Source organism: Streptomyces ficellus (assembly GCF_009739905.1).
GTDB lineage: Bacteria > Actinomycetota > Actinomycetes > Streptomycetales > Streptomycetaceae > Streptomyces > Streptomyces ficellus_A.
In genome coordinates this window covers 2,173,710-2,230,814 of sequence record NZ_CP034279.1, presented here as the reverse complement: position 1 = coordinate 2,230,814, position 57,105 = coordinate 2,173,710, and the positions used below count along the sequence as shown (strand labels likewise).

47 protein-coding genes and 1 pseudogene (2 of these 48 running past the window's edge) are annotated in these 57,105 nt (G+C 72.4%); 27 read left to right on the top strand and 21 right to left on the bottom strand.

The features are described 5' to 3' along the window. The 7 genes and pseudogenes from EIZ62_RS09520 to EIZ62_RS09490 all read left to right on the top strand — a co-directional run. A pseudogene (locus EIZ62_RS09520) lies at window positions 1-5,325 on the top strand (type I polyketide synthase) (its annotated part extends 234 nt beyond the left edge of the window); the annotation flags it as partial. A gap of 32 nt (window positions 5,326-5,357) precedes the next feature. After that, window positions 5,358-6,632: an activator-dependent family glycosyltransferase gene (locus EIZ62_RS09515; protein ID WP_156692273.1), complete on the top strand. Its 1,275-nt coding sequence runs from the start codon at window positions 5,358-5,360 to the stop codon at window positions 6,630-6,632. A 98-nt stretch (window positions 6,633-6,730) separates the two neighbouring features. After that, complete coding sequence (gene rfbA / locus EIZ62_RS09510; protein ID WP_156692272.1) at window positions 6,731-7,654, top strand: glucose-1-phosphate thymidylyltransferase RfbA; 924 nt, start codon at window positions 6,731-6,733, stop codon at window positions 7,652-7,654. A gap of 86 nt (window positions 7,655-7,740) precedes the next feature. Next, window positions 7,741-8,862 (top strand): DegT/DnrJ/EryC1/StrS family aminotransferase, encoded by a 1,122-nt coding sequence (locus tag EIZ62_RS09505; protein WP_156692271.1) that lies wholly within the window; start codon window positions 7,741-7,743, stop codon window positions 8,860-8,862. Between the two features lie 26 nt (window positions 8,863-8,888). Beyond that, window positions 8,889-9,491, top strand: a complete 603-nt coding sequence (locus EIZ62_RS09500; protein WP_156692270.1) for a dTDP-4-dehydrorhamnose 3,5-epimerase family protein — start codon at window positions 8,889-8,891, stop codon at window positions 9,489-9,491. Next, a complete protein-coding gene (locus EIZ62_RS09495) occupies window positions 9,488-10,483 on the top strand; it encodes an NAD-dependent epimerase/dehydratase family protein (RefSeq protein WP_208827841.1) in 996 nt (331 codons plus the stop codon). The genes EIZ62_RS09500 and EIZ62_RS09495 overlap by 4 nt, the downstream gene beginning before the upstream one ends. Continuing rightward, window positions 10,480-11,880 (top strand): NDP-hexose 2,3-dehydratase family protein, encoded by a 1,401-nt coding sequence (locus tag EIZ62_RS09490; protein WP_156692268.1) that lies wholly within the window; start codon window positions 10,480-10,482, stop codon window positions 11,878-11,880. Before EIZ62_RS09495 ends, EIZ62_RS09490 begins: the two co-directional genes overlap by 4 nt. Window positions 11,881-11,938: 58 nt before the next feature. Here EIZ62_RS09490 and rfbB read toward each other — a convergent pair whose 3' ends face one another. The 8 genes from rfbB to mce form a co-directional block, all read right to left on the bottom strand. Beyond that, entirely contained in the window at window positions 11,939-12,934 is a 996-nt protein-coding gene (rfbB, locus tag EIZ62_RS09485) for a dTDP-glucose 4,6-dehydratase (protein WP_156692267.1), read from the bottom strand. 138 nt (window positions 12,935-13,072) lie between these two features. Next, a complete protein-coding gene (locus EIZ62_RS09480) occupies window positions 13,073-13,885 on the bottom strand; it encodes an ABC transporter permease (protein WP_156692266.1) in 813 nt (270 codons plus the stop codon). After that, window positions 13,882-15,069: an ABC transporter ATP-binding protein gene (locus tag EIZ62_RS09475; protein ID WP_156692265.1), complete on the bottom strand. Its 1,188-nt coding sequence runs from the start codon at window positions 15,067-15,069 to the stop codon at window positions 13,882-13,884. Before EIZ62_RS09475 ends, EIZ62_RS09480 begins: the two co-directional genes overlap by 4 nt. Before the next feature lie 132 nt (window positions 15,070-15,201). Further along, a complete protein-coding gene (locus EIZ62_RS09470; RefSeq protein WP_156692264.1) occupies window positions 15,202-15,981 on the bottom strand; it encodes an ABC transporter permease in 780 nt (259 codons plus the stop codon). A 2-nt stretch (window positions 15,982-15,983) separates the two neighbouring features. After that, a complete protein-coding gene (locus EIZ62_RS09465; protein ID WP_156692263.1) occupies window positions 15,984-16,919 on the bottom strand; it encodes an ABC transporter ATP-binding protein in 936 nt (311 codons plus the stop codon). Window positions 16,920-17,111: 192 nt separating this feature from the next. After that, window positions 17,112-18,050 carry a coiled-coil domain-containing protein gene (locus EIZ62_RS09460; RefSeq protein WP_064071808.1) on the bottom strand — a complete coding sequence of 313 codons (939 nt, stop codon included), beginning with the start codon at window positions 18,048-18,050 and terminating at the stop codon, window positions 17,112-17,114. Between the two features lie 115 nt (window positions 18,051-18,165). Next, window positions 18,166-22,218, bottom strand: coding sequence for a polarized growth protein Scy (scy, locus tag EIZ62_RS09455; RefSeq protein WP_156692262.1), 4,053 nt, complete (start codon window positions 22,216-22,218; stop codon window positions 18,166-18,168). 192 nt (window positions 22,219-22,410) lie between these two features. After that, on the bottom strand, window positions 22,411-22,851 hold the full coding sequence (mce, locus tag EIZ62_RS09450) for a methylmalonyl-CoA epimerase (protein ID WP_156692261.1): 441 nt from the start codon (window positions 22,849-22,851) through the stop codon (window positions 22,411-22,413). A gap of 138 nt (window positions 22,852-22,989) precedes the next feature. Here mce and EIZ62_RS09445 point away from each other — a divergent pair, with 138 nt between their 5' ends. From EIZ62_RS09445 to EIZ62_RS09435, 3 genes are all read left to right on the top strand, one after another. Continuing rightward, the gene (locus EIZ62_RS09445) at window positions 22,990-24,198 is read left to right on the top strand and encodes an acetyl-CoA C-acetyltransferase (RefSeq protein WP_156692260.1); all 1,209 of its coding nucleotides are present in this window, start codon (window positions 22,990-22,992) and stop codon (window positions 24,196-24,198) included. 31 nt (window positions 24,199-24,229) lie between these two features. Beyond that, a complete protein-coding gene (gene meaB / locus EIZ62_RS09440; RefSeq protein ID WP_156692259.1) occupies window positions 24,230-25,186 on the top strand; it encodes a methylmalonyl Co-A mutase-associated GTPase MeaB in 957 nt (318 codons plus the stop codon). A 170-nt stretch (window positions 25,187-25,356) separates the two neighbouring features. Further along, window positions 25,357-26,097 (top strand): class I SAM-dependent methyltransferase, encoded by a 741-nt coding sequence (locus tag EIZ62_RS09435; RefSeq protein ID WP_156692258.1) that lies wholly within the window; start codon window positions 25,357-25,359, stop codon window positions 26,095-26,097. 344 nt (window positions 26,098-26,441) lie between these two features. Here the strand turns inward: EIZ62_RS09435 and EIZ62_RS09430 are convergent, their stop codons facing one another. Then, window positions 26,442-26,753, bottom strand: coding sequence for a PepSY domain-containing protein (locus EIZ62_RS09430; protein WP_156692257.1), 312 nt, complete (start codon window positions 26,751-26,753; stop codon window positions 26,442-26,444). A gap of 119 nt (window positions 26,754-26,872) precedes the next feature. On the opposite strand from EIZ62_RS09430, the gene EIZ62_RS09425 reads away from it, so the two are divergent. Continuing rightward, entirely contained in the window at window positions 26,873-27,532 is a 660-nt protein-coding gene (locus EIZ62_RS09425; protein ID WP_156692256.1) for a response regulator transcription factor, read from the top strand. After that, complete coding sequence (locus tag EIZ62_RS09420; protein ID WP_156692255.1) at window positions 27,529-28,899, top strand: sensor histidine kinase; 1,371 nt, start codon at window positions 27,529-27,531, stop codon at window positions 28,897-28,899. The genes EIZ62_RS09425 and EIZ62_RS09420 overlap by 4 nt, the downstream gene beginning before the upstream one ends. Window positions 28,900-28,907: 8 nt before the next feature. Here the strand turns inward: EIZ62_RS09420 and EIZ62_RS09415 are convergent, their stop codons facing one another. From EIZ62_RS09415 to EIZ62_RS09400, 4 genes are all read right to left on the bottom strand, one after another. Beyond that, window positions 28,908-29,384 carry a MarR family winged helix-turn-helix transcriptional regulator gene (locus tag EIZ62_RS09415; protein ID WP_156692254.1) on the bottom strand — a complete coding sequence of 159 codons (477 nt, stop codon included), beginning with the start codon at window positions 29,382-29,384 and terminating at the stop codon, window positions 28,908-28,910. Between the two features lie 137 nt (window positions 29,385-29,521). Beyond that, window positions 29,522-30,295, bottom strand: coding sequence for an AIM24 family protein (locus tag EIZ62_RS09410; RefSeq protein WP_156692253.1), 774 nt, complete (start codon window positions 30,293-30,295; stop codon window positions 29,522-29,524). Then, complete coding sequence (locus tag EIZ62_RS09405) at window positions 30,292-30,942, bottom strand: AIM24 family protein (RefSeq protein ID WP_156692252.1); 651 nt, start codon at window positions 30,940-30,942, stop codon at window positions 30,292-30,294. The genes EIZ62_RS09410 and EIZ62_RS09405 overlap by 4 nt, the downstream gene beginning before the upstream one ends. Continuing rightward, on the bottom strand, window positions 30,942-31,580 hold the full coding sequence (locus EIZ62_RS09400) for an AIM24 family protein (protein WP_156692251.1): 639 nt from the start codon (window positions 31,578-31,580) through the stop codon (window positions 30,942-30,944). The genes EIZ62_RS09405 and EIZ62_RS09400 overlap by 1 nt, the downstream gene beginning before the upstream one ends. Window positions 31,581-31,754: 174 nt before the next feature. Between EIZ62_RS09400 and EIZ62_RS09395 the strand changes: the two genes are divergently transcribed. The 4 genes from EIZ62_RS09395 to glxA all read left to right on the top strand — a co-directional run bounded on the left by EIZ62_RS09395 (window position 31,755) and on the right by glxA (window position 36,334). Next, window positions 31,755-32,099, top strand: coding sequence for a DUF3817 domain-containing protein (locus tag EIZ62_RS09395; protein WP_156692250.1), 345 nt, complete (start codon window positions 31,755-31,757; stop codon window positions 32,097-32,099). Then, on the top strand, window positions 32,096-32,389 hold the full coding sequence (locus EIZ62_RS09390) for an MTH1187 family thiamine-binding protein (RefSeq protein ID WP_073754400.1): 294 nt from the start codon (window positions 32,096-32,098) through the stop codon (window positions 32,387-32,389). The genes EIZ62_RS09395 and EIZ62_RS09390 overlap by 4 nt, the downstream gene beginning before the upstream one ends. A gap of 189 nt (window positions 32,390-32,578) precedes the next feature. Continuing rightward, window positions 32,579-34,372 (top strand): glycosyltransferase family 2 protein, encoded by a 1,794-nt coding sequence (locus EIZ62_RS09385; protein WP_156692249.1) that lies wholly within the window; start codon window positions 32,579-32,581, stop codon window positions 34,370-34,372. A gap of 3 nt (window positions 34,373-34,375) precedes the next feature. Next, complete coding sequence (glxA, locus tag EIZ62_RS09380; protein WP_156692248.1) at window positions 34,376-36,334, top strand: radical copper oxidase GlxA; 1,959 nt, start codon at window positions 34,376-34,378, stop codon at window positions 36,332-36,334. Window positions 36,335-36,469: 135 nt separating this feature from the next. Here glxA and EIZ62_RS09375 read toward each other — a convergent pair whose 3' ends face one another. Beyond that, a complete protein-coding gene (locus tag EIZ62_RS09375) occupies window positions 36,470-37,513 on the bottom strand; it encodes a glycoside hydrolase family 6 protein (protein ID WP_156692247.1) in 1,044 nt (347 codons plus the stop codon). Between the two features lie 160 nt (window positions 37,514-37,673). Between EIZ62_RS09375 and EIZ62_RS09370 the strand changes: the two genes are divergently transcribed. The 4 genes from EIZ62_RS09370 (at window position 37,674) to EIZ62_RS09355 (ending at window position 40,809) form a co-directional block, all read left to right on the top strand. Then, window positions 37,674-38,183, top strand: coding sequence for a MarR family winged helix-turn-helix transcriptional regulator (locus EIZ62_RS09370; protein WP_156692246.1), 510 nt, complete (start codon window positions 37,674-37,676; stop codon window positions 38,181-38,183). A 62-nt stretch (window positions 38,184-38,245) separates the two neighbouring features. After that, complete coding sequence (locus tag EIZ62_RS09365) at window positions 38,246-38,581, top strand: DUF3817 domain-containing protein (RefSeq protein ID WP_156692245.1); 336 nt, start codon at window positions 38,246-38,248, stop codon at window positions 38,579-38,581. An 81-nt stretch (window positions 38,582-38,662) separates the two neighbouring features. Further along, window positions 38,663-40,363, top strand: coding sequence for a coenzyme B12-dependent isobutyryl-CoA mutase large subunit (icmA, locus tag EIZ62_RS09360; RefSeq protein WP_156692244.1), 1,701 nt, complete (start codon window positions 38,663-38,665; stop codon window positions 40,361-40,363). 35 nt (window positions 40,364-40,398) lie between these two features. Then, window positions 40,399-40,809 carry a hypothetical protein gene (locus EIZ62_RS09355; RefSeq protein ID WP_156692243.1) on the top strand — a complete coding sequence of 137 codons (411 nt, stop codon included), beginning with the start codon at window positions 40,399-40,401 and terminating at the stop codon, window positions 40,807-40,809. On the opposite strand, the gene EIZ62_RS09350 is transcribed toward EIZ62_RS09355, so the two are convergent. Further along, a complete protein-coding gene (locus tag EIZ62_RS09350) occupies window positions 40,772-41,059 on the bottom strand; it encodes a hypothetical protein (RefSeq protein ID WP_156692242.1) in 288 nt (95 codons plus the stop codon). The genes EIZ62_RS09355 and EIZ62_RS09350 overlap by 38 nt on opposite strands. A gap of 56 nt (window positions 41,060-41,115) precedes the next feature. On the opposite strand from EIZ62_RS09350, the gene EIZ62_RS09345 reads away from it, so the two are divergent. Beyond that, window positions 41,116-41,613 (top strand): GNAT family N-acetyltransferase, encoded by a 498-nt coding sequence (locus EIZ62_RS09345; protein ID WP_156692241.1) that lies wholly within the window; start codon window positions 41,116-41,118, stop codon window positions 41,611-41,613. Here EIZ62_RS09345 and EIZ62_RS09340 read toward each other — a convergent pair. Continuing rightward, window positions 41,594-43,012, bottom strand: coding sequence for a sensor histidine kinase (locus EIZ62_RS09340; RefSeq protein ID WP_156692240.1), 1,419 nt, complete (start codon window positions 43,010-43,012; stop codon window positions 41,594-41,596). The genes EIZ62_RS09345 and EIZ62_RS09340 overlap by 20 nt on opposite strands. 172 nt (window positions 43,013-43,184) lie before the next feature. Next, a complete protein-coding gene (locus EIZ62_RS09335; protein ID WP_156692239.1) occupies window positions 43,185-43,874 on the bottom strand; it encodes a response regulator transcription factor in 690 nt (229 codons plus the stop codon). Window positions 43,875-43,939: 65 nt separating this feature from the next. On the opposite strand from EIZ62_RS09335, the gene EIZ62_RS09330 reads away from it, so the two are divergent. After that, window positions 43,940-45,070: a UDP-N-acetylglucosamine--N-acetylmuramyl-(pentapeptide) pyrophosphoryl-undecaprenol N-acetylglucosamine transferase gene (locus tag EIZ62_RS09330; protein ID WP_156692238.1), complete on the top strand. Its 1,131-nt coding sequence runs from the start codon at window positions 43,940-43,942 to the stop codon at window positions 45,068-45,070. Next, window positions 45,067-46,050, top strand: a complete 984-nt coding sequence (locus EIZ62_RS09325) for an SDR family NAD(P)-dependent oxidoreductase (protein WP_156692237.1) — start codon at window positions 45,067-45,069, stop codon at window positions 46,048-46,050. The genes EIZ62_RS09330 and EIZ62_RS09325 overlap by 4 nt, the downstream gene beginning before the upstream one ends. A 49-nt stretch (window positions 46,051-46,099) precedes the next feature. On the opposite strand, the gene EIZ62_RS09320 is transcribed toward EIZ62_RS09325, so the two are convergent. Next, window positions 46,100-46,732, bottom strand: a complete 633-nt coding sequence (locus EIZ62_RS09320; RefSeq protein ID WP_156692236.1) for a TetR/AcrR family transcriptional regulator — start codon at window positions 46,730-46,732, stop codon at window positions 46,100-46,102. 294 nt (window positions 46,733-47,026) lie between these two features. Here EIZ62_RS09320 and EIZ62_RS09315 point away from each other — a divergent pair, with 294 nt between their 5' ends. From EIZ62_RS09315 to EIZ62_RS09300, 4 genes are all read left to right on the top strand, one after another. Continuing rightward, complete coding sequence (locus EIZ62_RS09315; RefSeq protein ID WP_156692235.1) at window positions 47,027-47,998, top strand: tetratricopeptide repeat protein; 972 nt, start codon at window positions 47,027-47,029, stop codon at window positions 47,996-47,998. Between the two features lie 587 nt (window positions 47,999-48,585). Further along, complete coding sequence (locus tag EIZ62_RS09310; protein ID WP_156692234.1) at window positions 48,586-49,239, top strand: DUF6230 family protein; 654 nt, start codon at window positions 48,586-48,588, stop codon at window positions 49,237-49,239. Window positions 49,240-49,344: 105 nt separating this feature from the next. Beyond that, entirely contained in the window at window positions 49,345-49,875 is a 531-nt protein-coding gene (locus EIZ62_RS09305; protein WP_156692233.1) for a DUF6114 domain-containing protein, read from the top strand. Between the two features lie 16 nt (window positions 49,876-49,891). After that, the gene (locus EIZ62_RS09300; protein ID WP_156692232.1) at window positions 49,892-51,205 is read left to right on the top strand and encodes a hypothetical protein; all 1,314 of its coding nucleotides are present in this window, start codon (window positions 49,892-49,894) and stop codon (window positions 51,203-51,205) included. A gap of 119 nt (window positions 51,206-51,324) precedes the next feature. Here EIZ62_RS09300 and EIZ62_RS09295 read toward each other — a convergent pair whose 3' ends face one another. The 3 genes from EIZ62_RS09295 to pyk form a co-directional block, all read right to left on the bottom strand. Continuing rightward, complete coding sequence (locus EIZ62_RS09295) at window positions 51,325-51,819, bottom strand: hypothetical protein (RefSeq protein WP_156692231.1); 495 nt, start codon at window positions 51,817-51,819, stop codon at window positions 51,325-51,327. Continuing rightward, entirely contained in the window at window positions 51,806-55,552 is a 3,747-nt protein-coding gene (locus tag EIZ62_RS09290) for a DUF4160 domain-containing protein (protein WP_244376167.1), read from the bottom strand. Before EIZ62_RS09290 ends, EIZ62_RS09295 begins: the two co-directional genes overlap by 14 nt. Before the next feature lie 452 nt (window positions 55,553-56,004). Next, window positions 56,005-57,105, bottom strand: partial view of a pyruvate kinase gene (gene pyk / locus EIZ62_RS09285; protein WP_156692229.1) — the 3' portion only. The gene runs 330 nt beyond the window's last position; only the last 1,101 of its 1,431 coding nucleotides appear in the window; its start codon lies beyond the right edge, outside the window — the gene reads right to left on this strand; its stop codon occupies window positions 56,005-56,007.

Genomic DNA, 57,105 nt, shown 5'->3' with positions numbered 1-57,105 from the left:
GCGAACCTGTTCGACGACGACCCCGACAGCAAGGGCCGCACCTACGCCCGCGGTGCCGGGTTCCTGACCGGCGTGGCCGACTTCGATCCGGCCTTCTTCGGCATATCACCGCGGGAGGCCACGACGATGGACCCGCAGCAGCGGCTGCTGCTGGAGGCGTCGTGGGAGGCCGTCGAGCGGGCGCGGATCGACCCCGTCTCGCTGCGCGGCAGCCGCACTGGCGTCTTCGCCGGCATCATGGCCAGTACGTACGGGATGCGGCAGCTGATGGCGCCGGGCGGGGCCGGCGAGTACGAGGGCTACCTCGGCAACGGCAGCCTTGGCAGCGTCACCTCCGGCCGGGTGTCGTACACCCTGGGCCTGGAGGGTCCCGCGGTCACGGTGGACACCGCCTGCTCGTCGTCACTCGTGGCGATCCACCTGGCGGCGCAGTCGCTGCGCCGGGGGGAGAGCACCCTCGCGCTCGCCGGTGGCGCCACGGTGATGTCCACGCCGTCGCTGTTCATCGAGTTCAGCCGGCAGCGGGCGATGTCGTCCGACGGGCGCTGCAAGTCCTTCTCCTCCACGGCCGACGGCACCGGCTGGTCCGAGGGCGTCGGCGTGGTGCTGCTGGAGCGCCTCTCGGACGCCCGGCGCAACGGGCACCCCGTGCTGGCGGTCCTGCGCGGCTCGGCCGTCAACCAGGACGGCGCGTCGAACGGCCTGACCGCGCCCAACGGGCCCGCGCAACAGCGGGTGATCCGGGCGGCGCTGGCCGACGCGGGCGTGCCGTCCACCGGGGTGGACGCCGTCGAGGCGCACGGCACGGGCACCCGCCTGGGCGACCCCATCGAGGCGCAGGCCCTGCTGGCCACCTACGGGCAGGGGCGTGAAAGGCCGCTGTGGCTGGGCTCATTGAAGTCGAACACCGGACACACGCAGGCCGCCGCCGGGGTCGGTGGAGTGATCAAGATGGTGCAGGCGATGCGGCACGGCGTCCTGCCCCGCACGCTGCACGTCGAGGAGCCCACGCCGCAGGTCGACTGGTCGGCCGGTGAGGTACGCCTGCTGACCGAGCGCACCCCGTGGCCCGAGGTCGACCGGCCGCGCCGCGCAGGCGTCTCGGCGTTCGGCGTCAGCGGCACCAATGCCCACGTCATCCTGGAGGAGGCCCCCGCGGACGCCCCCGCGGCCACCCCGTCGGCCGCCGCGCCCGGGCCCCGGCCCGCGCCCGCCTCCGTATCCGCTTGCCCACCAGCGTCCGACTCCGCGGCGGGTACGCCGGTCCTGTGGCCGCTGTCCGCGTCCGACGGCGCCGCGCTGCGCGGGCAGGCAGCACGGCTGGCCTCCTGGCTGGCCGGCTCGGACGCCGAACCGGCCGACGTCGGATGGTCCCTCGCCACCACCCGGGCCGCCCTGGATCACCGTGCCGTCGTCATCGGCGAGGACCGGGCGGAGCTGCTCGCCGCGCTCACGGCCCTCGCCGACGGCGACACCGGCGCCGCCGGTACCGTCACCGGCCGCGTCACCGAAGGCGGCGTGGTGTTCGTCTTCCCCGGCCAGGGCAGCCAGTGGGTCGGCATGGGCCGCGAACTGGTCGCCGAGTCACCCGAGTTCGCCGCTTCGATGCGGCGGTGTGCCGACGCGCTCGCCCCACACGTGGACTGGGACCTCATGGAGGTCCTCGGCGACGAGGAGGCGCTGCGGCGCGTCGACGTCGTACAGCCCGCCCTGTTCTCCGTGATGGTGTCCCTCGCGGCGCTGTGGCGCGCCCACGGCATCGAGCCCGCCGCCGTCGTCGGCCACTCCCAGGGGGAGATCGCCGCCGCGCACGTCGCCGGCGCGCTCGGCCTGGAGGACGCCGCGCGGGTGGTGGCCCTGCGCAGCCAGGCCATCGCCGCCACCCTCGCCGGACACGGCGGCATGGTGTCCGTGCCCCGCTCAGCCGAGGACACCGCCGCGCTCATCGCCTCCTTCGGCGCCCAGCTCACCGTCGCCGCCTGCAACGGCCCCCACAGCACCACGGTCGCGGGGGACGCCGAGGCGGTCGAGGAACTGCTCGCCCGGTGCGAGGAGCAGGGCGTACGGGCCCGGCGCGTACCCGTCGACTACGCGTCCCACAGCAACCACGTCGCATCCCTGCACGAGCGGCTGCTGAAGGAGCTGGACGGGATCCGCCCGCAGCGGCCCGCCGTCCCGTTCTACTCCGGTCTGACCGGCGCCCTCCTCGACGAGACCCCGCTGACGGCGGCCTACTGGTACGAGAACCTCCGCAACCCGGTCGAGTTCACCCGGGCCACCGAGGCGCTGCTCGACGACGGCCACCGGCTGTTCATCGAGTGCAGCGCCCACCCCGTCCTCACGGCCGCCCTCCAGGACACGGCGGACCGTGCGGACACGGACGCCACCGTGCTCGGCTCCCTCCGGCGCGACCGGGGGGGCCGTGACCGCTTCCTGACCTCACTCGCCACCGCGTACGTCCACGGCGCCGAACCGTCCTGGGCCGCCGTCCACGGCCGTGGCCGCCGACCGGTCGACCTGCCCACGTACGCCTTCCAGCGGCAGCGGTTCTGGCTCGCCGGGCCCGTCGTCACCGGTGGTGACGCCGCGTCGCTCGGCCTGGACGCCCCCGGACACCCCCTGCTGGGCGCGGGCACCGCCCTGCCCGGCTCGGGCGGCTACCTGTTCACCTCCCGGCTCGCGCTGAACGCCCAGCCCTGGCTGGCCGACCACGTGGTCCACGGGGTGACCGTCCTGCCGGGAACGGCGCTGGTCGAACTGGCCGTGCGGGCCGGAGATCAGGTGGGGCACCCGGTGGTGGAGGAGCTGACGGTCCTCGCACCGCTCACCGTTCCCGCCACCGGCGGCGTGCTGCTGCGTGTCACGGTGGACGGCGGCCCGGAGAACGGCGGCCCCGGCGACGGGGCGACCGGCGGCACCCGCGCCCTCCAGGTCCACGCACGCCACGAGGACGAGCCCGCCGACGGCCCCTGGACCCTCCACGCCACCGGCACCCTGGGGCGCGACGCCGGGACGGAGCCGGTGCACCTGCGGGCCTGGCCGCCCGCGGCCACCGAACTTGACGTCACGGGCCTGTACGGGTCGCTCCAGGACACCGGCCTCGACTACGGCGACGCCTTTCGCGGCCTCGGCCGGGTCTGGCGCTCCGCGGACGAGACCTTCGCCGAGGTCACCCTCCCCGAAGAGGTCGGCCAGGACGGTTTCGTGCTGCACCCGGCGCTGTTCGACGCCGCGCTGCACGCCGTCGCCGCCGGAGGCCCGGCCGGTGGGACGGACGGGCCGGACCCGCGGGCCGCGGCGCCGTCCCCCCTGATCCCGTTCGTCTGGTCGGGCGTCCGCCTGCACGCCGGGAACGCGCGGAGTGTGCGCGTACGCCTCACCAGGACGGCCGAGGACACGCTGGCCATCGACGTCTGCGACGGCGAGGGCGCCCCGGTCGCCTCCGTCACGTCGGTGGTGGCCCGCCCTCTGGACCCGGCGCGGCTGACCGGCCCGGGCAGGGCCACCTCGCCCCTCCTGCCCTACCGGCCGCACTGGCAGCCGGTGCCCGTACCGCGGCAGCCGGCGGACCTGCTCCTGGTGGACGACCTCGACTCCGTACCCGCACAGGGCGCCCCGGACCACATCGCCGTCCGGCTCGCCCCCGACCCCGCGGCGGCGCCCGCCGACGCCGCCCGGACCCACACCCACCGGGTACTCGGTCTGCTCCAGCGCTGGGCCGCCGAACCGCGCTTCGCCGACGCACGCCTGGTCGTCGTCACCCGTGGCGCGGCCGGTGACGACGCCACCGACCCGGCGCAGGCCGCGGTGTGGGGTCTGGTGCGTTCCGCGCAGTCCGAACACCCCGGACGGTACGTCCTCGTCGACGAGGACCCCGGCGCGGACGAGGGGTCGCCGGCACTCGCCACCGCCGTGGCCACCGGCGAACCACAGCTGCTCGTCCGCGACGGCGTACCGCACGCCCCGCGGCTGCGCCGGGCCGATCCGCCGACGGCCGGGGAACGCCCGCTCGCCGGCCCCGACGGCACCGTTCTGATCACCGGCGGCAGCGGCGGCCTCGGCAGGCTGCTCGCCCGGCACCTGGCGACCCGGCACGGCGTGCGCCACCTCACCGTCCTCTCGCGGCGGGGCCCCGCCGCACCGGGGACGCGGGAACTCGCCGCCGAACTGGCCGCGTCGGACACGGCCGTGACCTTCGTGGCCTGCGACGTCTCCGACCGTGCCGCCCTGACCGCCGCCCTGGACTCCCTCGACCGACCGCTGCACGCGGTCGTCCACGCCGCGGGAGTCCTGGACGACGGGGTGATCGAGGCGCTCACCCCGGACCGGATCGACACCGTCCTCGCCCCTAAGGCCGACGCCGCCGCCCACCTGGACGAGCTGACCCGCGACCACGACCTGCGGGCGTTCGTCCTCTTCTCCTCCGTGGCGGGCATCGTCGGCGGCCTCGGGCAGGGCAACTACTCCGCCGCCAACACCTTCCTGGACGCCCTCGCGACCGCGCGGCGCCACTGCGGCCTGCCCGCGACATCCCTGGCGTGGGGGCTGTGGGAACAGGACGGCGACATGACCGCGCACCTCGGCACCGGCCGGCGCGACCGGCTGGCCCGGGGCGGTCTGCTGCCCCTCACCGACGAGCAGGGCCTCGCCCTGTTCGACGCGGCCCTCCTCGCCGACGACGCCGTCCAGGTCCCCGTACGCCTCGACCCCAGGGCCCTGCGGGACGGCGACGGCCTGCCGCCCATCCTGCGGGACCTGGCGGCGTCCCCGGCCCGGCGCACCGCCGCGTCCGCCGCGTCCGGCGGCCCCGGCCTCGCCGAGCGGCTCGCGCAGCTCCCGCCGACCGGACGGGAACAGGCTCTCGCCGACCTCGTGTACGCGGAGATCGCCGGCGTACTCGGCCACGGGACGGGGCCGGTGGACCCGGCACGGCCCTTCAAGGACCTCGGCTTCGACTCCCTGACCGCCGTCGAACTGCGCAACCGGCTGACCGCCGCGACCGGCCTTCGACTGCCGACGACGCTGGTGTTCGACCACCCCACACCGGCGGCGCTGCTCGCCTCGGTCCGCACCCGGCTGCTGGGGGAGGCGCCCGCGCCCTCCGAGTCCCTGCTCGCCGAACTCGACCGGATCGACGAGGCGTTCGCCGCCATCGAGACCAGCGGTGAAGAACGGTCGGTGCTCACCGCCCGGCTCCAGACACTGCTGGCGAAGTGGCGGGCGGGCGGCGACGCCGAGGACACGACCGACGCGCGGGGCGCGATCGAGAACGCCAGCGACGACGAGATGTTCGCGCTCATCGACACCAAGATCGGTACGGCCTGACCTACCGCAGCACAGAGAGGAGTGAGGCCGCCGTGCGCGTCGTCTTCACATCGTTCGCCCTGGCCGCACATTTCCTGGGCCAGGTCCCGCTCGCCTGGGCGCTGCGCGCGGCCGGGCACGAGGTCCGGGTCGCCAGCCAGCCCTCGCTCACCCGCACCATCACCGCGGCCGGCCTGACCGCCGTGCCGGTGGGTGACGACCACGCCTGGCAGGAGGCCATGGCGGCCACCGGGGCCGACGGCACCGGGGAGGACTGGGACGCCGTGCTGGACCTCGACCCGGCCCGCCCGGAAGTCCACCACTGGGAGGTGCTGCGCGCCGTCCAGGCCCAGACCACCGAACGGTTCCTGGCCCCCGCCAACAACGACTCGATGGTGGACGACCTGGTGGCGTTCGCCCGCTCGTGGCGGCCGGACCTGGTGCTCTGGGAGCCGTTCACGCCCGCCGGGGCGATCGCCGCCGAGGCGGTCGGGGCGGCCCACGCCCGGCTGCTGTGGGGCGCGGACCTCTTCCTGGACCAGCGGCAGGCCTTCCTGCGCGAGCTGGAGCACCGGCCCGCCGCCCAGCGCCGGGACCCGGCCGCCGACTGGCTCGGCGGGCTGCTCGACCGATACGGGCTGGTCTTCGACGAGCGGATGCTCCGCGGCATGTGGACGGTCGACCAGATGCCCTCCGGCATCCGGCTGCCGCTCGACGGGCACACCGTGCCGATGCGCTACCTGCCGTACAACGGCACGGCCGTCGTCCCCGACTGGCTGCGCGAGCCGCCGGCCCGGCCCCGGATCTGCCTCACCCTCGGCATCACCGGCCGGGACGGGGCCGACTTCCTCGGGGTGCCGCTGACCAAGCTGTTCGACGCGGTCGCCGACCTCGACGCGGAGATCGTCGCCACGCTCGACGCCACCCAGCGCGAACAGGTGCCGAACCTGCCGGACAACGTGCGGGCCGTCGAGTTCGTACCGCTGCACGCCCTCCTGCCGACCTGCTCGGCCATCGTCCACCACGGCGGTGCGGGCACCTGGTCGACCGCGTGTGCCTCCGGCGTTCCGCAACTCATATTCCCCTCCGTATGGGACGACTTCTATCGGGCGCGGCGCACGGCCGAACTCGGCGCGGGAATCGTCATCCAGCCCAAGGAACTCACCTCCGAGGGACTGCGGAAGAGCCTGCGGCGCCTTCTGGAGGAACCGTCCTTCTCGGACGGGGCGGAACGCCTGCGCCGCGACATGGAGGCCGATCCGGCTCCGAGTTCCGTCGTACCGCTGCTGGAGAAGCTCACGCTGGAGAACCAGGAATCCGGCTGGTGATCCGGTGACTTCCTCCCGCGGCCGGAGCGGAGGAGGGGCACAGCGAAAGAGAAGACTGCAACATCGACCGAGAACATCGGAAACGGGGCTTTGGTGTCATGCGTGGAATTCTTCTGGCAGGCGGAACAGGATCGCGGCTCTGGCCGCTCACCCTGACGGTGTCGAAACAACTGATACCCGTCTATGACAAACCCATGGTCTACTATCCGCTGTCCACGCTGATGATGGCCGGGGTCACCGAGGTGCTGATCGTCACCACCCGCAGGGACCAGGACCAGTTCCGGCGGCTCCTCGGCGACGGACATCAGTGGGGCATGGACCTGCAGTACGCCGTGCAGGACCGGCCCGGCGGCATAGCCGAGGCGTTGCTGCTCGGGGCCCGCTTCATCGGCGACCAGCCGGTGGCGCTGATCCTCGGCGACAACATCTTCCACGGCAACGGACTGGGCACCAGGCTGTCCGAGAACAAGGGCCTGACCGGGGCCCGCATCTTCGCCTACCCGGTCGCCGACCCGTCCCAGCTGGGAGTCGTGGAATTCGACGAGTACGGCAAGGCGATCTCCCTGGAGGAGAAGCCGGCGCGGCCCAAGTCCCGTTACGCCGTACCCGGCCTGTACTTCTACGCCCCCGACGTCGTCGACATCGCGGCAGGACTGCGCCCCAGCGCACGCGGGGAACTGGAGATAACCGCGGTCAACGAGGAGTACCTGAGGCGCGGAAACCTTCAGGTGACCGTGCTCGACCGGGGCGCCGCCTGGCTCGACACCGGAACGTTCGAGGCGCTGGTCCAGGCCTCGGAATACGTGAGAGTGGTGGAACAGCGTCAGGGTCTCAAGATAGGCTGCGTCGAAGAGGTCGCATGGCGAATGGGCCTCATTGACGACGCCCAACTGCGCATTCTCGCGGGGCGTCTGCTCAAAAGCGGTTACGGCGATTATCTCCTGGACCTGCTGGGGCGGCCCAACGGCCCCCACGAGGAAACCGGAAGGCGCATGCGGACCGCCGCGGGGGCGGTCCTGTGAACCGGCGCGTCCCGCACCCCCACCTTTCGACCACGGCCGACGGTTCTCCGGCCACGCACGAACCCAACGAAACACGAGGAGTACCCGTGACCACCTATGTCTGGGACTATCTGCCGGAGTACGAGAAGGAGAAGGCCGACATCCTCGCCGCCGTCGAGAAGGTGTTCTCCTCCGGCCGCCTGGTCCTCGGCGACAGCGTCCAGGGCTTCGAGCAGGAGTTCGCCGGCTACCACGGGGTGGGCCACTGCACCGGTGTCGACAACGGCACCAACGCCCTGAAGCTCGCCCTGGAGGCCCTCGGCGTCGGCCCCGGCGACGAGGTCATCACCGTCTCCAACACGGCGGCTCCCACCGTCGTCGCCATCATGGGCGCCGGTGCGACCCCCGTGTTCGTGGACGTCCGCGAGGAGGACTTCCTCATGGACACCGACCAGGTCGAGGCCGCGATCACCCCGCGCACCAAGGTGCTCCTGCCGGTCCACCTCTACGGCCAGTGCGTCGACATGGCGCCGCTGCGGCGGATCGCCGAGAAGCACGGGCTGAAGATCCTGGAGGACTGCGCCCAGGCGCACGGCGCCCGCCACCACGGCAGCCTCGCCGGCACGATGAGCGACGCCGCGGCGTTCTCCTTCTACCCCACCAAGGTCCTCGGCGCGTACGGCGACGGCGGCGCGGTGATCACCGCCGACGACGAAACCGACCGCGCCCTGCGGCAGTTGCGCTACTACGGCATGGACAAGGTCTACTACGTCGTCCGCACCCCGGGGCACAACGCTCGGCTGGACGAGGTGCAGGCCGAGATCCTGCGCACCAAGCTCGCCCGCCTCGACAGCTACATCGAGGGCCGCAACGCGGTGGCCCGGCGCTACGAGGAGGGCCTCGCCGACCTGACCGGCCCCGGCCGCCTCCAGCTGCCCGCCACCAACGACGGCAACACACACGTGTACTACGTGTACGTCGCCCGCCACCCGCGCCGCGACGAGATCATCGAGGCCCTCAAGGCCCACGACATCTCCCTCAACATCAGCTACCCGTGGCCGGTGCACACCATGTCGGGCTTCGAGCACCTGGGTTGGCCCAAGGGTTCGCTGCCCGTCACCGAGAGGCTGGCCGGGGAGATCTTCTCCCTGCCGATGTACCCGTCGCTGCCCGAGGCCGTGCAGGAGAAGACCATCGCGGCCCTCCGCGACGTCCTGGCCGCCCTGTGATCACCCCATCGGAAGGAACGACCACCATGCAGGTACAGAGCCTGGCCATCGAGGGCGTCTTCGCGTTCACGCCGCCCGTGTACAAGGACCACCGGGGCCACTTCTCGTCCCCGTACCAGGACGCCGCTTTCACCGGCGGCGTAGGCCACACGATCTTCCCCGTCCGCGACATCAGCCACAACGTCTCCGCCCGCGGCGTGCTGCGCGGCGTCCACTTCAGCAAGACCCCGCCCGGGCGCGCCAAGTACGTCTACTGCCCGCACGGAAAGGTGCAGGACTTCCTGGTCGACCTGCGCCTGGGCTCCCCGACGTTCGGACAGTGGCTCACCACCGAGCTGAGCGGTGACACCTGCAAGGCCCTGTACGTTCCGGACGGCGTCGGCCACGCCTTCCTGTCGCTTCAGGACGCCTCCATGATCGTGTACGTGATGGCCGCCGGTTACATACCGGAGAACGAGTACGCGATCAGCCCGTTCGACCCGGAGCTGGGCCTGGCCCTGCCCGACGGCTTCGACTTCGCCCAGTCGGAGCGGGACAGCGTGGCGCCCACCCTCGCCGAGGCCAAGGAGCTGGGCATGCTCCCCACCTACGAGGACTGCCAGAAGGTCGAGGCCGCGCTGTGGGGATGACCACCCCGCTGATCACCCTGCTCGGCGCGACCGGCTTCATCGGCTCCGCCGTGCTGCGTGAGCTGGCCGGTGAGCCGGTGCGGGTGCGGGCCGTCTCCCGGCGGCCCGCACCCGTCCCCGCCGGCGCGCGCGCCGACATCGAGGTCCGCGCCGCCGACCTCACCGGCCCCGGCGAAGTGGCCGCGGCCGTCGACGGCGCCGACGTCGTCATCCACACCGTCCTCTACAGTGCCGCCACCTCCACCTGGCGCATCGAGGACGGCGACACCGAGGCCGAGCGGGTCAACGTCGGCCTGGTCCGCGACCTCGTCACCGCCCTCGCCGACCGGGGCACCGGTGCGCGCGCCACGGTCCTGTTCACCGGCACGGTGGGCCAGGCGGGCCCGACCGGGGGCAAGGTGCTCGACGGCACCGAGCCGGACCGGCCGTCGGGGGAGTACGACCGGCAGAAGCTGGCCGCCGAGCGGCTCCTGCTGGCCGCCCACGCCCGTGGCGTGCTGCACGGCACCTCCCTGCGGCTGCCCACCGTGTTCGGTTCGGGTCCGGACTCCACCGCCGACGACCGCGGCGTCGTCTCGGCGATGACCCGCCGGGCGCTTGCCGGTGAGCCGATCACCATGTGGCACGACGGCACGGTCCGCCGCGACCTGGTGTACGTGGACGACGTGGCCCGCGCCCTGGTCGCCGGCGCCGGACGCCCCGAGGCACTCGCCGGCCGCCACTGGCTGGTGGGCACCGGTGTCGCCCGGCCGCTCGGCGAGGTCTTCCAGCAGGTCGCCGACCTGGTCGCGGCGCACACGGGCAAGCCGCCCGTGCCGGTGCTGTCCGTGGACCCGCCGGGCCACGCGGATCCCGGCGACTTCGCCGACATCGCCGTCGACGCCTCGGCGTTCCGCGCCGCCACCGGCTGGAGCCCGCGCACCCCGCTGGAGGAGGCGCTGCGCCGCACCGTCGCCCACCTGGCGGACGTGCGGGGACGGCAGGCGTCATGAGCGCCGGCACCGCCGTCCCCACCCGCCTGCGCCCCCGCGTGGAGCAGTCGCTGTCCGCCCGGCTCGCCCGGTCGGCGGCCGCCACGGGCGGCGGCTGCCACCTGCGGACGGACCAGGTCGCCGGCTGGCTGGCCGAGCGGGCCCGCGCCCACCGCTTCCGGGTGGAGCGCGTTCCGCTCGACGGCCTGGACGGATGGTCCTTCGCACCGGGTACGGGCGACCTGCGCCACCACACCGGCAGGTTCTTCTCCGTGGTGGGGCTCGCGGTCACCGTGGGGGAGGGGCCGGTGCCCGAGTGGCGCCAGCCGATCATCCACCAGCCGGAGGTCGGCATCCTCGGCATCCTCGCCAAGGAGTTCGACGGGGTCCTCCACTTCCTGGTGCAGGCCAAGATGGAACCCGGCAACCGCAACCTGCTCCAGATCTCGCCGACCGTCCAGGCCACCCGCAGCAATTACCAGCGGGTCCACCAGGGCTCCGGCGTCGCCTACCTGGAACACTTCACCGACCGGAGCTCGGGGCGGATCCTCAGCGACTCGCTCCAGTCGGAGCACGGCGCGTGGTTCTACCGCAAGGTCAACCGCAACATGCTGGTCGAGACCGAGGCGGACGTTCCGGTCGCGCCCGACTACTGCTGGCTGACCCTGGGCCAGATCGGGGAGCTGCTGCGGCTGGACAACGTGGTCAACATGGACGCCCGTACGGTCATCTCCTGCTTCCCGGTCGCGGAGCCCGGCACGGGCGCGCTGCGCTCCGACACGGAGCTGCTCTCGTGGTTCACCGCGGAGCGGGCCCGCCACGAGGTGGAGGCGCGGACGATACCGCTGGCCGACGTCGACGGCTGGGAGCGTGACGCGCACGGCCTCGCCCGGCCCGACGGCCGCTACTTCCGTGTCACGGGGGTCGCCGTCGAGGCGGGCAGCCGCGAGGTCACCGGCTGGTCCCAGCCCCTGATCGAGCCCTGCGACACGGGCGTCGCCGCCTTCCTGTACCGCGTTGTCGACGGTGTACCGCACCTGCTGGTCAACGCCAAGATGGAGGCCGGCTTCCTCGACAGGGTCGAACTGGCCCCGACGGTCCAGGCCACACCGAGGAACTGGCAGCACCTGCCGCGCGAGCGGCGTCCCGCGTTCCTCGACACGGTTCTGGCGGCGGCGGAGGAGGGCCGGGTCCGCTATGAGGCGGTCCACTCGGAGGAGGGCGGTCGGTTCCTCAACGCCGAGATCCGGTACATGTTCGTCGAGGCCGACGACACCGTAGCCCCGCTGGACCCCGGGCCCGGCTACCAGTGGGCGACGCCGGACCAGTTGAGCGCCCTGTCCTCGCACGGCCACTACCTGAACGTCCAGGCCCGGACGCTGCTCTCGTGCGTCAACGCGGGCGCCGTGCGCCTGTGAGCGGGAACCGCGTACGAGCGGGCGCCGCCTGTCGGGAACGACAGGCGGCGCCCGCTGTTCATCCGGCCGGTGCGAGGCGGGCGGCGCCGCCGAGCAGCGGCTCCCACCAGTATTCGTTGTCGCGGTACCAGGCGATGGTGTCGGCGAGCCCCTCGCCGAAGGGGATGAGGGGCTCGTAGCCCAGCTCCTCGCGACTCCTGCCGATGTCGAGCGAATAGCGCCGGTCGTGTCCCTTGCGATCGGCCACCCGTTCCACGAGTTCCCACCCCGTTCCGGTGGCGCGCAGCAGCTCTTCGACGAGCTGGAGATTACTCATCTCCTGACCGCCGCCCAAGTGGTACACCTGCCCGGCCCGCCCGTGTGAGAGCGCCAGTCCTATTCCCCGGCAATGGTCACTGACATGGAGCCAGTCGCGCACGTTCCCACCGTCTCCGTAAAGGGGAACGGAATTACCGGCGAACAGCCGGGTGATGAAAAGGGGAATCACCTTTTCCGGGAACTGGTAAGGGCCGTAGTTGTTCGAGCAGCGCGTGATGACGACGTCCATGCCGTGTGTGCGGTGCTGCGCGAGCGCCATCATGTCGGACGCGGCCTTGGAGGCGGCGTACGGCGAGTTGGGCGCCAGCGGCTGCCCCACCGGCCACGACCCCTCGCTGATCGACCCGTACACCTCGTCCGTCGAGACGTGCAGGAACCGCCCCACGCCGTGCCGGCGGGCCGCGTCCAGCAGGACCTGCGTGCCGAGCACGTTCGTGGTGACGAACGGCCCGGCGTCGGAGATGGACCTGTCCACGTGCGACTCGGCGGCGAAGTGCACGACGGCGTCCTGCCCCGCCATGACCTCGTCCACGACCGCCGGGTCGCAGATGTCGCCCCGCACGAACGAATAGCCCGGCATGCCCGCCACCGGATCCAGGTTGGCGAGGACTCCGGAATAGGTCAGCTTGTCCAGTACGGTGACCTGTGAAGCGGTGAGGGCGAGGGAGCCCTTTATCAATTGGCGTACGAACTCCGAGCCGATGAATCCGGCTCCGCCGGTTACGAGAATACGCATTGTGCAGAGTTTAGGGCAGTGCGGCGCCCAGAAAAAGGCCGACGGCGGGAATTCCGCAGGAAATGTGTGTGCCCGACGTCCTCCCGGATCGCCGCGCCGGGGAGGAGCCGGCCCGTGCGCCGGGCCGGCCCGCCCGGATCACACGTCGCGCCGCTCCGTGGCGAAGAACGCGCCGGCCAGCATGACGGCGGTCACGCCGCTCAGGATCCACAGCGGCGTCCAGCCGTGCGGGCCCCCCTCGGTCAGACCCGTCTCGCTGTAGAAGGCGATGAGCAGGCTCGGCACCGAGTACTGGAACAGGAACTCCTGCACCTCCGGCATCGAGGACATGAACATGCCGGCCACCAGCGGGAGCAGCATCAGGCCGATCATGATGGTGATCGCCCCGGCCGAGTGGCGGACCAGCGCGCCCACGGCCATCGCGAACAGGCCGAGCACCGCCGTGAACAGGCCCGCACCGAGCGTCGCGCGCACCCACTGCTCACCGGTGGCGCTGCCCCCGTCGAGCATCGCGCTCTGCATCGCCGCGACCAGGGCCGCCGTGATCGAGGTGACCACCAGGGTGACCAGGAAGAAGACGATGGCCTTGGCGGCCAGCACCCGGCTGCGGCTCGGGCACGCCGTCAGCGTCGTACGGATCATGCCGGTGCCGTACTCGGACGAGATGGTCAGCACGCCCAGCGTGACGACGCAGATCGAGCCGAGCAGCACGCCGTTGAAGCCCAGCCCGAGGACGGGCTCCCCGCCCATGTCCGTGTCGGTCGCGTTGATGGCGACGACGGCGAGCAGCCCGACGCCGACCATGAGCAGGACCATCACGCCGAGCGTCCACATCGTGGAGCGCACCGAGCGGATCTTCGTCCACTCCGAGGCGAGCGCGTCCCCGAGGTGGGCGCGGCGCACCGGGATGGGGGAGGTGTACTGCTGCTGCTGGTAGGGGGCGGTGGTCATCGGGCGTCCTCGCTCTTGCTCAGGTCTGCGGGGGCCGCGGCGGGCGCGGGCGGCGCGGCGGGGGCCTGCACGGGCGCCGGGGGGCCGGCGGGCGGCGCGGGCTGCTGGGCCGGCGGCGCGGGGTGCTGCTGTCCGGCCGCGTACGGGTTCTGTCCGGGCGGCGGCGGGGCGTACCAGCCCTGCTGCGGCACGTCCGGGACGGCGACCTGCTGCGGGGGCGCGTAGCCCATCGGGTCCGGCTGCTGCATCAGGCCGGCCCGCTGGTCGGTCGTCGAGCGGTAGTCCACGGCGCCCTGGGTCAGGCGCATGTACGCCTCCTCCAGCGAGGCCTGGTGCGGCGACAGCTCCCAGACGCGTACGTCGGCCTCGTGCGCGAGGTCGCTGATGCGGGGGAGCGGCAGCCCGGTCACGCGCAGGGCGCCGTCCGGCTCCGAGAGGACCTGGCCGCCGGCCTCGGCGAGCACGCCCATGAGCTTGTCCCGCTGCGCGGGGTCGGTCTGCGGCGTACGCACCCGCGCGAAGTCCGCGGAGTTGGCCGAGATGAAGTCCTTGACGCTCATGTCGGCCAGCAGCTGGCCGCGGCCGATGACGATGAGGTGCTCGGCGGTGAGGGCCATCTCGCTCATCAGGTGCGAGGAGACGAAGACCGTCCGGCCCTCGGCGGCCAGCGCCTTCATCAGGTTGCGCACCCAGAGGATGCCCTCGGGGTCCAGGCCGTTGACCGGTTCGTCGAACAGCAGCACCTGCGGGTCGCCGAGCAGCGCGGCGGCGATGCCGAGGCGCTGCCCCATGCCGAGCGAGAACCCGTTGGACCGCTTGCGGGCCACGTCCTGGAGGCCGACGACCCCGAGCACCTCGTCGACGCGGCGCGCCGGGATGCCGGCGAGCTGCGCCAGCGACAGCAGGTGGTTGCGGGCGGTGCGGCCGCCGTGCACGGCCTTGGCGTCGAGCAGGGCGCCCACCTGCCGCGGCGCGTTCGGCAGCTGCCGGAAGGGGTGGCCGCCGATGGTCACATGGCCGGACGTCGGCCGGTCCAGCCCGAGGATCATGCGCATCGTCGTGGACTTGCCGGAGCCGTTCGGTCCCAGGAAGCCGGTCACGGTCCCCGGCCTCACCTGGAAGGAAAGGTTGTACACGGCCGTCTTGGCGCCGTAGCGCTTCGTCAGGCCGACTGCCTCGATCATTCTCCAGCCCCATCGACAGGTGTTCGCGTCGTCGGGCCCGCGGCACGCTGACGCAGGACCCCCGTAAGAGGTAAGAGGGTATCCGCACCTTGACGGTTCCACCGAAGGTCGGGAACAGATGGGACCGGGCCGTTACGCGTCCCGCCGCTTCAGCACCACGTACCCGCCGGCCAGGGCCGCCACCACCCACAGCGCCATGATCCCCATGCCGCCCCACGGGCTGTACGGTGCCGGATCGCTGCCCAGCGCCCCCGGGACCACCTGCATGATCGTGGAGCCGGCCTGGTCGGGGAAGTACTCGGCGACCTCCTTGGCCTTCGGCACCGCCGAGAGGATCTGGGAGATCAGGAAGAAGAACGGCACCAGGATGCCCAGGGACAGCACGGTCGAGCGCAGCATCGCCGCCACGCCCATCGAGAACACCGCCATCAGGCCCATGTAGAGACCGCCGCCGATCACCGCGCGCAGCACGTTCTCCTCGCCGATGCCGGTGCGGTGCTCGCCGAGCAGGGCCTGGCCGAGGAAGAAGGTCAGGAAGCTGGTCACCAGACCCACGACGAGGGCCAGCGCCCCGCCGACCGCGATCTTGCTGAAGAGGAAGGACGCCCGCTGCGGCACGGCAGCCAGCGACGTGCGGATCATGCCGGTGCTGTATTCGGTGCCGACCACCAGCACGCCGAACACCACCATCGCCAGCTGGCCCAGCAGCATGCCGGAGAAGCTGACGACGGTCGCGTCGAAGGTGGCCTGCTCGATCTCGGGCATCTCCTCGAAGGTCTCGTTCACCAGGGCGGACAGGGCCGCGCCCATGGCGACGGTGACGACCAGCGCGCTGGCCAGGGTCCAGACGGTCGAGGAGACCGTACGGATCTTGGTCCACTCCGACCGGAGGACCGCGGGTGCCGACGCCATCGTCAGACCTCCTTCTGCCACTGGGGCCCGGGCGCGGAGTGGGCGTGGTACTCCACCGACGCCGCCGTCATCTGCATGAACGCCTCCTCCAGCGAGGCCCGCTGGGCACTCAGCTCGTGCAGCGTGATCCCGTGGCGGGCCGCCAGGTCACCGATCCGCTCGGTCGTCGCGCCGTCGACCTCCAGCGTGCCGTTCGCGGCGTCGACCGCCGTGAGCCCGTCGTCGTGGAGCGCGTCGCGCAGCTGCTCGCGCTGAGGGGAGCGCAGCCGTACATAACTGCGGGAGTTCTGGTGGATGAAATCCGCCATCGAGGTGTCCGCGAGCAGCTTGCCCTGCCCGATCACGATCAAGTGGTCGGCGGTGAGGGCCATTTCGCTCATCAGATGGCTGGAAACGAAGATCGTCCGGCCTTCGCCGGCCAGCGCCTTCATCAGATTGCGGATCCAGTGAATTCCCTCGGGGTCCAGACCATTGACGGGTTCGTCGAACATAAGGATTTGCGGGTCACCCAGGAGAGCGGCGGCGATTCCCAGCCGCTGACCCATACCCATCGAAAAACCTTTCGGTTTCCTCCGGGCCACGGCCGTGAGTCCGACGAGGTCCAGCACCTCCGGGACCCGTCTCTCCGGAATGCGATTGGACTGCGCCAGGCACAGCAGGTTGTTGTACGCGGTCCGCCCGCCGTGCAGCCCGCGTGCCTCCAGCAGGGCGCCGATGTACTTCAGCGGCTCGTCGAGCTCCCGGTAGTGCTTGCCGTCGATCCGGACCGTGCCGCTGGTCGGGTGGTCCAGACCCAGCACCATCCGCATCGTGGTCGACTTGCCCGCCCCGTTCGGACCGAGGAAACCCGTCACCACGCCGGGGCGGACCTGGAAGGAGAGATGGTCGACCGCCGTCTTCTTGCCGAATCGTTTCGTAAGCCCCTCGAGCTCGATCACCCGACCACGCTACGGGCGCCCGCAGCGGCCCGCCACCGGAATGACACGCCTTTCCGGCCGCACACGCGCGCGCACGCGCCCCGGAGAGGACGCGGCCGGAAGACGGGAAGGGCCCTGCAGGGCCCACGCGCGCACGTCCGTTCCGGATGTGCGCGTCGTGGGCCCCGCAGGGCCCTCAGCGCTTACAGGTGACTAGCGGGTCTGCTGCGCCGGGACGCCGCGGGAGACCGGCTCGTCGTCCGCCGGGGAACCGGCCGCGGCCACGGCCGCACCCGTCAGCGTCGCCAGCATCTCGCGGACGTTCGTCAGCTGGGCGTTGATCGAGTCGCGACGGTTCGTCAGCGCCGCCAGCTCGCGCTCCGATTCGCTGCGGATACGATCCGCCTTGGCGTTCGCGTCCGCCACGATGTCCTCGGCCTGACGCTGCGCCGTCTCCACCGTCTGACGGGCCCGGCGCTCCGCGTCCGTGCGCAGCTTCTCGGCCTCCAGGCGCAGCTGCTCCGCCCGGTGCTCGATCTCGGCGAGACGCTTCTCCGCCTTCGCCTGGCGCGACGCCAGGTCACGCTCGGACTGCTCGCGCCGCTTGGCGAGGTTCGTCTCGAAGTCGGCGGCGGCCTGCGCGGCCTTCGCACGGGTCTCCTCGAAGAGGGCGTCCGCCTCCTCGCGCTTGGACTGCGCGTCCTTCTGCGCCTCGGCGCGCAGCGAGTTCGCCTCGCCCTGGGCCTTCTCGACGATCCGGACGCCCTCGTCCTCGGCCTTCGCCTTCCGCTCCGCCGCGAACGACTCGGCGTCGTTGCGCACCTGCTGCGCGGCCGACTCGGCCAGCTCACGGTGCTGCTCGGCGGCGCGACGGGCCTCCTCGCGCAGGTCCTTCGCCTCCTCCTCGGCGAGGCGGAGGATCTTCTCGACGCGCGCACCCAGACCGGCGTACGACGGCTCGGCGTCGCTGACCTGGGCCTGGGCGTTCTGCGTCTCGAGGTGGAGCTCCTCGATGCGCTTTTCCAGAGAGGTGATTCGGGCCAGAGCACTGTCTCGGTCGGCGACGAGCTTGGTAATGCGGTCATCCACCTGACCGCGGTCGTAACCACGCCGCACGAGCTCGAAGCCGAAGGGGGAGGAAGTGTCGCTCATGGGGTTCCTGTCGAATGAGACCGGTGAGGTGTTAGGGGGAATCCTAGGGGTCCACGCGGCGTGTCTTCGAGCGGATGCCCGTTCAAACCGGAGAATGTCCAGCCTTTTGAGTGGCTTACTCGTCGGTTGACTTGCCACTCGAACGGGTAACCCCCGCGGCCGCGGTGGCCTTGACCCCGCCCTCCTTCGTACCCCCCGTGGGAGCCTCGAAAGATTCCAACGCCTCCAGTACGTCCTGGACACGGGAGATCTCGGCCTGGATGTCCTCCCGGCGGCGCACCAGAACCTCCAGCTCCCGCTTCCCCTCGGAGATCATCTTCCCGGCCTCGCGCTCCGCGTCCGCCTTGATCTTCTCCGCCTCGCGGGTCAGCGTCGCCTTCTTCTGCTCCGCCTCCTTCAGCAGCCCCTCCGCCTTCTTCACCGCCGAGATCCGGACCTTGCTCGCCTCCGAATTCGCGTCCGCCAGCAGCTCCTTGGCCTTCGCCTCCGCCTCGGCCCGCTGCTCGGTCGCCGCCTTCACCAGCTTGTCGACCCGCTCGCCCGCCGACTTCATCTGCTCCGCGCTCTCCCGGCGGGCCCGCTCGTGCAGCTCCTCGATCTCCGCCTCGGTACGCCGGCGCAGCTCCTCCGACCGCTCCCTTATGGCCGTCGCGTCACCACGCGCACCCACCAGCAGCTCGTCCGCGTCCGTACGGGCCTTCTCCACCAGCGAGTTGCCCTCGACGGTCGCCTCCGAGACGATCCGCTCCGCCTCCTTGCGCGCCGCGCCCACCATCGTGTCGGCCTGCGACTCCGCCTCGGCCGTGGCCCGCAGCGCCTCCTCCTGCGCCTTCGCGACGAGCTGGTCGGCCTGCTCCGCCGCGTCCGCCCGCCGCTTGGCCGCCGCCTCGCGCGCCTCGTCCACCACCCGGTCCGCCTCGGACCGCGCCTCGGAGCGCAGCTGCTCGGCCGCCGCCTCCGACTCCGTGCGCAGCCGCTCCGCCTCCGCGCGGATCCGCTCCGCGGCCTGCTGCGCCGAACCGACGGTCTCCGCGGCCTCCGCCCGCAGCCGCTCCGCCTCGCCGGTCGCCTCGGCCACCAGCCGCTCGGCCTCCGCCGTCGCCTCCGCGACCAGCCGCTCCACCCGCTCCGCGGTCTCCGCGCCGATCCGCTCGGCCTCGCCCGTCGCCTCGCCGATCAGCTGGTCCGCCTGCTCGGCCGCGTCCGCGCGCCGCTTGTCTGCCGCCTTCCGCGCCTCGTCCAGGACCTGCTCGCCGTCCGCCCGGGCGGCCGCCCGCAACTCCTCGGCCCGCGCCTCGCCGTCCGCCTTGACCTGCTCGGCCTCCGCGCGCAGCCGCGCCGCGTCCCGCTCCGCCGTCGCCAGCAGCTCGGCCGCCTCGGCGGTCATCCGCTCCGACTCGCCCGTCGCCTCGCCGACCAGCCGGTCCGCCTGCTCCGCCGCCTCCGACCGGATGCGGTTCGCGTCCTCCCGGGCCTCCGCCCGCGTCCGCGTCGCGTCCTGCTCCGCCGACGCCAGCGCGTCCGACGCCTCCGTCCGCATCCGCTGCGCGTACTCGGCCGTGTCCGACCTCAGCCGCTCCGACTCCGCGATCGCGTCCGCCATCGTGCGCTCCGCGAGCGCCTTGGCGGCCTCCGCCTCCTCCTGGGCCCGCTGCCGGACCCGGCCGGCGTCCTCCGCGGCCCGCTCCCGCTCCGCGTACGCGTCGGAACGGACCCGGTCCGCCTCCTCCTGCGCCTCGCCGCGCGTGCGCTCCGCGACATGCTCGGCCGCCGACCGCAGCCCGGCGATCTCCTCCTCGGCCTGCTCGTGCAGCCCCGCGACCGCGTCCCGCACCTGCTGCGCCGTCTGCTCGGCGGCCGACACCATCTCGGTCGCCCGCCGGTCCGCCTCCTCGACCAGCCGCTGCGCCTCGGTCTGCGCCTCCTCGACCCGCTTGCGCGCCGACGCCAGCAGCTCCTCGCTCTGCTCGCGCGCCCGCTCCCGCTCCTGGTCCGCCTCGCCGCGCGCGGCACCCAGCGTCTCCTCCGCCTCGCGGCGGCGCCGGTTCGCCTCCTCCCGCGCGGCGGCCAGCTCCTCGGCCGCCTCGGCCGTGACCCGCTCGGCGGCCGCCTGCGCCTCCGCCCGCACCCGGTCGGCCGACTCCTGCGCCTCCGACTTCAGCCGCTCAGCCTCCGCGGCCGCCTCCGTGCGCAGCCGCACCGCCGCGTTCTCCGCCTCGGCACGGGCGCCCGACGCGTCCGCCGCCGCCTCGGTGCGCAGCCGCTCCGCCTCCTGCTCGGCCTGCGCCTGGAGCGTACGGATCCGCTCGGCGGCCTCGCCGCGCTGCCGCTCCGTCTCCTCGGCGGCCTCGCGGCGGATCCGGTCGCCCTCCGACCGCGCGTCGGACAGCGCCTGCTCGGCCGCGGAGAGACGGGCCTCCGCCTCGGTGTGCAGCCGCGTCAGCTCCTCGGCGGCCTCCGCCTGCCGGGCCGCGATGCCCCGCTCGGTCTCCTCGCGCAGCTCCGCCGCGGCCAGTTCGGCCGCCGCCCGCACCGACTCCGCCTGCTCCTCGGCGTCCGCGCGCAGCCGGTCGGCCTCCTCGCGGGTGCGCTCCAGCGTCTCCTCGGCCTGCTTGCGCAGGGCGGTCGCCCGCTCGATCGCCTCGGTGCGGACCCGCTCGCTCTCCGCCGCCGCCCCGGTCCGCAGCTCGTCCGCGTCCGCCTTCGCCTTGGTCAGCAGCTCCTCGGCGGTCTTCGCCGCCTCCTCGATCTGCTGGACCGCCTCGCGCCGCGCCTCGCCCCGGATCCGCTCACCCTCGGAGATCGCCTCCGCCCGCAGCTGCTCGGCCTCGCCCCGCAGCCGGCGCGCCTCCTCCTGGAGCCCGACCGTCTTGGCGCGGTACTCCTTGGTGTCGTCCTTCGCGGCGCCCTTGAGCTGCTCCGCCGTGTCGTGCGCCTCGGCCCGCAGCCGGTCCGCCTCGGACTCCGCCTCGCGGCGGATCCGCTCCGCCTCCTCCGACGCCTTGCGGGTGGTCTCCTGCGCGTCCTCCGACGCCTTGGACAGGACCTCCTCGGCGGTACGGGCAGCCTTCGCGAGCTGCGCCGCCGAATCCTCCGCCGCCGCCGTACGCGCCTTCTCGGACGCCTCCGCGACCAGCTTCTCCGCCGCCGCGCGCGCGTCGGCCAGCGCCTGCTCGGCCTCCGCCTTGAGCGCCTCGGACTCCTTCGTCGCCTCCCCGACCAGCCGGGCGATCTCCGCCTTCGCCGTACGGGTGCGCTGCTCGGTCTCCGACTCGGCGCTCGACAGCCGCTTGGCCGCCGACTCACGGGCCTCCGCGACGACCTTGTCCGCCTCCGCGCGGGCCTCGCGCAGCCGCTCCTCCGCCTCGGCCATCCGCTGCTCGGCCGACCGGCTCAGCTCGGCCGCCTGCTGACGCGCCTGGTCCGACTCGGCGGTCGTCGCCGTACGCAGCTGCTCGGCGTGGCTGGTGGCCTCCTGCGCCTGCGTCGACGCGGCGTTCAGCAGCCGCTCGGCGTCCTTGCGGGCCCGCAGCAGGATCGCCTCGGCCTCCGCGCGGGCCGTCTCGGTCTCCGCGCCCAGCCGCCGGCGCGCCTCCTCCGCGAGCCGGGTGGCCTCCGCGCGGGCCGCGGCCAGGGACTGCTCGGCCTCCGCGCGGGACTCCTCCATCAGTCGGCGGGCCTGCGCCTCGGTGCGGGCCCGCAGCTGCTCCGCCCACGCCACGTTCTCGTTGACGTGCGCCTCGACCGTCTGGCGGCGCTCCGACAGCTCCTGGTCCAGCCGCTGGCGCCGCTGCACCGCCTCGGCGTGCAACTCGGCCTGCAGACGCGCCTGGTGCTCCGCGTGCTCCTGCAGTATCCGCTGCGTCTGCGCCCGGGCCTCGCGCAGCTCCCGCTCCGCGTCCGAGCGCAGCTGCTCGGCCTGGACCTGGGCGTTCCGCAGCAACTGCTCGGCCTGGTAGCCGATGTCGGCGTTGTCGTACGCCGGCCGGGACGCGATCGTGCGGCGCGCCTCATGGAGCTTGGCGCGCAGCACCTCGACCTGGTAACCGAGGTCCTCGGCGTGCTGGACGGCCTTCTCCCGCTCGGTCTTCAGCCGGTCCATCTCGGCCTCGAACCGCGAAAGGTGGTCGTCAGCCCGGTGGCTCTCCTGGCGTTCGTAGCCCCGCACTGCGCGGTCCCATCCGTCCCCTGGTCGCAACACTCTTGGTACGAGCACCGTTCGCCGGCGAACGGCCCCCCGGGGAATGGTGTCAGATCGAGTGGCTCGACCACGACGGCGCGGCACGGCCCCGTTCCGGCCCCGGCCCGGAGCCGCCCACTCTACCGGGCCGGGAATCGGGAGGTCAGTGCTCCACCGAGGTCAGTGCTCCGCCGAGGACGTCCCGGCGGAGGTGACGAGTTCGGTGAGGACGCCGTGGCAGTCCTTGGGGTGGAGGAAGGTGATGCGGGAACCCATGGAGCCGATGCGGGGCTCGTCGTACAGCACGCGCACGCCCTTGTCCCGGATCGAGGCGGCGTCCCCGTCGACGTCCGCCGTGCCGAAGGCGATGTGGTGGACGCCCTCGCCGTTCTTGGCGAGCCACTTGCCCACGGCGGAGTCCTCGCGGGTCGGCTCCAGGAGCTGGAGGTAGGAGGCGCCGCCGTCGGAGGTCTCGTTGATCTTCAGCATGGCCTCGCGCACCCCCTGCTCCTCGTTGACCTCGGTGTGGAACACCTCGAAGCCATACGTGGCACGGTAGAACTCGACGGTCGTGTCGAGGTCGAAACAGGCGATTCCGATGTGGTCGATTCGCGTCAGCATGGGACCAGTGCAGCGCGGTGGAGGTGGTTACGCAACGTGCGCGCCGTCACACCGGCTGCCCGGTGACCAGGACACGTACCGCTCAGTACATTGGCGGTAAACCCTCGTTCACTCTCCACATCCAAGGGGCCGTGCCTCATGTCTGGAACGACCGGTACCACCTCAGTCATCGTCGCGGGCGCACGCACGCCCATGGGCCGCCTGCTCGGCTCGCTGAAGACCTTCTCCGGCGCCGATCTCGGCGGCTTCGCGATCAAGGCCGCCCTCGACCGGGCCGGCATCGGCGGCGACCAGGTCCAGTACGTGATCATGGGCCAGGTGCTCCAGGCCGGCGCCGGCCAGATCCCCGCCCGCCAGGCCGCCGTCAAGGCCGGCATCCCCATGAACGTGCCCGCGCTCACCATCAACAAGGTGTGCCTCTCCGGGCTCGACGCCATCGCCCTCGCGGACCAGCTGATCCGCGCCGGAGAGTTCGACGTCGTCGTCGCCGGCGGCCAGGAGTCCATGACCAACGCGCCGCACCTGCTGCCGAAGTCCCGCGAGGGCTACAAGTACGGTGCGATCGAGATGATCGACGCCATGGCGTACGACGGTCTCACCGACTCCTTCGAGAACATCGCCATGGGCGAGTCCACGGAGAAGCACAACACGCGCCTCGGCATCGCCCGCGAGGCCCAGGACGAGATCGCCGCCCTGTCCCACCAGCGTGCCGCCGCCGCGCAGAAGAACGGCCTCTTCGAAGCCGAGATCACGCCCGTCGAGATCCCGCAGCGCAAGGGCGAGCCGGTCGTCTTCAGCAAGGACGAGGGCATCCGCCCCGAGACCACCGTGGAGTCGCTGGGCAAGCTCCGTCCCGCCTTCTCCAAGGACGGCACGATCACGGCGGGCACCTCGTCGCAGATCTCCGACGGCGCCGCGGCCGTCGTGGTGATGAGCAAGGCCAAGGCCGAGGAGCTCGGCCTGGACTGGATCGCCGAGATCGGCGCCCACGGCAACGTGGCCGGCCCGGACAACTCGCTCCAGTCCCAGCCGTCGAACGCCATTCGGCACGCCCTGAAGAAGGAGGGGCTGGACGTCTCGGATCTTGACGTGATCGAGATCAACGAGGCGTTCGCCGCCGTCGCCGTCCAGTCAATGAAGGACCTCGGTGTGTCCCCGGAAAAGGTGAACGTCAACGGCGGCGCGATCGCGCTCGGCCACCCCATCGGCATGTCCGGCGCCCGCGTCGTCCTCCACCTCGCGCTGGAGCTCAAGCGGCGCGGCGGCGGCACCGGCGCGGCGGCACTGTGCGGCGGCGGCGGACAGGGCGACGCGCTGATCATCCGCGTTCCCGGCAACGGCAAGTAGACCTCGCTGCGAGTAAGGAGCGGTGCAACTGATGGTGGACGTCCCCGCACTGGTCGCCCAGGCACGGGAGGGCCGGCCCCGGGCCGTGGCCCGGCTGATCTCGCTCGTGGAGGGGGCGTCCCCGCAGCTCCGTGAGGTGATGGCGGCGCTGGCACCGCTGTCCGGCGGCGCGTACGTCGTGGGCCTCACCGGCTCACCCGGCGTCGGCAAGTCGACCTCCACGTCGGCGCTGGTCAGCGCCTACCGCAAGGCCGGGAAACGGGTCGGCGTGCTCGCCGTCGACCCCAGCTCGCCGTTCAGCGGCGGCGCGCTCCTCGGAGACCGGGTCCGCATGTCCGACCACGCCTCCGACCCCGGCGTCTACATCCGGTCCATGGCCACCCGGGGGCACCTGGGCGGGCTCGCCTGGGCCGCCCCCCAGGCGATCCGGGTACTGGACGCCGCCGGATGCGACGTCGTGCTCGTCGAGACCGTCGGTGTCGGACAGTCGGAGGTCGAGATCGCCTCCCAGGCCGACACCTCGGTGGTGCTGCTCGCACCCGGCATGGGCGACGGGATCCAGGCCGCCAAGGCCGGAATCCTCGAGATCGGCGACGTGTACGTCGTCAACAAGGCCGACCGCGACGGCGCCGACGCGACCGCCCGGGAGCTGAACCACATGCTCGGGCTCGGCGAGTCCCGCGGCCCCGGCGACTGGCGGCCGCCCATCGTCAAGACCGTCGCCGCGCGCGGCGAGGGCGTCGACGAGGTCGTCGAGGCGCTGGAGAAGCACCGCGCCTGGATGGAGGAACGGGGCGTCCTCACTGAACGCCGCCGCGCCCGGGCGGCCCACGAGGTCGAGACCATCGCCGTCACCGCCCTGCGCGAGCGGATCGGCGACCTGCACGGCGACCGGCGCCTGGACGCGCTGTCCGAGCGCATCGTGGCGGGCGAGCTGGACCCGTACGCGGCGGCCGACGAACTGGTGGCGGGGCTGACGGGGCGGTAGCGGCGCGCCTGCCCCGCGGTTCGTGCGTTCCCCTTGTGCGTTTCTCCTGTGCGGGACGCCCGGCCGGTGTCCCGATCTTTGTGGCTTCTGCCTGTACGGCGGTCCGGCGGCGTGCGGCAAGACTGCTGCGCGGGCCCGGCAGGACCGACGACGCACAGGGGAGCAGCAGCATGAGCGTGCAGCAGTACGACCGGATAGGCGAGGCGTACGAGGGCTTCAAGGCCCTGCCGCTGGAGCGGTACGTGGTGGTGCCCGGGTTCCTGGCCCTGGTCGGGGACGTCAGCGGCAAGTCGGTCCTCGACCTCGCCTCCGGCACCGGCTTCTACAGCCGGGAGTTCAGGCGGCGCGGCGCGACGGACGTGCTGGGCATCGACATCTCCGGAGAGATGGTCGCCGTGTCGCGGGCCATCGAGGAGCGCGAGGGCCTCGGCGTGCGCTACGAGGTGGGCGACGCGGCCGAACTGCGGTCCTTCGAGGAGCCCTTCGACATCGCGCTCGCCGTCCAGCTGTTCAACTACGCGGACGACATCGCCACCACGGAGCGGATGTGCCGCAACGTCCACCGGAGCCTCAAGCCCGGCGGCGAACTCTTCGCGCTGAACCAGTCGCCCGACTTCCGCTTCGACGGGCCGACGCCGGAGAAGTACGGCTTCCGCAGCGAGCTCACCGGCGAGGAGGGCGAGACCGGCCCGCAGGTCCGCACCACGGCGCTGCTCGACCCGCCGGTCTCCTTCGTCGCCAACCGGCCGCGCCGCGACGTCTACGAGAAGTGCCTGCGGGCGGCCGGGTTCAGCGAGCTGACCTGGGTGCCGCTGGAGGTGTCGGAGGCGGGCCTGCGCGAGTTCGGCGCGGACCACTGGGCGGACTACCACGCCAACCCGCCCCTGGAAATGCTCCACTGCCGCGCCTGACCCAACCCGGCTGCGGTCAATCGCCCCGCAGGGCGGCTCCCACCCTCCCCGTTGTGGGCAGTCGTCCCGCAGGGCGATGGGGGTCCCCCCTGCTCGAGCGAAGCCGAGAGCTTGGGGGAGGGTGGGCACAACGGGACCGGGTCGGTGCCTTGTCCCGGTTCGCCCGGTGGGCGGTGCGGATACGCACGGTGGGTGTGGGGCGTGGCCCCTCCGGGCTCGCCTCCTCGCGGTCGGCGGGGCACCCATGCATGAAACGGTGCCGTATCTCGCCGCCGATCCGCTGCGGGGGCGACCCTGCACGGCCCCGCCCCGGGTACGTCGCCGGGTGCGGGGCCGTGGGGGCGTCAGTCGTCCTGGTCGTCCGTGTCCTTGTCCTGCGTCGCCTTGGCCGTCACCGCGTCGACCGTCCAGTCCTGCGTCTTGCCGTCCTTCGTCAGGACCTCGACGTCCCAGGCCTGCTTGCCGTTGTCGTCGCCGTCCAGGTCCAGGGACACGACGGTGCCGTGGCTCGCGGCCGCCTTCAGGGCCTGCTCGGCCGTGACCTTGGGGGCCTTGACGGGCGCGTCGTCGTCGCCCGTGGCGGCGAAGGCGGCCGCCGTGCCGCCCGTCAGGAGGGCCGCCGTGGTGACCGTGGCGATGATCAGGTTGCGCTTCATGTGATGGGCCTCCGTTGAGGTCGTGCGTTCGGTACGACAACCACGGTGCCGACGGCTCGCTGAACGCAGCCTGAAAGCGGCTGAAGGCTTCTTCAGGTTCCGTTTGGGACCCTGATCGCATGCGTCTGTTGATCGTGGAGGACGAGAAGCGGCTCGCCCTGTCGCTCGCCGCCGGGCTGCGCGCCGAGGGGTTCGCCGTGGACGTGGTCCACGACGGGACCGAGGGCCTGCACCGCGCGGGGAGCGGCGCGTACGACCTGGTGGTGCTGGACATCATGCTGCCCGGGATGAACGGCTACCGCGTGTGCGGGGCGCTGCGGGCGGCCGGGCACGACGTACCGATCCTGATGCTGACGGCGAAGGACGGCGAGTACGACGAGGCCGAGGGGCTGGACACGGGCGCCGACGACTACCTGACCAAGCCGTTCTCGTACGTGGTCCTGGTGGCGAGGGTGAAGGCCCTGCTGCGGCGGAGCGGGGGCGTGCCCTCGCCGGTGCTGAAGGCGGGTGCGGTGAGCGTGGACACGTCGAGCCGGCGGGTGTCGGTGGGGGACGAGGAGGTCTCGCTGACGGCGAAGGAGTTCGCCGTGCTGGAGCAGCTGGCCACCCGGGCGGGCGAGGTGGTGTCGAAGGCGGAGATCCTGGAGCACGTGTGGGACTTCGCGTACGAGGGCGACCCGAACATCGTCGAGGTGTACGTGAGCACCTTGCGGCGGAAGCTGGGGCCGGGCGTCATCACGACGATGCGCGGCGCCGGGTACCGGCTGGAGGAGCGGTGAGTTCCGTCCGCGCGCGCACCGCGCTGGGGGCGACGCTGGTGGTGGCGCTGGCCCTGGTGGTGGCGGGCGTGGCCCTGCTGAGCGTGCTGCGGGGCAACCTCGTGGACCAGGCGGGGCTCCAGGCGGAGGTGTCGGCCCGGTCGGTGGCCTCGCAGGTCGCGGGCGGCACGCCCTTCGGGGGGCTGGACCTGCCGGACGACACCGAGGAGCACCCGGTGCAGGTGGTCGACGAGCGGGGGCGGGTCGTCGCCGTGGGGGACGACGTCGAGGCGATCTCGGGCACCGGGAGTACGGGCACGAAGGCCGTGCCCGGGGGCGGGGAGGCCGGCACGGGGGAGGTGTCGGAGGACGTGGACTACTCGTCGGGGGACGTCACCGTCGACGGTGAGACCGCCGCGTACCGTTTCGCCGCCGTCAAGGCCGACGGGCCGCAGGGCGAGGTGACCGTGTACGCCGGGGCGCCGCTCGCCGCGGAGGAGGCGACCGTCTCGGGGGTGCGCGACGCGATGCTGGCCGCGCTGCCGCTGCTGCTGCTCGTGGTGGGCGGCGTGACCTGGCTGGTGACCCGGCGGGCGCTGCGGCCCGTGGAGGGCATCCGGCGGGAGATGGCGGCGATCACGGCGTCGGAGGACCTGACGCGGCGGGTCCCGGAGCCGGCGACGCGCGACGAGGTGGCCCGGCTGGCGCGGACGACGAACGAGACGCTGGCCGCGCTGGAGGCGAGCGTGGAGCGGCAGCGGCGGTTCGTCGCGGACGCGTCGCACGAGCTGCGCAGCCCGATCGCGAGCCTGCGCACCCAGCTGGAGGTCGGGGCGGCGCACCCGGAGCTGCTGGACGTCCCGGGTGCGGTCGCCGACACCGTGAGGCTCCAGCAGCTCGCCGCCGACCTGCTGCTGCTGGCCCGGCTGGACGCCGGGGAGCGCCCGGGGCGGGGGCGGGTCGATGTGGCCGCCCTGGTGCGGGAGGAGGCCGCGCAGCGGGCGGGCGGCCGGGTGCCGGTGCGGGTCGACGCGGGGGAGGCCGGGGTCGACGGGTCGCGCGGGCAGTTGGCGCGGGTGCTGGGCAACCTGCTGGACAACGCCCAGCGGCACGCGGAGTCGGCCGTGGAGGTGACCGTGCGCCGCGAGGGCCGGCACGTCGTGCTCACCGTCGCGGACGACGGGGCCGGCGTGCCGGAGCCCGAGCGGGAACGGATCTTCGAACGGTTCGTACGCCTCGACGACGCCCGCAGCCGCGACGAGGGCGGCGCGGGCCTTGGCCTCGCCATCGCCCGGGATTTGGTCGTACGGCACGGCGGCACGCTGACCGTGCGCCGGGCGCCGTCGGGCGGGGCGCTGTTCGAGGTGCGGCTGCCGGCGGGCGGGTGAGGGCGCCGTTACGGTTTGCCGCGCCGGCCGCGGAGCTGTTCGGCGATGGGTTTGAGGGACTGGCGCAGGGCGTCCAGGGCCTGGGGGTCCAGCAGGTCGATGAAGTGCTTGCGCACGGAGTCGACGTGGTGCGGGGCGACCTTCTGCATGGTCTCCATGCCCTGCTCGGTCAGGACCGCGTACAGCCCGCGCCGGTCGGACTCGCAGTTCTCCCGGCGTACCAGCCCCGCGTTCTCCATCCGGGTGATCTGGTGGGAGAGCCGGCTCTTGGACTGGAGGGTCGCGGCGGCCAGGTCGCTCATCCGGAGGCGGCGGTCGGGCGCCTCCGAGAGGTTGACCAGGATCTCGTAGTCGTTGTTGGTCAGGCCGAAGGGCTGGAGGTCCTTCTCCAGCTGGTACGTCAGCAGCCTGTTGACGTCCAGATAGGTGCGCCAGGCGCACTGCTCGGCATCGGTCAGCCAGTTGGTGGCCGTCTCGGTCTCCATGTATGGATTCTACCTAAGAAGTTGAATTCTGGACGAATGAGGGTCGGTGACGCCGGGCACGCCGGCCCCCCGTCCTCGCGTCCGTGCCGGGTCAAGGGCGCAGACGTTCGAGGGCGTCACACTCCGCAGACTACCGCTCACAGCCCGAAGCGACGCTGGAGGTCCCCCAGCTGTCCGGGAAGGCGCGGTGCCGACCCGTGCTGTCCCTGGCCGGATCCCGCCCCCGGGACGCCCGCCTCGTGCGGGACGGTGCCCGTCGCCCGCTCCGGCATCAGCGCCTCCGTCGACTGGAGCAGCACCGTTCCGGCGCCCACGAACTCGAACTGGTGCTCCTCGCCCGACGCGCCGCCGATGCCCGTCAGCGCCCGCAGGCCGCCCATGACGCCCGTCATGTAGCCGTGGTCGTAGTGGTGGCAGGGGGAGGGGCAGTCCGCCCAGCCGACCAGGGCCTGCGGGTCGACCCGCAGCGGGGGCTCCATGAAGACGACCGGGCCGTTGGAGGCCGCCACGAACTTCCCCGTGCCGATCAGGGTGAGGAAGCCCGGCACGATCGACTGCTTCAGGGCCAGGGAGGGCTGGTACGCGAGGAGGTTGCCGGCCCGGATCGTGAGGTTGCCCTCGTCGAGGTCGAAGGAGTTCACGTCGAACGCGCGGTCCGCGAGCAGCATCTTGCCGCTGCCCTCCGCCACCACCCAGTCGCTCGCGTGGAGCGGCGAGTGGAAGCTGGAGCGCACCAGCCGGTCCAGCCGGCCGTGACCGATGCCGTTGAAGTCGATGCGCCCGTAGTAGGCGATCATCTTGCCCTTCTGGAGGAACCACTGGGAGCCCTTCAGCTCCACGCAGAAGGTGTACGCGTTGACGTTGTCGTCGCTCGGCAGGGTCGAGGGATCGTGAATGACGGGCGTGCTCACAGCTTCTCCTCCGACGCCTGGACGTACACCGCACCACTGCCGCTCAGCTCCAGCTGGAACGCCTCGCCGGAGCCGCGCCCCACCATGTCGCGCCAGCCGAGCGCGGTGGAGAGCTTGTTGCGCACGTCGCCGTGGTGGGCGACGTACGCCTGCGGGTCGACGTGCACCGGGCGGCCCGGGGTGATGGGCAGCTCGATCACGCCGCCGTGGGCCATCACGGCGACCGCGCCGTGGCCCTTGAGGGTGGTGGTGAACAGGCCCTGGCCGGTGACCTGACCGCGCACCATGCCCATGACGCCGCCCTGCGAGCCCATGAACATCGTGCCCTGCTGGAGGGTGCCGTCGAAGGCCAGCAGGCGGTCGGCCTCGACGTACAGCGTCTCGCCGGAGAGGTTGACGACCTGGATGTGGTGGCCGCCGTGCCCGAACATCACCGTGCCGCTGCCCTCCACCGTCATCAGCGGAGTGGCCTCGTCGGCGACGCGCCGGCCGATCATCGACATCACGCCGCCCTGGCCGCCGGCCATGTTCGGCGTGAAAGTGACGTCCCCGCGGTAGGCCAGCATCGCGCCACGCTGGCTGAACATTTTCTGTCCCGGCGAGACGGTCGCCTCGACCATCTTCGGATTGACCTCACGGAACGGCATCAGACGTCCCCTCCGACCGTGTTGCGCTCGCTGGGCTGGACGTACACCAGGCCGTCGCCCTCGAAGCGGATCTGGAACGCCTCGCCGCCGCCCTCGCCCATGAACGTGCGGAAGGTCACACCGGACTGGAAGTTCTGCTGGAGGTTGCCCTGGTGGGCGATGTACGCGCCGGGGTCGACCGACAGCGGGTACTGCGGCGTCACCCGCAGCACCACGGCCTGGCCGTCCGACATGAGCGCGGCCTGCCCGGTGCCCTCGACGGTGGTGGTGAACAGCCCGGTGCCGGTCGCCCCGCCGCGCAGCCCGGTGAAGCTGGTGCCGGTGCGCAGGGAGGCGTCGGCGCACAGCAGGTTGCTGGACTCGACGTACAGCTTGTCGCCGTGCAGGGACACCAGGTTGATCTCGGAGGCGCGGTCGGCGAAGTAGCAGGTCCCCTGCCCCTTCACCTCCATCATCTCCATCTGCTCGCCGGTGAGGCGCCGGGTGACCATCCCGCGGATGCCCTCACCGCCGCCGGACATCTTCTTGAAGGCCATCTGGCCGTCGTACGCGACCATCGAGCCGTTCTTCGCTTTGACGGCGTCGCCGGTCAGGTCGACGGCGAGCACTTTGCTGCCTTGGAGTCGGAACGTTGCCACGCGACGACGGTATCCGGTGGCCCGGGGGCGCAGACAGGTCCCTGAGGAGGATCCGGACCCTGATAACGGGCGGGCAAAGCCGCCTGTCACAATGAACGGGTCGCTTGTGCATCCATTCACAAGATCGTGCGCGGGCGACAGTCGCCCCCCGACCGACGCCGAAGGTGCTGCCTCGTGGACATCAAGACCGCCGCCTCCCTCCACCGCCTCCGACTCGTCTCCGCCCCGGAGGCCGTGTCGTTCATCCTGCTGCTCGTCTGCTCGGTGCTGAAGCGCACGACGGAGTTCAACGCGGTCCCGGTCATGGGCGCGATCCACGGCGTGCTGTTCGTCCTGTACGTGCTCTTCTGGCTGGACGCCTGGAACCGCACCAAGTGGGACCTGAAGACCGGCGCGCTCTACTTCGTCCTCTCCGTCGTGCCCTTCGGCGGCTTCTTCGCCGACCGCAGGCTCCGGCGCGCCGCCGACGACGCCGTCATCGCCTCCCGCGCCCGCCGCGAGGGCACGGTGAACGCATGATCGTCGCCTTCTCCGTCACCCCGCTGGGCGTCGGCGAGGAGGTCGGCGAGTACGTCGCCGACGCGGTGCGCGTGGTCCGCGAGTCGGGCCTGCCGAACCGCACCGACGCGATGTTCACCTCCGTCGAGGGCGAGTGGGACGAGGTCATGGACGTCGTGAAGCGAGCCGTCGCCGCGGTCGAGGCGCGCGCCCCGCGCGTCTCGCTCGTCCTGAAGGCCGACGTCCGGCCGGGCGTCACGGACGGCCTGACCGCCAAGGTCGAGACGGTGGAGCGCCACCTGTCCGCCTGAGCACCCCACCGAGAACCCCGGTCCCGCGCGGACCGGGGTTCTTCGCGTCCCGGACCCGGCCGAAACCCCCGGAGCCGCCGTCCCGCCCCGGCCCGCACAGAAACGCCCGCTCGGACGACTCCAGTCGACACACCGCCACATCTCCACTTTTGTGGGGTTATAGCGACCCGCTCGACAGCTGGAGGCACCGTGCGGCCGGAAGGCTACGACTACGAGACCTACAGCCGCCTCGCCGGTCCCCTGACGGAACCGGACCGGACGGCCTACCAGGTCCAGTACCGCAGTCTGCTCGCCCAGGAGCCGCACCGAATACGCGCCGTCCTGCTGATGACCCTCGCCCCGGTGCTCTCGGCGGTGCTGCTCGTCTACCTGGTCTGGCCCACCCACTGGACCGAACGCGAGGGCGGCGACCTGTGGCTCGTCAGGCTCGACGCCGTGATGCTGGTGTCGATCGGGCTCATCTGCCTGTTCATGCTGATCAACGTCGTCTCCATCGCCCACGCCACGATGGTCGCCCGCGACCCCGTACCCGTCTCCCCGGAAACGGGCACCCGGGTCGCCTTCCTCACCACCTACGTACCGGGCAAGGAACCCCTCTCCATGGTCCGCGCCACCCTCGAGGGCGCCGTCCGCGTCACCCACGCCGGACCGCTGGACGTGTGGCTGCTGGACGAGGGCGACGACGGACAGGCCAAGGCGCTGTGCCGGGAACTGGGCGTGCGCCACTTCACCCGCGCCGGCGTCCCCGCCTGGAACCGCCCGAAAGGCGTCCACAAGGCCAGGACCAAGCACGGCAACTACAACGCCTGGATCGCCATGCACGGCGACGAGTACGACTTCTTCGCCTCCGTCGACACCGACCACGTACCGCTGCCGAACTTCCTGGAGCGCACCCTCGGCTACTTCCGCGACCCCGACATCGCCTTCGTCGTCGGCCCGCAGGTGTACGGCAACTACACGGCGCCCGTCACCAAGGCGGCCGAGTCCCAGCAGTTCCTCTTCCACGCCCTGATCCAGCGCGCCGGCAACCGCTACCACGCCCCCATGTTCGTGGGCACCAACAACGTCGTACGCGTGTCCGCCCTCCTCCAGATCGGCGGGCTGTACGACTCGATCACCGAGGACATGGCCACCGGGTTCGAACTGCACCGCACCACCAACCCGCTGACCGGGCGCCTGTGGCGGTCCGTCTACACGCCCGACGTCCTCGCCGTCGGCGAGGGACCCGCCTCCTGGACCGACTTCTTCACCCAGCAGCTGCGCTGGTCGCGCGGCACCTACGAGACCCTCCTCAAGCAGTACGGGAAGGGGTTCTTCCGGCTGCCCCCCGGCCGCCTGCTCAACTACACGCTGATGCTCGTCTACTACCCGATGACGGCGGTCAACTGGTTCCTCGGCGTGCTGTCCTGCGTCCTGTTCCTGTGCCTGGGCGCCTCCGGCACGCAGGTGTCGTCCTCCGTCTGGCTGATGCTCTACAGCGACGCCGCCGCCCTCCAGATCGGCCTCTACCTGTGGAACCGCCGCCACAACGTCTCCCCCCACGAACCGGAGGGGTCCCGCGGACTGGCCGGGATGGCGATGTCCGCGCTCTGCGCGCCCATCTACCTCAAGTCGCTGGCAGCGGCCGTGCTGCGCACCGACGGGCGGTTCGTCGTCACGCCCAAGGGCGGCGAGGCGAGCCCCGACCGGCCGGCCACCTTCCGTATCCACCTGTCCTGGGCGGGTGTGCTCGCCGCCTCGCTCCTCGCCTCCGTGGTCCTCGACCACACGCACGCAGCGATGCGCACCTGGGCGCTGCTCGCCCTCGCCATCGCGCTCTCGCCGGCCGCCGTGTGGGGCTGGGGCGTGCTCCAGGAGCGCCGGGACCGCGCCCGGCTGCGCGCCCCGGAGCCGGGGCCCGTGCCCGTGGTGACGACGAAGGTCACGCCGGAGAGGGGCGACGAGCCCGAGCCCGCGTTCGCGACGACCACAGGAGGGAACTGACCCATGGCCTACCGGCCGTCGAAAAAACTGAAGAAGACCCTGCTGGGAGGCGGGGCGGTCCTGCTGCTCGCCGGTCTGAACGCACCGGCCGCGCTCTCCTTCGCCCAGGAGAAGTACCACGCGTACAAGATCTCCCAGCCCGGCTACAAGGCGAAGTACGGCTCCTGGCAGCAGCTCGACGTGCCCGGCGACTTCCGGCTCAACGCCATCCACGCCGCCCTCCTCCGCACCGGCAAGGTGCTGCTCATCGCGGGCTCCGGGAACAACCAGAAGAAGTTCGACGCGGGCACTTTCGAGACCGTCCTGTGGGACCCGGTCAAGAACACCTACAAGAGGATCCCGACCCCGGAGGACTTCTTCTGCGCGGGCCACAGCCAGCTGCCCGACGGCCGGCTGCTGGTGGCCGGCGGCACCGCCCGCTACGAGGTCCTCGACGGCGCGGTGAAGCGCGCCGGCGGCGGCATGCGCGTCAAGAACGAGAGCCCGGACCGGGCCGTCACCCTCAAGAAGGGCACCGTCTTCCGCTCGCCCACCGGCGTCGAGTACGTCTCCAAGTTCGACGTGACCGTGCCGAAGGCGAAGCGCGACTTCAAGATCTCGTACTTCACCAGCGGCCAGATGAAGCCCTGGGAGACCAAGGTCACCGCCGCCGAGGCGCGGGTCTTCGTCGAGGCCCGCAAGGAGGGCCCCAAGGCGCTGACCACCGAGGCCGCCCAGTACAAGGTCCTCGGCCTCAAGGGCAAGGACGCGAACAACGTCTACGGCATCGCCCAGAAGCTCACCACCGAGAAGCAGGACTTCCAGGGCATCAAGGCGGCGTACGAGTTCGACCCCAAGGCCGAGAAGTACGTCCCCGTCGCGCCCATGAAGGACGCCCGCTGGTACCCCACCCTGGTGACGCTCCAGGACGGCAAGGTACTCGCCGTCTCCGGCCTCAACGACGTCGGCGACGTCGTACCGGGCGACAACGAGATCTACGACCCCAGGACGAAGAAGTGGACCAAGGGGCCCTTCCGCTACTTCCCGACCTACCCCGCGCTCTTCCTCACCCAGGGCGGCAAGCTCCTCTACACCGGCTCCAACGCCGGTTACGGGCCCGCCGAGAAGGGCCGCGTGCCCGGCCTGTGGGACCTGAAGAAGAACACCTTCCAGGAGATCGGGAACATCACCGACCCCGACCAGCTGGAGACCTCCGCCTCCCTGCTGCTGGCGCCCGCCCAGGACCAGAAGCTGATGGTGCTCGGCGGCGGCGGGGTGGGCGAGTCGCCCCTGGCCACCGGCCGCACCGCGCTCATCGACCTCAAGGCGCCCCGGCCCGCGTTCCGCAACGGCCCCTCCCTGCCCCAGGGCACCCGCTACCTCAGCAGCGTGCTCCTCCCCGACGACACCGTCTTCACCACCGGCGGGTCCGAGAAGTACCGGGGCCGCAGCGGCAGCGACATCCTCAAGGCGCAGTTCTACCTCCCGGCGAGCAACTCCTTCCGGGAGGCCGCCGAGCCGACCGTCGGCCGCAACTACCACTCCGAGGCGCTGCTGCTGCCGGACGGGCGGGTGGCGACCTTCGGCTCCGACCCGCTCTTCGACGACAAGGACAACACCAAGCTGGGGACCTTCGAGCAGCGCGTGGAGATCTTCACCCCGCCGTACCTGCACGGTGGCGGCGCCGAGGCCCGGCCGGTGCTCGGCACGGGCCCCGACAGGCTCGACCGCGACGGCCGGGCCACCTTCCGCACCAAGGACGCCTCCCGCATCACCAAGGCGCGGCTGATGCGGCCCAGTGCGGTCACGCACACGACGGACGTGGAACAGCGCTCGGTCGAGCTGGGCCTGACCAAGGGGAAGGGCACGGTGACGGTGCGGGCGCCGCTGGACAGGACCCTCGTCCCGCCCGGTTGGTACATGCTGTTCGTCGTGGACGACGCCGGCCGGCCGTCGGTGGCGAAGTGGGTCCAGGTGGCGTGAGGGCCGGACGGTCGCTCAGCCCGCCGTTCGCCCGCCCGGGTGGCCGACTCGTGGCGGTCGGCCGGTCGGCCGGTGGGGCGGGGTGGCGGCCGGGGCGCCGTGACCGCGGGCCGGGGCGCCCCGCGCCCCGCGCCGTCAGGCCTTGGCGCGGCGCGCCAGGCCCAGGGCGTACTCCGGCCACCAGGTCCCGGCCGCCGGGCCGCCCCGGCAGGTGCCGTCGGACTCGCCCGGCCGCTTGATCCACAGGTAGGCGTCGACCCGCTCGTCACCGGTGTCCTCGGTCGGGGGTGTGCCGAGCGCCCGGCCGGGCGGGTTGCACCACGCCTCCTCGCCGTCCCCGGCGAGCGGGCCGGCGCCGTTGCGGCTGGTGTCGACGATGAAGTGGGCGCCGCCGAGCAGCGCGGACAGCTGGGCCCCGAAGGCGGTGACCGACGTGGTGGTCTGGAAGTTCGACACGTTCAGCGCGAAGCCGTCCGCCTCGGTGAGGCCGGCCCGCCGCAGCGGCTCCACCAGCTTGCCCGGGTCCTTGATCCAGGCGGGGTTGCCGGCGTCCAGGTACACGCGGGTGTGCGGCTGGCGCTTCAGGCGGCCGACCGCCTCGGCGAGCAGCCCGTAGCGCTCCTCGTGGTACTGCGCGGGCGTGCAGCCGTCCACCATGTGCGGCACGGCGTCCGGCTCCAGTACGACGACGGCGGGCGCGTCGCCGATGGCCCGGGCGAACTCGCCGATCCAGTCCCGGTAGGCCTCGGCGCTCGCCGCCCCGCCCTTGGAGTACATGCCGCAGTCGCGGTGGGGGATGTTGTACGCGACGAGGACGACCTTCTGCTTGCCGGGCGCCGCCCCGCGTACGGCCCGCCGGATGTCGGGCGCCGGACCGTTCCAGGCGGGCCACTGCGCGGCGGGCCGTTCGGAGATCCGCCGCAGCAGCTTGGCGTCCCCGGTCCGGCCCTGGGCCTCGTACTCCTCGACCTGGCGGGCGGCGGGGCTCTGCGGGTCGGTCCAGTAGGGCGAGCCCTTGGCGGGTGCCGCGCGGCCGACGGGCTCGTGGGCGGGCCCCTCCTTGCCCTGGGCGCCGGCGTCGCCGGGGGGCGCGCAGCCGGCGGCGGTCAGCGCCAGGGCGCAGGAGGCGGCCGCCAGGTGAAGGGTGGTGCGTACGCGGAGCGATCTGCGGCCGGACATCCAGCCCCCTCGTGTGGCGGTGAACCAGTGACAAACAGACCGGGCAATCGTGACATAACAGACACAAGCCGCTGGGCTGCGACACCGGGTCGCGGCGGCCCGGGGACCGAACCGCGAGACGGGGCTGACCAGCATGTGACCAGTCGGTAAGGTCGACGGCGTGCCGAAACCGCTCAGTCTCCCCTTCGACCCCATCGCCCGTGCCGACGAGCTCTGGCAGCGCCGCTGGGGGCCGGTCCCCTCCATGGGCGCCATCACCTCGATCATGCGCGCACACCAGATCCTGCTCGCGGAGGTCGACGCGGTGGTCAAGCCCTACGGCCTGACCTTCGCCCGGTACGAGGCGCTGGTGCTGCTCACCTTCTCCAAGGAGGGCGAGCTGCCGATGTCCAAGATCGGCGAGCGGCTGATGGTCCACCCCACGTCGGTGACGAACACGGTGGACCGGCTGGTGAAGTCGGGGCTGGTGGCCAAGCGCCCCAACCCCAACGACGGGCGCGGCACCCTCGCCTCCATCACCGACAAGGGCCGCGAGGTCGTCGAGGCGGCCACCTCGGACCTGATGGCGATGGACTTCGGCCTCGGGGTGTACGACGCCGAGGAGTGCGGCGAGATCTTCGCGATGCTGCGGCCGCTGCGGATCGCGGCGCACGACTTCGAGGAGAAATGACCCGCCTGGTGGAGGGGGTCCCGCGCGAAGATCGCCCGGAACGGGCGGTTACGCTCGTCGTCATGAAGAGGAGCGTGCTGACCCGCTACCGGGTCATGGCCTATGTGACCGCCGTCATGCTGCTCGTGCTCTGCACGTGCATGGTGTTCAAGTACGGGTTCGACACGGGCGAGGACGTGACCTTCATGGTCTCGCAGGCCCACGGCGTCCTCTATATCATCTACCTGATCTTCGCCTTCGACCTGGGTTCCAAGGCCCGGTGGAAGTTCGGAAAGCTCCTGTGGATCCTGCTCTCCGGCACGATCCCCTTCGCCGCCTTCTTCGTGGAACGCCAGGTCACGCGGGACGTCGAGCCGCTGCTCGCCGGTGACGCCGCGCCCGCGCCCGCCAAGGCGTAACGACCTCCGAGACCGCCGTACGGCACGCGTACGGCGGTCTCCCATCGACATTTACTAGGACGTCCTAGTAAATTCGACGGTATGGACGCTGACGCCATCGAGGAAGGCCGCCGACGCTGGCAGGCCCGTTACGACGCCGCCCGCAAGCGCGACGCCGACTTCACCACGCTCTCCGGCGACCCCGTGGAGCCCGCCTACGGGCCCCGGCCCGGGGACACCTACGACGGCTTCGAGCGGATCGGCTGGCCCGGTGAGTACCCCTTCACCCGCGGCCTGTACCCGACCGGCTACCGCGGCCGCACCTGGACCATCCGCCAGTTCGCCGGCTTCGGCAACGCCGAGCAGACCAACGAGCGCTACAAGATGATCCTCGGCAACGGCGGCGGCGGCCTGTCCGTCGCCTTCGACATGCCGACCCTCATGGGCCGCGACTCCGACGACCCGCGCTCGCTCGGCGAGGTCGGCCACTGCGGCGTCGCCATCGACTCCGCCGCCGACATGGAGATCCTCTTCAAGGACATCCCCCTCGGCGACGTCACCACGTCGATGACGATCAGCGGCCCGGCCGTCCCCGTCTTCTGCATGTACCTCGTCGCCGCCGAACGGCAGGGCGTCGACCCGGGCGTCCTCAACGGCACCCTCCAGACGGACATCTTCAAGGAGTACATCGCCCAGAAGGAGTGGCTCTTCCAGCCCGAGCCGCACCTGCGCCTCATCGGCGACCTGATGGAGCACTGCGCCCGCGACATCCCGGCGTACAAGCCGCTGTCCGTCTCCGGCTACCACATCCGCGAGGCGGGGGCGACGGCCGCGCAGGAGCTGGCGTACACCCTCGCCGACGGCTTCGGGTACGTCGAACTGGGGCTCAGCCGCGGCCTCGACGTCGACGTCTTCGCGCCCGGCCTGTCCTTCTTCTTCGACGCCCACGTCGACTTCTTCGAGGAGATCGCCAAGTTCCGCGCCGCCCGCCGCATCTGGGCGCGCTGGATGAAGGAGGTCTACGGGGCGAAGACGGACAAGGCGCAGTGGCTGCGGTTCCACACCCAGACCGCCGGCGTCTCCCTCACCGCCCAGCAGCCGTACAACAACGTCGTCCGCACCGCCGTGGAGGCCCTCGCGGCCGTCCTCGGCGGCACCAACTCGCTGCACACCAACGCCCTCGACGAGACCCTCGCCCTCCCCAGCGAGCAGGCCGCCGAGATCGCGCTGCGCACCCAGCAGGTGCTGATGGAGGAGACCGGCGTCGCCAACGTCGCCGACCCGCTCGGCGGTTCCTGGTACGTCGAGCAGCTCACCGACCGCATCGAGGCCGACGCCGAGAAGATCTTCGACCGGATCAAGGAGCGGGGCCTGCGCGCCCACCCCGACGGGCGGCACCCCATCGGGCCCATCACCTCCGGCATCCTGCGCGGCATCGAGGACGGCTGGTTCACCGGCGAGATCGCCGAGTCCGCCTTCCGCTACCAGCAGTCCCTGGAGAAGGGCGACAAGCGGGTCGTCGGCGTCAACTGCCACGAGGGCTCCGTCACCGGCGACCTGGAGATCCTGCGGGTCAGCCACGAGGTCGAGCGCGAGCAGGTGAAGGTGCTCGGGTCGCGCAAGGCCGCGCGGGACGACGCACGGGTGCGCTCCTCCCTCGACGCGATGCTCGCCGCGGCGCGCGACGGCTCCAACATGATCGGGCCGATGCTCGACGCCGTACGGGCGGAGGCGACGCTCGGCGAGATCTGCGACGCCCTGCGCGACGAGTGGGGCGTCTACACGGAGCCGCCCGGCTTCTAGGGCGCGTCCCTCTGTCGCGCCGATAGGGTGCGCCCATGGCAGGCCTCCCCGTACCGGTTCCCGGCGTCGCCGTCCGCTACTGGTTCGTGGGGGCCTGCGGGCCGTTCGCCCTGTTCGACGCCGACTTCGAGCCGCCGGGACCGGACGGGGAGAGCGAGTTCCTCAACCTGGTCCCGGCGAAGCTGCTGCCGCCGGAGTTCGTCGCGCCTCTGTGGGAGGGCATCCTGGCCGGGCTCGGCGGCACCGCGGCCGCCGTCCTGCTCACCCACGGCCGGTACCACGAGGTCGACTCCTCCGAGTGGGGCTTCCGGCGGGCCGGCGAGATGGCCGGCCGGGCCGCCCTCGTCCGGGCGGGGCTCCTCCCGCCGGAGGAGGGCCCGCCCGCCCGGTACGTACCGGCGCCCGGGACTACGGGAGGTCGGCGTCGCCACCCAGGTTCGCGATGAGACGGCGCAGGACGTTCACGGCGGCCGCGTACTCCTCGGCGGGGATCCCCGCGTGCGTCCGCGCGTGCACCACGGCGTTCCGCTCCCGGGCGCGGGCGCGGCCCGCCTCGCCGGCGGCCGTGAGCGTGAAGGTGCCCTCCGGCGACTCGGCACGCAGGGCGCCGACGACGGCGCGGTACGCGAGACCGGTACACGCCCCGGCGGGCTGGGCGGCCAGGTCCCCGGTCGAGTACTCCGTGATCGTGGTCATGACCGCACCGTAGGAACTCGACTGCGCGTGAGGTCAAGGGCGGGCATGCTGGACGGATGACCTTCACCATCAGGGAAGCCGGCGCCGGCGACTGGCCCGCCATCTGGCCCTTCTTCCACAAGATCGTCGCCGCCGGCGACACCTTCACCTTTCCGCTCGACCTGGGGGAGGAGGAGGGCCGCGGCTGGTGGCTGCTGGCCGCCCCGAACCGCACGGTCGTCGCCGTCGACGACGAGACCGGCGCGGTCCTCGGCACCGCCAAGATGAACCGCAACCAGGCCGGCAACGGCGGGCACGTCGCCAGCGCCAGCTACATGACCGACCCCGCGCACGGCGGCCGGGGCATCGGCCGGGCGCTCGTCGAGCACACGCTGGAGTGGGCACGGGAAGCCGGCTACCGGGGCATGCAGTTCAACGCGGTCGTGGAGACCAACACCCACGCGGTCCGGCTGTACGAGCGGCTCGGGTTCCGGATCGTCGGCACGGTCCCGGAGGCCTTCCACCACCCCACCGCCGGGTACGTCGGACTGCACGTCATGCACCGCCCCCTGTGACCGGCCTCGGCGACGCGGGCAGCGTCAGCCGGAACAGCGCGCCACCGCCCGGCGCCCGCTCGGCGGTCAGCTCGGCGCCGTGCGCCCGGGCGATCTGACGGGCCATCGCCAGCCCGAGACCCGAACCGGGCAGGGCGCGCGCCGACTCGGCCCGGTAGAAGCGGTCGAAGACGTACGGCAGGTCCTCGGCCGCGATGCCCGGGCCGTGGTCCCGTACCGTCACCTCCCGCCCGGCGAACTCCACTTCCACGGGTGCCCCGCCGGGCGGGCTGAACTTGGCCGCGTTGTCCAGCAGGTTGGTGAGCAGCCGCGACAGGCGGGACGGTACGCCCGGCAGGGTCACGGCCGCCCCGGCGTCGTCGATCCGGAGCGTGAAGGCGACCTGCGGCCAGTGCCTGCGCGCGGTGCCCACCGCGTGCTCCAGCAGCGCCGCCGGGCGCACCTCCTCCACCAGCGGCCGCGGCTCCTCGTCCCGCGCCAGCTCGATCAGGTCGCCCACCAGGCCGGTCACCTCGCGCAACTGGCGGCCCAGCGCCGCCGACGCCCGCTCCCGCTGCGCCGGCGACAGCCGCTCGCCCTTCGCCAGCAGCTCCACGTTGGTCCGCAGGGCGGTGAGCGGGGTGCGCAGCTCGTGCGAGGCGTCCGCCACCAGGCGCCGCTGGGCCGTCACCGACCGCTCCAGCTCGTCCAGCATGGTGTTGAACGTCCCCGCCAGCCGCGTCACCTCGTCCTCCCGGCCGGGCGGCCCCTCCGGCAGCTCGATCCGGTGCCGCGGGTCGCGCGTCGCGGCGATCCGCTCGGCCGTCGCGGTGAGCCGGGCGACGGGGGCGAGGCCCGTGCGGGACACGCCGTAGCCCAGGGCCGCCGCCAGCACCACCCCCACCGCTCCCACCCCCGCGAGCAGCCCGGCCGCCTGCCGGACGCCCTTGGCGACCGTGTCGGCGCGCAGGGCCACCTGAAGGGCCCTGCCCTCCCCGAACGTCGTCGTCAGCATCCGTGCCGGATACCCGTCCGCGAGCGTGATGTTGCTGTAGTACGGGGCCCGGCTCCCGGCGGCGACCTCCCGCACCGGCTCGGCGACCGGCAGGACGTACCGCCCCGGCGGGTCGTCCTGCGCCCGGGCCGGGACGATCTGCGCGCACGCCGGCGCCGACAGGAACCGGCACTCGCCCGCCAGCACCCCGGGCGGCTCGCCCCGGTCCGCCTGCGTCACGCGCGTCGCCGACTGGGTCAGGCTCAGGTCGAGCTGGTGGTACATCGCGTACCGGATGACGAAGAACGCCGCCGCGCACACCCCCACGGCCACCACCGCGACGGCCGCCGAAGCCGCCACCGCCAGCCGGGTACGCAACGGCCGCCGCCTCCGCCACCGCGCCCCCAACCGCCGCCGGGCACTCACCGGACACCCCCGTGCCACCTGGACCCCGCACCCGCCGGAACGTTCCCGGTGGGGCCGCCCGCCCACGTGCCCGCGTTGCCGCCGACCCGGGGCGCCGGCCGGTTCAGTCCCGCGAGCACCGAGGCCCGCGCGGCGCACCCCGCCGCGCACCCCGCCACGCGCCCCGCCGCGCTCATGACTCGTCCAGCCGGTAGCCGACGCCGTGCACGGTGTGGACCAGGCGGGGTTCGCCCCCGGCTTCCAGCTTGCGGCGGAGGTAGCCGACGTACACCGCGAGTGAGTTGGAGTCCGGGCCGAAGTCCTGGCCCCACACCCGCTCCAGGATCACCTCGCGCGGCAGTACCTGGCGCGGATGGCGCAACAGCAGGTCCAGCAGCGCGAACTCGGTGCGGCTGAACTCCAGCTGGCGCCCCGCCCGTGTGCCCGTCCGGGTCGCCGGGTCCACCACCAGGTCCCCGAACGACAGCCCGGCTCCGGGGCCGCTCGGCTCCGGGGCCGTACGCCGCAGCAGCGCCCGTACCCGTGCGCTCAGCTCGTCCAGCGCGAACGGCTTCACCAGGTAGTCGTCGGCGCCCGCGTCCAGCCCGTCGACCCGCTCGCTCACCGAGTCCAGCGCGGTCAGCACGATCACGGGCGTACGGTCGCCGAGCGCGCGCAGCCGCCGGCACACCGCCAGCCCGTCCAGTACCGGCATCATCACGTCCAGCACGATGACGTCCGGCTGCCAGGCGGCCACCTCCGAGAGGGCCGCCAGACCGTCCGCCGCGCCCCGGACCTCGTACCCCTCCACCGTCAGGCCGTCCTCGACGGCCGCCCGCACCTCCGGATCGTCGTCGACCACCAGGGCCTTCGCTGCACTCATACGGCACACCCTGCCAAAGCCGCCTCTTAGAACCCTCTTAGGCCGGTCCGGAACCGTCCCGGTCCATGCGCACACCACTCTCGGTCGTGATCGGTGCCGGCGGCACCGGCGGCCACATCTACCCCGGCCTCGCCATCGCCGACGCCCTGCGCCGGGCCGCCCCCGACGCGGTGATCTCCTTCGTCGGCACGACCCGGGGCCTGGAGGGCGAGCTGATACCGGCCGCCGGCTACCGGCTCCACACCGTCGACATGATCCCCTTCGACCCGGCGCTGGGCGCCAAGCGCTACCTGCTGCCCGCGGCCCTGCTGCGCTCGGGCGCGCAGGTGCGGTCCATCCTGCGCGGCCAGGGCGCCCAGGTGGCCGTCGGCATGGGCGGCTACCCGAGCGCGCCCGTCATCCTGGGCGCCCGGATGGCCGGGCTGCCGAGCCTGATCCACGAATCCAACGCCGTACCGGGCCGCGCCAACCAGTTCGCCGCCCGCCTCACCCCGCACATCGCGGTCGCCTTCGACACCGGCCACCTCCACGGGGCCGTCACCACCGGGATGCCCATCGCCGCCTCGCTGGCCGCCCTCGACCGGGACGCGCTGCGCCCGGCCGCCCGCCGCGCCTTCGACGTCCCCGAGGGGCGGCGCCTGGTGCTGTTCAACGGCGGCAGCCTCGGCGCCCGCCGCCTCACCGAGGCCGCGCTCGGCCTCGCCGACCGGTGGCGCCACCGCCCCGACGTCCACCTGCTGATCAAGACCGGTCCGGCCGCGCTGGACGACACCCGGCGCGCCCTCGCCGGCAACCCCGTCGCCCGCGCGGTGCCGTACCTGGACCGGATGGACCTCGCGTACGCCGCCGCCGACCTGGTGGTGTGCCGGGCCGGGTCCGCCACCGTCGCGGAACTCGCCACCACCGGCGTGCCGGCCGTCCTCGTGCCCTACCCGCACGCGCCGGGCGACCACCAGACGCACAACGCCCGCGTCCTCACCGACGCCGGCGCCGGCCTGCTCCTGCCCGACGTGGAGACCACCGCCGACCGCCTCGCCGCGCTCGTCGAGCCGCTGCTCGCCGACCCGGCCCGGCTGGCCTCGATGAGCGGCGCCGCCGCTCCGGGCCCGCACGCATACGCCGCCGACCTGCTCGCCGAGCGGGTCCTCGACCTCGCCACCCGCACCACGCCCCACACCAAGGAGTACGCAGCATGAACTGGTCCGGCCGCACCGTCCTCGTCACCGGCGCCGAAGGCTTCATCGGCTCCACCCTCGTCGACCTGCTCGTCGAACGCGGCGCCCGCGTCCGCGCGTTCGTGCACTACAAGCCGTACGGCGACAAGGGCAACCTCCGCCACCGCATGGACGACGTCGAGATGATCGCGGGCGACGTCCGCGACCCCGGCCGCGTCATGGACGCCGTCGCCGGCTGCGACACCGTCTTCCACCTGGCCGCCCTGATCGGCATCCCGTACAGCTACGACTCGCCCGGCGCGTACGTCCAGACGAACGTCACCGGCACCGAGAACGTCGCCGAGGCCTGCCGCCGGCACGCCGTGCGGCGCCTGGTGCACACCTCCACCAGCGAGGTGTACGGGACCGCCATCACCGCCCCGATCGGCGAGGACCACCCGCTCCAGCCGCAGTCGCCGTACTCGGCGTCCAAGATCGGCGCCGACATGATGGCGCTGTCCCACTGGCACGCCTTCGAACTGCCGGTCACGGTGGTACGCCCGTTCAACACGTACGGGCCGCGCCAGTCCGCCCGCGCGGTCATCCCCACGATCCTCGCCCAACTCCACTCGGGTGCCCGCGAGATCAGGCTCGGCTCCCTCGCCCCGACCCGGGACTTCACCTACGTCACGGACACCGCGCGCGGATTCCTCGCGCTCGCGGAGTGCGACCGGGCGCTCGGCGAGGTGGTCAACCTGGGTACGGGCGAGGAGATCGCCATCGGCGACCTGGCGCGCCGGCTCATCGAGGCCTCGGGGCGCGACGGTGTCGACATCGTCGTCGACCCGGCGCGACTGCGCCCGTCGGGCAGCGAGGTGGAGCGCCTGCTGTCGGACAACACCCGGGCCCGCGACTGGGCGGGCTGGCAGCCGGAGATGTCCCTGGGGGAGGGCCTGAAGCGGACGTCGGAGTGGATCGCGGACCACCTCCACCTCTTCGCCGCCAACCGCTACCAGGTCTGAGCCACGACCGGTCCGGGGCGGCGGGGCCCGCGGCGGCCGGAGCGAGCCGTCAGGTGCGGGCCGCGGCGCCCAGGCCGCCCAGCAGCAGGGCGGTGAAGCGCTGGACCCAGTCCGCGTCGACGGGCTCGGCGCTGACCAGCGCGCGGTGGACCACCGCGCCGGCGATCACGTCGAAGATCAGGTCGTCGGTGCCCGTCGCGGACGCCGGGCTCGCGGGCAGCTCACCGCGGGCCTGGGCGCGCTCCCGCCCCGCCAGGACGAGGCGCTTCTGCCTCTCGACGATCAGGGTGCGGATCCGCTCGCGCAGCGGCTCGTCGCGGGTGGACTCGGCGATGACGGCCATCAGCGCCGTCTTGGTCTCCGGCCGCTCCAGCAGCGCCGCGAACTGCACGACCACGCCCTCGATGTCGGCCATCAGGCTGCCGCGGTCGGGCAGTTCCAGCTCGTCGAAGAGGACGGCGACGGCGTCGACGACCAGCTCGTTCTTCCCGGCCCAGCGCCGGTAGAGGGTCGTCTTGGCGACCCCGGCGCGGCCGGCGACGTCGCCCATCGTGAGCTTCGACCAGCCCAGCTCGACCAGGGCGGCCCGGGTCGCCGTCAGTATCGCGGCGTCGGCCTCCGCCGAACGGGGGCGGCCACCGGTGCCGCCACGGCGGCGCGAGGGGCTGGAGCTGATGCACATGACGGTCGACCATACCGGCGAGTACGCCCGGTGTTACCGGCCCGTACATGTGAGGCAGTTCACCTCCCCGTGCGGCCCCCGGGCGCCTGGGATCGGGGTTACGCTACGAGGCGTAGCGAAAGGCTTTGAGCGGCCCAGAGCGACAACCACAGGCGCCAGGGTGGGGACCCAGTGCCGAAACATCTGCTGGATCGCGTACGTCCGTACGCCCCGCACACCGGCGGGGGGCGCCCGGGCGGCCGCGGTTCGGCCATGGCTTAACGGTTACGCGCGCGGAAGGGGGAGGATGTACCCATGCAGCCTAGGAACATGTCCATGAGCGGCGTCGTCGACCTCGCCGCGGTGAAGGCGGCCGGAGAGGCCAAGGCGAAGGCGGAGCAGGCGCGCGCCCAGGCCGCCCGGGAGGGCGGCGGCGGAGCGGTGCCCCCGTCGGCCCTGGTGATCGATGTAGACGAGGCGGGCTTCGAGCGCGACATCCTCCAGCGCTCCACCGAGGTGCCCGTCGTCATCGACTTCTGGGCCGAGTGGTGCGAGCCGTGCAAGCAGCTCGGCCCCCTGCTGGAGCGACTGGCCGCCGAGTACAACGGCCGTTTCGTCCTCGCCAAGATCGACGTCGACGCCAACCAGATGTTGATGCAGCAGTTCGGTATCCAGGGGATCCCGGCCGTCTTCGCGGTGGTCGCCGGTCAGGCGCTGCCGCTCTTCCAGGGGGCGGCGCCCGAGGCGCAGATCCGCCAGACCCTGGACGAACTGATCCGGGTCGGCGAGGAGCGGTTCGGCCTCACCGGCATCGTGGTCGACCAGGAGGCGCCCGGCGCTTCCGCCGAGGCCCCGGCGCAGCCGGCCGGCCCGTACGACACGCTGCTGGAGGCGGCGGTGCGGGCGCTGGACGCCAACGACTTCGGCGGGGCGATCCAGGCGTACAAGAACGTCCTCGCCGACGACCCGGGCAACACCGAGGCCAAGCTGGGCCTCGCCCAGGCCGAACTGCTCTCCCGGGTGCAGGGCATGGACCCGCAGGTCGTCCGCAAGAGCGCCGCGGACGACCCCGCCGACGTCCCCGCCCAGCTCGCCGCCGCCGACCTGGACCTGGTGGGCGGTCACGTGGAGGACGCCTTCGGCCGGCTCGTCGACACCGTGCGCCGTACGGCGGGCGACGACCGCGACACGGCGCGGGTGCGGCTGCTGGAGCTGTTCGAGGTGATCGGCCCCGACGACCCGCGGGTCACCAAGGCCCGTTCGGCGCTGGCGCGCGTGCTCTTCTGACGCACTGACCCCACCCCCGGACGCCGGTGATTTGGCGACACAGTGACAAAACGCGGCCGTGCTTTACCAAAACTTGGTAAACACGGCCGCTGTTACTTGCAGTAAATCAACGCCCGCTTTATGTCCGGCTTTTGCCGAGGAAATCCGGTTCTGTCGAACCGGTCGGTAGCACCCTGTGTACCCGGGCGACATCACCCTGTCGTGGCGTGGTTATCCACCCGTTACTAGCGAGTAACGAACCCCCTTGTGTCGACGGCGTGAATGCACCACGATCGGCCACGCTCGGTCCAATCCCGTACCAGCCCGGCAACCAGCCGCGCTCACGGGAGCGGATCCCCACCGAGCGGGCCGGCGACCTTGCCGCCGGCTCCGGACAGGGGGGTTCCTGCCCAACCGGCAGGGCCTGTCCAAGCAGGGTTGCGCGAAGGCGTGGCCAGTGGTTGTCGCTCGGGGGTGATCGCCGGTGATTCGGACGCGGCTCGCGCCTGATCTACGGGCGCTCTCCTTCCCGAGGACGTAGCACTTCTCCCATCCCAGGACGGGCCCGGGGCCCATCCGGAGATGTACGTCCGAGAAGGAGGAAATCTATGAAGTCCCAGGTTCGCGGTGGGACCAGATGGAAGCGGTTCGCCGTAGTCATGGTGCCGAGTGTGGCCGCGACGGCCGCGATAGGCATCGGCCTGGCCCAGGGAGCGCTGGCGGCATCGTTCAGCATCTCCGGCCAGGAGTTCAAGGTTAAGGCCTCTGAACTCACCGGTACCAAGTTCGTCCAGTACGGCAGCTACGCCGAGGGCAAGACCCTCAAGGGCGAGAAGTTCGCCGCGCCGGTGGCGGTGTCGGGCTTCAAGACGGCCACGATCACCAACATGTGCCAGTCCGTCGTGACGCCGCACGTGCCGCTGATCGGTACCGTCAGCCTGGAGCTGAAGGCCGGTACGGGCGCGGAGAAGGTCCAGGCGGAGGACATCTACCTGGATGTCTCCGACCTCGAGGCCGACGCCGAGTTCAAGAAGATCGACATCGGCGTTGCCGCCGGTTCCCTGAAGAAGAACGACACCGACCCCGGCATCCAGCCGGGTACCGAGGCGAGGGCCAACCCCTTCGGTTTCGGTCAGCGCGCCGACGAGGTGACGCTGCGGAACGTGGAGCAGAAGGCGTGGGCGACCACGGCCGGCACGTTCAAGCTGCCGGACCTGAGCCTCAAGCTCCACCGTGGCACCAAGGAGTGCTTCCAGGACTAGCACTCGCCGGGCGGGTGGGAACGCGCATGGCGAGCCTGCCCGTCCGGGCCACTACTCCCTTCTTCTCTCTTTTCCAGCACCACCGCTTCCAGGGAGCTGTTTTCCATGAGCGCCGAGTCCACTGGTTCCCGCGGATTCACCTACTGGCGGCTGCGCTTCCGCGCGTGGCGGGGCAACCGGCCTTTCTGGGGCGGTCTGTTCACCATGATCGGCGGCCTGCCGATCGCCTACCTTCCGTACGCCGACCTCCGACTCGGCAACATGACGATCGCCATGGCGACCACGGCCGGTGCCGGCTCGCTGATCATCGGCGTCCTCCTGGTCACGCTGGGCCTGACGATGTGGTTCCACTCCGTCGTCCGGGTGTTCGCGGGGGTCGCCGCCATCGTCCTGGCGCTCGTCTCCCTGCCGGTGGCCAACATCGGAGGGTTCCTCATCGGCTTCCTCTTCGCCCTGCTCGGCGGCGCCCTGTCCGCCTCCTGGGCGCCGGGCACGCCGGTGGACAAGACGGCCGAACCGGCCGAACCGGCCGAGGGGGACGGCGAGCGGGCCGACGAGTTGTCGGCCGTGGCCCCGCAGAGCAACGCGACCGACAGCACGATCGACGCCAACGGCGGGAGGAACAGTGCGGGGTGACGAGATACAGCCGGCGATGAGAAAGGGGCCGCGGCACGCGGCTCCGAGGAAATCGCTGCTGGCCAAGATCCAGGCACCGGCGGGCAAGGCGATGGCCCTTGCCGCGATGCCCACCGCCGTACTCGTCGGCCTCGGTATGACGCCCAAGCTCGCCCTCGCCGACGAGAAGGACATCCCCTTCGCGCCCGGCCCGTGCGTGACGCGCTCCGACGAGCCGTCGGAGTCCGAGAAGCCCGAGCAGCCCGAGAAGCCTTCGGAGTCGGAGTCCCCGGCGCCGAAGCCGTCCCCGAGCGACTCCGGGAAGCCCGCGCCCGACGAGGAGAAGCAGCCGGAACCCGGCGCCGGCCCCTCCGCGGACGAGACGGACGAGGCGGAGAAGGACACCACCGAGCCGAAGACCGGCGTCACCAAGCCGCCGGCCACCCCGAGCCCGGCGCCCTCCGACACCCCGGCGCCCACGCCCACGGAGACCAGGAACCCCCTGGACCCGCTGGGTGTCGGTGACGCCATCAAGGACATCTTCGACGGCCCGGACGAGGAAGAGGAGCCGGCGGCCACCCCGTCGACCACCGCCCCCTCCGCGGAAGCCCCCGCCCAACCGCCCGCGGACGAGCCCTCCACCGAGCCGTCCACCGAACCGTCGTCCAAGCCCGCGGAGAAGCCGGCCGCGAAGGACGACGCGACGGACAAGGCGACCGACGAGGCCGACGGGGCCGTCGACGAGGCCAAGGAAGCGATCAAGGACGCCGCCGACAAGGCGGGCGCCGAGGTCGAGGAACTCCCCGAGGACGCCAAGGGACTCGACCCCACGAAGGACGAGGACATCCCGGAGGGCGCCAAGCCCCGCTTCCCGTGCCCGACCGCCGACCCCGAGGCCCTCGCCGCGGCCGAGCTGGAGCCCGGCATCCCGCTGCTCCCGGACGAGCCGTGGCGGCTGGAGAGCACCAAGCTCACCCTGCGCGGGCTGGACTACCACGGCATCGTGGAGGTCAAGACCTACGGCGGCAAGGTGAAGAAGGTCCTCAAGTTCACCGCGGACGAGGTCGACATCAAGGACCTCCACCAGCTCACGGTCCACTCCGACGGCCACACCGGCCACGTGAAGTCCCGCCCGGGCTCCGAATCCACCATCAGGGGCGGCACGGTGACGATGTACACGGAGGAGCTGAAGGGCAACCTCTTCGGCCTCATCCCGATCACCTTCAGCCCCGACTCGCCGCCCCCGCTGAACGTCCCGTTCGCGTTCTTCACCGACGTGAACGTGAAGCAGGCGGGCCAGTTCGGCGGCAACCTGACGGTGCCGGGCCTGCAGAACTTCGTCGAGGGCTGAGCCAAGGCCCGTGAACCGGCCCGACCGGTGCGGACGGGAGGGGCGCCGCGAGGAACACCGAGGGGCGGTGCCCCGGTTCTGGTGAGAACCGGGGCACCGCCCCTTTTCCTATGCGCACGTCAGCCGAGTGATTCCCCGGCCGTGCGGCGGATGCGCTTGGTACGACCCGAGGCGGCCAGCGCCCGCAGCACCGTCGCGTCGTCCGACTCGGTGGCGAGGCGGAGCTGGAGCCAGTCGCTCCAGGCGTCGATCAGCTCCGGCACGCCCGCCGCGGCGAGTGCTCCGGACCGGAGGTCCTCCAGCACGCCCAGCTCCCGCACCCGGCGCTCGCTGAAGCCACGCACCTCCGGCGCGAGCGCCTGGACCCAGGCGTCCCGCTCGGTGCGCGGGAGCCCCTCCAGGGCCTCGCCGACGACTCCCGAGGCGAGCGCGCCGTCCGGTTCGGCGGCGACGGCGGCCAGCAGGGCCGGCCGGGCCGTCTCCGCACCGAGCGCCGCCCGGTACAGCTCCCAGCGGGCGTGGCCGTCGGAGGCGTCGGACAGGGACCTGCCGAGGTGCTCCTCCAACTGCCGCAGGGCGGCCCGCAGCTCGGCGGGCGGCTCAGCATCCGCCATTTGCCTTGTGCCTTTCCATGGCGACCCGGATGTTCTCCCTGATGGTACGGATGTTGTTGTCGACGACCGCCTTCTGGAGGCGGGAAAGTTCCGGCTCGTCCTTCAGCGGCCTGCCGTTCTGACCGATACGGACCTCGCCGCCCTTGCCCTTGACGTGCGCGTGCGGCGGGGCGTGGTCGTTGGAGTAGATCTGGATGGTGATGCCGTTCTGGTTGACGATCGTGCCGACGCCCGGGTACTCCGCCGCAGCCGCCGCGCGGGCCGTGAGGGCCCCCGCCGGAGCGGCGAACGAGGCACTGCGTACCGCGGCGGGCTTGGGCTTCACCGGGCAGGCCTTGCCCTTGCCCTGCTTGGCGTCGTCGATGATCTTGCGGAACTTGTCGAGCGTCCGCTTGGCCTTGACGGAGTTCTCCAGGAAGCCGCCGATGCCGCTCGCGACCCGGACGACCGCCTTGCCGACCGACCACGCCTTCGCGACGGGCACGGCCTTCACCAGCGTCCACAGGCAGCTCTCGATGTCGAACTCGCCGAAGCAGCGCTCGAGGTCGCGGTAGCCGATCTCCTCCAGGAGGATCTCGCCGCCGTTGGCCTTCAGCCAGTCGATGACGCCCTGGCCGGCCAGTGCCTTGGCGGCACGGAAGTCCGCGACGCACTCCTCGCCGCACTCCCGCCGCAGCAGCTCCTCCTCGTCGAGGGTGAGGTCCGCCCCGGTGTCGCCGCCGTTGGCCTCGAGCCGCTCCTTGACGGCCTGTCGCTCCCGCTCGCGCTCCTCGGCCTCGGCCCGGTCGGCGGCCTTGTCGGCCTCCGTGGCGTCCTCGACCGCGTGGGTCGCGGCGGTCTCGGCGGCGGTGGCGTCCGTCTCCGCCTGTGTGGCGGTCGCCCGTGCGCTGCCCGCGTCCTTCTCGGCCGCCGTGGCGTTGGCCCGGGCGCCGGCCGCGTCACGCTCGGCGTCGGTGGCCTCCCGGTCGGCGGCTGCCGCCTCCGACTCGGCGTCGTTCGCCGCGAACGAGGCGTGCATGGCGTCGGCGCCGGCCTGGGCGTCGTACTTCTGCGCGTTGGCGTCGGCCTTCTTCGCGGCGGCCGCGGCCTTGTCGGCCTCGGCGGCCGAGGCGCGTGCCGCGGCGGCGAACTGGAGCGCCTTGGCCGCGTCCGCGGCGGCGGCGGATGCCGCCTGCGCCGCGATCTTGGCGTCACCGGCGGCCTTGTCGGCGAGCGCCTTCGCCTCGGCTGCCGCCTTGGCGGCCTCGTCGGCCTTGGCCTTGGCGGCGGCGGCCTGCTGCTCGGCCATCGTCTTGGACGTCTGGCCCACCAGCACCGCGAACGCCGCGGAGGTGTCGGTCTCGCGGTACGGACCGCCGACGGTGATGGCCTGGTTGGCGGCGACGGTCACGGCCTTCGCCGCGTCCCGGGCGCCGGCGGCGGCCTGGCCCGCCGCGTACGCGAATCCGGCCGTCTTGGCCGCCCACGCGGCCGTCTTGACGGCCTCCGCCTGCGCGGCCGTGGCCTCCTGCCGCGCCTTGACGGCGGCGGCCTGGGCCTTCTTCGCCTCGGCCTCGGCGTTGCGGGCGTTGACATTGGCGGCGGCGGCCGCGTCGATGGCCTCGGCGGCCGCGGCGTGCGCGGTGGCCGCTGCGGCGCTCGTGGTCATGTAGGCGGACCACGCCGCGTCGGCCGCCGCGCGGGACCGCGACGCCGCGGCCTGCGCGCGGGTGGCGGCCGAGCGGGCGTTCACCGCGGCGGTGGAGGCGTCGTTGGCCGCTGCCCGGGCACGGCTCGCCGCCCCGGTGGCCTCGTTCGCGGCGGTGCGGGCCGCGGTCGCGGCCTGTCGCGCCTCGCCGGCGCTGCTGGTGCCCTCCGCCGCGGCGGCGGCCGCTTCCAGCGCGGAGGCACGTGAGGCCTTGGCGTCCTTGTCCCGCTCGGCGGCCTCGGCGTTGGAGCGGGCCAGGGCCGCGCGGGCCTCGGCGGCCTCGGCGGCCTCGCGCTGCTCCGCGGCGGTCGCGCCGGCCGCTTCCGCGGAACCGCGGGCACGCCCGGCCGCGTCGCGCTCGGTCTGGGCGCGCTGCGCCGCAGCGGCGGCCTTCTGCCGCTCGGAGGTGGCGTTGGCGTGCTCCCGGACCGCGTTGGCCTTCTCCGCCTCCGCGATCGCGCGCTGGCGCTTCGCCTCGGCGGCGCCGGCCTTCGCGGTCTGTTCGGCGGCCTCGGCCGTCGCCTGGGCGTTCTTCGCCTTGGTGGCGTTGGCGGCGGCTTCCTTCGCCTGGGCCTCGGCGGCCGTGGCGGCGGCCTTCGCCTGGGCGGCGGCCTCCAGGGCGGCGGCCTTGCGGAACTCGGTGTTGAGCGCGTGCGCCTGGGTCTGGCTCAGGGCGTAGAGCGCGCCGCTGTTCGCGACGGTGGCCTTGGCCGCGTTGGACGCGGTGAGGGCCGTCTTGGCGGCGGCCTGGGTGGCGGCGTACGACGCCTTCGCGACCTGTACGGACTGCTGCGCGTACATCAGGCCGCGGCCGCGCGGCACCTTGGCCTGGTCGGCGATCGTCCAGGCGGCGGCCTGCTGGGCGGCGGCCTTGTCGGCGGCCGTCTTGGCGCGGGTCACCGCGGCGTTGGCCACGGTCACCTGGGTGGCCGCGGCGGCGCGGGCCGCGTTCAGGTCGGCGGTCGCCTTGGTGAAGGCGGCCGGCTTGGGGTAGTCCAGGGCGTCCTTGTTGGCGAGCCAGTGCTTCTGCCAGAACAGGATCTGGTCGGCCTGCCAGGCCTGCCGGATGCCCTCGATCATCGCGTCGGTGGCGGTGCGCAGTTCCTTCGCCGCCGCCATCTCGGCGGTGACGATCTCCTTGCGCTGCGCCGCCTGGGACGCGTACTCCGCCTCCCACTCGGTGTAGGCCTGGAGCACCACGCCGGACAGCGCGCGGTAGTGGTCGACGGGGTTGGCGCTGTCGCAGCCCGCCCAGGCGAGCTTCAGCGCCTCCACCTCGGAGCGGAACTCCGCCGAGTCCGGCTCGGGGGTCTTCGTCGGGAAGCCGCCGAAGCGCAGGAACGTCGCGATGTCGTTGGCCGAGCCGGGCTTCTCGTTCGGGTAGCCGAACAGCTCGATGTCCGCGAAGGGCTTGTACGCCGTGGCCCAGGGGTCGTCCGGCGTCGAGAGGGCGTCGAAGACCTGCCTGGCCTTGTCGAGCGACGGCTTGCCGGGCCGGGGCGTGGGGTCGTCCCACGTCTTGTAGTACAGCTCCGGCTGGTCGCGCAGGGTGAAGGCGAGGATCTCGCCGCCGAACTCGGGCGCGTGGTAGTCCCGGCCGCCGAACGAGTTGACCGCCGCGTACGGCTTGTTGGTGGTGTCGAGCTTGGCCTGGCGGTCCCGGAACGTGGTGGCGTAGGCGAAGCCCGCCTCCTTGTCCCGGTCCTGGGCCTGGCCGAGGGACCCGAAGCTCCAGTCGGCGACGACCTTGCGCAGCTCGGCCTCGCTGCCCGCGAGCTTGTCGCGGGCGTGGGTCTTCATCTCCGGGCCGCCGTAGTGGACGGCCCGGGCGACCTGGCAGCGGTCGCCGCGGTTCATCGCGCCGAGGCTGATGCGCAGCGTGCGCTCGTAGGGGTTCGTGGGGTGGTCGCCGGGCTCCTCGGCGGCGGCCGGGACGGCCGTCACGAGGCCGCCCAGGACCGCGGCCGTGGTCGCCAGGACGATGCCCGACGTCAGGGTCTTCGCCGGACCGGCGCGTCTGCCGCGCCGTCGTCCGGGCAGGGACATTCTTCGCACGTCACATGCCTGTCTGATCGACAAAAGGGATGAGCCCGGGAGGGACTGCGAAAGTGGTCCGTCGTCATGGACGCGGGCATGCCAAAACATGCACGGTGGTCGCTGGAGGGGGCCTGCCCGCCCGGCCCCGCCGGTCGGTACGCCCCTGGTCTCGTGTGCTCCCCACACACGGTTTCCCCCTGCCTTCCCCCCGAAGGCCCGGCGATCATTACATGTCCTTCACCACCGTGGGAAGAGCGAACTTACCGCCGGTACGCCGCCCGCGCCGCACCCTCCGTTTACTGCCGTTGCGGCCCAAGTGCCCTGGCGGCCCAGGTGCTTTGACCCTCCGTTTGTGGAGAACGCCCCGGCGCGGGGAATCGCTGCGAACGCGAAGGGCGGTGGCCCCGGTCCGTGGTCTCCCACGGGCCGGGGCCACCGCCCCTGCTGATGAACGGGCGCCGTCAGGCGCGGGTCTCGCCGCCCAGGTGGTGGACGCGGACCATGTTGGTGGTGCCCGGGACGCCGGGGGGCGAGCCGGCGGTGATGACCATGGTGTCGCCCGCGTTGTAGCGCTGGAGCTTCAGCAGCTCGGCGTCGACGAGGTCGACCATCGCGTCGGTGTTGTCGACGTGGGGGACCACGAACGACTCGACGCCCCAGCTCAGGGCGAGCTGGTTGCGGGTGGCGACCTCGGTGGTGAAGGCGAGGATCGGCTGCTGGGCGCGGTAGCGGGAGAGGCGGCGGGCGGTGTCGCCGGACTTGGTGAAGGCGATGAGGGCCTTGCCGTCCAGGAAGTCCGCGATCTCGGCGGCGGCGCGGGCGACCGAGCCGCCCTGGGTGCGGGGCTTCTTGCCGGGGACCAGGGGCTGGAGGCCCTTGGAGAGCAGCTCCTCCTCCGCGGCGGTCACGATCTTCGACATCGTCTTGACGGTCTCGATCGGGTACGCGCCGACCGACGACTCGGCGGAGAGCATGACCGCGTCCGCGCCGTCCAGGATCGCGTTGGCGACGTCGGACGCCTCGGCGCGCGTCGGGCGGGAGTTGGTGATCATCGACTCCATCATCTGGGTCGCCACGATCACCGGCTTGGCGTTGCGGCGGCACAGCTCGATGAGGCGCTTCTGCACCATCGGCACCCGCTCCAGCGGGTACTCCACGGCGAGGTCGCCACGGGCCACCATCACGCCGTCGAACGCCATGACGACGTCCTGCATGTTCTCGACGGCCTGCGGCTTCTCGACCTTGGCGATGACCGGCACGCGGCGGCCGACCTCGTCCATCACCTTGTGGACGTCCTTGACGTCGTCGGCGTCGCGCACGAAGGACAGGGCGACCAGGTCGCAGCCCATCCGCAGCGCGAACCGCAGGTCCTCGACGTCCTTCTCGGACAGGGCCGGGACGTTGACGGCGGCACCCGGCAGGTTGATGCCCTTGTGGTCGGAGATGACCCCGCCCTCGACGACGATCGACTTGACGCGCTGGCCGTCGACCTCGATGACGCGCAGCTCGACGTTGCCGTCGTTGATCAGGATCTGGTCGCCCTTGGAGACGTCGCCGGGCAG

Bases quoted from the DNA above. Each gene is read 5' to 3' on its own strand.
- rfbA (WP_156692272.1), top strand. From the start codon at position 6,731: ATGCGTGGAATTCTTCTGGCAGGCGGAACAGGATCGCGGCTCTGGCCG.
- EIZ62_RS09500 (WP_156692270.1), top strand. From the start codon at position 8,889: ATGCAGGTACAGAGCCTGGCCATCGAGGGCGTCTTCGCGTTCACGCCG.
- EIZ62_RS09495 (WP_208827841.1), top strand. From the start codon at position 9,488: ATGACCACCCCGCTGATCACCCTGCTCGGCGCGACCGGCTTCATCGGC.
- EIZ62_RS09490 (WP_156692268.1), top strand. From the start codon at position 10,480: ATGAGCGCCGGCACCGCCGTCCCCACCCGCCTGCGCCCCCGCGTGGAG.
- rfbB (WP_156692267.1), bottom strand. From the start codon at position 12,934: ATGCGTATTCTCGTAACCGGCGGAGCCGGATTCATCGGCTCGGAGTTC.
- EIZ62_RS09480 (WP_156692266.1), bottom strand. From the start codon at position 13,885: ATGACCACCGCCCCCTACCAGCAGCAGCAGTACACCTCCCCCATCCCG.
- EIZ62_RS09475 (WP_156692265.1), bottom strand. From the start codon at position 15,069: ATGATCGAGGCAGTCGGCCTGACGAAGCGCTACGGCGCCAAGACGGCC.
- EIZ62_RS09470 (WP_156692264.1), bottom strand. From the start codon at position 15,981: ATGGCGTCGGCACCCGCGGTCCTCCGGTCGGAGTGGACCAAGATCCGT.
- EIZ62_RS09460 (WP_064071808.1), bottom strand. From the start codon at position 18,050: ATGAGCGACACTTCCTCCCCCTTCGGCTTCGAGCTCGTGCGGCGTGGT.
- mce (WP_156692261.1), bottom strand. From the start codon at position 22,851: ATGCTGACGCGAATCGACCACATCGGAATCGCCTGTTTCGACCTCGAC.
- EIZ62_RS09445 (WP_156692260.1), top strand. From the start codon at position 22,990: ATGTCTGGAACGACCGGTACCACCTCAGTCATCGTCGCGGGCGCACGC.
- meaB (WP_156692259.1), top strand. From the start codon at position 24,230: ATGGTGGACGTCCCCGCACTGGTCGCCCAGGCACGGGAGGGCCGGCCC.
- EIZ62_RS09435 (WP_156692258.1), top strand. From the start codon at position 25,357: ATGAGCGTGCAGCAGTACGACCGGATAGGCGAGGCGTACGAGGGCTTC.
- EIZ62_RS09430 (WP_156692257.1), bottom strand. From the start codon at position 26,753: ATGAAGCGCAACCTGATCATCGCCACGGTCACCACGGCGGCCCTCCTG.
- EIZ62_RS09425 (WP_156692256.1), top strand. From the start codon at position 26,873: ATGCGTCTGTTGATCGTGGAGGACGAGAAGCGGCTCGCCCTGTCGCTC.
- EIZ62_RS09415 (WP_156692254.1), bottom strand. From the start codon at position 29,384: ATGGAGACCGAGACGGCCACCAACTGGCTGACCGATGCCGAGCAGTGC.
- EIZ62_RS09405 (WP_156692252.1), bottom strand. From the start codon at position 30,942: ATGCCGTTCCGTGAGGTCAATCCGAAGATGGTCGAGGCGACCGTCTCG.
- EIZ62_RS09390 (WP_073754400.1), top strand. From the start codon at position 32,096: ATGATCGTCGCCTTCTCCGTCACCCCGCTGGGCGTCGGCGAGGAGGTC.
- glxA (WP_156692248.1), top strand. From the start codon at position 34,376: ATGGCCTACCGGCCGTCGAAAAAACTGAAGAAGACCCTGCTGGGAGGC.
- EIZ62_RS09375 (WP_156692247.1), bottom strand. From the start codon at position 37,513: ATGTCCGGCCGCAGATCGCTCCGCGTACGCACCACCCTTCACCTGGCG.
- EIZ62_RS09365 (WP_156692245.1), top strand. From the start codon at position 38,246: ATGAAGAGGAGCGTGCTGACCCGCTACCGGGTCATGGCCTATGTGACC.
- icmA (WP_156692244.1), top strand. From the start codon at position 38,663: ATGGACGCTGACGCCATCGAGGAAGGCCGCCGACGCTGGCAGGCCCGT.
- EIZ62_RS09355 (WP_156692243.1), top strand. From the start codon at position 40,399: ATGGCAGGCCTCCCCGTACCGGTTCCCGGCGTCGCCGTCCGCTACTGG.
- EIZ62_RS09350 (WP_156692242.1), bottom strand. From the start codon at position 41,059: ATGACCACGATCACGGAGTACTCGACCGGGGACCTGGCCGCCCAGCCC.
- EIZ62_RS09345 (WP_156692241.1), top strand. From the start codon at position 41,116: ATGACCTTCACCATCAGGGAAGCCGGCGCCGGCGACTGGCCCGCCATC.
- EIZ62_RS09335 (WP_156692239.1), bottom strand. From the start codon at position 43,874: ATGAGTGCAGCGAAGGCCCTGGTGGTCGACGACGATCCGGAGGTGCGG.
- EIZ62_RS09330 (WP_156692238.1), top strand. From the start codon at position 43,940: ATGCGCACACCACTCTCGGTCGTGATCGGTGCCGGCGGCACCGGCGGC.
- EIZ62_RS09325 (WP_156692237.1), top strand. From the start codon at position 45,067: ATGAACTGGTCCGGCCGCACCGTCCTCGTCACCGGCGCCGAAGGCTTC.
- EIZ62_RS09320 (WP_156692236.1), bottom strand. From the start codon at position 46,732: ATGTGCATCAGCTCCAGCCCCTCGCGCCGCCGTGGCGGCACCGGTGGC.
- EIZ62_RS09315 (WP_156692235.1), top strand. From the start codon at position 47,027: ATGCAGCCTAGGAACATGTCCATGAGCGGCGTCGTCGACCTCGCCGCG.
- EIZ62_RS09310 (WP_156692234.1), top strand. From the start codon at position 48,586: ATGAAGTCCCAGGTTCGCGGTGGGACCAGATGGAAGCGGTTCGCCGTA.
- EIZ62_RS09305 (WP_156692233.1), top strand. From the start codon at position 49,345: ATGAGCGCCGAGTCCACTGGTTCCCGCGGATTCACCTACTGGCGGCTG.
- EIZ62_RS09300 (WP_156692232.1), top strand. From the start codon at position 49,892: ATGAGAAAGGGGCCGCGGCACGCGGCTCCGAGGAAATCGCTGCTGGCC.
- EIZ62_RS09295 (WP_156692231.1), bottom strand. From the start codon at position 51,819: ATGGCGGATGCTGAGCCGCCCGCCGAGCTGCGGGCCGCCCTGCGGCAG.
- EIZ62_RS09290 (WP_244376167.1), bottom strand. From the start codon at position 55,552: ATGTCCCTGCCCGGACGACGGCGCGGCAGACGCGCCGGTCCGGCGAAG.